57 protein-coding genes and 1 pseudogene (1 of these 58 running past the window's edge) are annotated in these 57,671 nt (G+C 52.1%); 9 read left to right on the forward strand and 49 right to left on the reverse strand.

Annotation, left to right across the window (positions count from 1 at the left end):
- The 9 genes and pseudogenes from ACTNC3_RS09245 to ACTNC3_RS09285 form a co-directional block, all read right to left on the reverse strand.
- Nucleotides 1-3,748 (reverse strand): hypothetical protein (locus ACTNC3_RS09245; protein WP_441227279.1); only part of this gene is annotated, 3,748 nt, incomplete at its 3' end.
- Nucleotides 3,749-3,793: 45 nt separating this feature from the next.
- Nucleotides 3,794-3,943, reverse strand: a pseudogene (locus ACTNC3_RS09250) (prepilin-type N-terminal cleavage/methylation domain-containing protein); the annotation flags it as partial.
- 205 nt (nt 3,944-4,148) lie between these two features.
- Nucleotides 4,149-4,856, reverse strand: a complete 708-nt coding sequence (locus ACTNC3_RS09255) for a PulJ/GspJ family protein (protein WP_441227236.1) — start codon at nt 4,854-4,856, stop codon at nt 4,149-4,151.
- Between the two features lie 23 nt (nt 4,857-4,879).
- The gene (locus ACTNC3_RS09260; protein ID WP_441227237.1) at nt 4,880-5,392 is read right to left on the reverse strand and encodes a hypothetical protein; all 513 of its coding nucleotides are present in this window, start codon (nt 5,390-5,392) and stop codon (nt 4,880-4,882) included.
- On the reverse strand, nt 5,382-6,383 hold the full coding sequence (locus tag ACTNC3_RS09265) for a hypothetical protein (RefSeq protein WP_441227238.1): 1,002 nt from the start codon (nt 6,381-6,383) through the stop codon (nt 5,382-5,384). The genes ACTNC3_RS09260 and ACTNC3_RS09265 overlap by 11 nt, the downstream gene beginning before the upstream one ends.
- Nucleotides 6,384-6,500: 117 nt before the next feature.
- Entirely contained in the window at nt 6,501-7,220 is a 720-nt protein-coding gene (locus tag ACTNC3_RS09270) for a hypothetical protein (RefSeq protein ID WP_441227239.1), read from the reverse strand.
- Nucleotides 7,221-7,231: 11 nt separating this feature from the next.
- The gene (locus ACTNC3_RS09275) at nt 7,232-8,287 is read right to left on the reverse strand and encodes a hypothetical protein (RefSeq protein WP_441227240.1); all 1,056 of its coding nucleotides are present in this window, start codon (nt 8,285-8,287) and stop codon (nt 7,232-7,234) included.
- Nucleotides 8,284-9,345, reverse strand: a complete 1,062-nt coding sequence (gene pilM / locus ACTNC3_RS09280; RefSeq protein ID WP_441227241.1) for a pilus assembly protein PilM — start codon at nt 9,343-9,345, stop codon at nt 8,284-8,286. The genes ACTNC3_RS09275 and pilM overlap by 4 nt, the downstream gene beginning before the upstream one ends.
- A 30-nt stretch (nt 9,346-9,375) precedes the next feature.
- The gene (locus ACTNC3_RS09285) at nt 9,376-10,341 is read right to left on the reverse strand and encodes a prepilin peptidase (protein WP_441227242.1); all 966 of its coding nucleotides are present in this window, start codon (nt 10,339-10,341) and stop codon (nt 9,376-9,378) included.
- Between the two features lie 298 nt (nt 10,342-10,639).
- Here ACTNC3_RS09285 and ACTNC3_RS09290 point away from each other — a divergent pair, with 298 nt between their 5' ends.
- Nucleotides 10,640-11,956, forward strand: coding sequence for an MATE family efflux transporter (locus ACTNC3_RS09290; protein WP_441227243.1), 1,317 nt, complete (start codon nt 10,640-10,642; stop codon nt 11,954-11,956).
- Between the two features lie 49 nt (nt 11,957-12,005).
- On the opposite strand, the gene ACTNC3_RS09295 is transcribed toward ACTNC3_RS09290, so the two are convergent.
- The 15 genes from ACTNC3_RS09295 to ACTNC3_RS09365 form a co-directional block, all read right to left on the reverse strand.
- On the reverse strand, nt 12,006-12,707 hold the full coding sequence (locus ACTNC3_RS09295; RefSeq protein WP_410043801.1) for a hypothetical protein: 702 nt from the start codon (nt 12,705-12,707) through the stop codon (nt 12,006-12,008).
- Between the two features lie 194 nt (nt 12,708-12,901).
- Complete coding sequence (locus ACTNC3_RS09300) at nt 12,902-13,786, reverse strand: N-acetyltransferase family protein (RefSeq protein ID WP_441227244.1); 885 nt, start codon at nt 13,784-13,786, stop codon at nt 12,902-12,904.
- 105 nt (nt 13,787-13,891) lie between these two features.
- On the reverse strand, nt 13,892-14,506 hold the full coding sequence (locus tag ACTNC3_RS09305) for an HD domain-containing protein (protein WP_410043799.1): 615 nt from the start codon (nt 14,504-14,506) through the stop codon (nt 13,892-13,894).
- Nucleotides 14,507-14,614: 108 nt separating this feature from the next.
- Complete coding sequence (locus ACTNC3_RS09310; RefSeq protein WP_441227245.1) at nt 14,615-15,964, reverse strand: MATE family efflux transporter; 1,350 nt, start codon at nt 15,962-15,964, stop codon at nt 14,615-14,617.
- A gap of 83 nt (nt 15,965-16,047) precedes the next feature.
- Nucleotides 16,048-16,761, reverse strand: coding sequence for a zinc-ribbon domain-containing protein (locus tag ACTNC3_RS09315; protein ID WP_441227246.1), 714 nt, complete (start codon nt 16,759-16,761; stop codon nt 16,048-16,050).
- A gap of 17 nt (nt 16,762-16,778) precedes the next feature.
- The gene (locus tag ACTNC3_RS09320; RefSeq protein ID WP_441227247.1) at nt 16,779-17,369 is read right to left on the reverse strand and encodes a SecDF P1 head subdomain-containing protein; all 591 of its coding nucleotides are present in this window, start codon (nt 17,367-17,369) and stop codon (nt 16,779-16,781) included.
- Nucleotides 17,370-17,468: 99 nt separating this feature from the next.
- Nucleotides 17,469-18,164, reverse strand: a complete 696-nt coding sequence (locus ACTNC3_RS09325) for a hypothetical protein (protein ID WP_441227248.1) — start codon at nt 18,162-18,164, stop codon at nt 17,469-17,471.
- Between the two features lie 44 nt (nt 18,165-18,208).
- Nucleotides 18,209-18,493: a DUF4160 domain-containing protein gene (locus tag ACTNC3_RS09330; RefSeq protein ID WP_178798739.1), complete on the reverse strand. Its 285-nt coding sequence runs from the start codon at nt 18,491-18,493 to the stop codon at nt 18,209-18,211.
- Complete coding sequence (locus tag ACTNC3_RS09335; RefSeq protein WP_441227249.1) at nt 18,486-18,725, reverse strand: DUF7723 family protein; 240 nt, start codon at nt 18,723-18,725, stop codon at nt 18,486-18,488. The genes ACTNC3_RS09330 and ACTNC3_RS09335 overlap by 8 nt, the downstream gene beginning before the upstream one ends.
- Nucleotides 18,715-18,993 carry a DUF7724 family protein gene (locus ACTNC3_RS09340; RefSeq protein ID WP_441227250.1) on the reverse strand — a complete coding sequence of 93 codons (279 nt, stop codon included), beginning with the start codon at nt 18,991-18,993 and terminating at the stop codon, nt 18,715-18,717. The genes ACTNC3_RS09335 and ACTNC3_RS09340 overlap by 11 nt, the downstream gene beginning before the upstream one ends.
- 167 nt (nt 18,994-19,160) lie before the next feature.
- On the reverse strand, nt 19,161-19,565 hold the full coding sequence (locus tag ACTNC3_RS09345) for a C-GCAxxG-C-C family protein (protein ID WP_441227251.1): 405 nt from the start codon (nt 19,563-19,565) through the stop codon (nt 19,161-19,163).
- Between the two features lie 31 nt (nt 19,566-19,596).
- Nucleotides 19,597-20,121, reverse strand: coding sequence for a nitroreductase family protein (locus ACTNC3_RS09350; protein WP_441227252.1), 525 nt, complete (start codon nt 20,119-20,121; stop codon nt 19,597-19,599).
- 130 nt (nt 20,122-20,251) lie between these two features.
- A complete protein-coding gene (locus ACTNC3_RS09355; protein ID WP_441227253.1) occupies nt 20,252-21,196 on the reverse strand; it encodes a D-alanine--D-alanine ligase in 945 nt (314 codons plus the stop codon).
- A gap of 103 nt (nt 21,197-21,299) precedes the next feature.
- Nucleotides 21,300-22,532: a ComEC/Rec2 family competence protein gene (locus ACTNC3_RS09360; protein ID WP_441227254.1), complete on the reverse strand. Its 1,233-nt coding sequence runs from the start codon at nt 22,530-22,532 to the stop codon at nt 21,300-21,302.
- A 550-nt stretch (nt 22,533-23,082) separates the two neighbouring features.
- Entirely contained in the window at nt 23,083-24,726 is a 1,644-nt protein-coding gene (locus tag ACTNC3_RS09365; protein ID WP_441227255.1) for an acetolactate synthase large subunit, read from the reverse strand.
- A 421-nt stretch (nt 24,727-25,147) separates the two neighbouring features.
- On the opposite strand from ACTNC3_RS09365, the gene ACTNC3_RS09370 reads away from it, so the two are divergent.
- Together ACTNC3_RS09370 and ACTNC3_RS09375 are read left to right on the forward strand one after the other, a co-directional pair.
- Nucleotides 25,148-26,278, forward strand: a complete 1,131-nt coding sequence (locus ACTNC3_RS09370) for a sodium ion-translocating decarboxylase subunit beta (protein ID WP_410043790.1) — start codon at nt 25,148-25,150, stop codon at nt 26,276-26,278.
- Between the two features lie 100 nt (nt 26,279-26,378).
- On the forward strand, nt 26,379-26,507 hold the full coding sequence (locus ACTNC3_RS09375; RefSeq protein ID WP_410043789.1) for a hypothetical protein: 129 nt from the start codon (nt 26,379-26,381) through the stop codon (nt 26,505-26,507).
- Between the two features lie 75 nt (nt 26,508-26,582).
- On the opposite strand, the gene ACTNC3_RS09380 is transcribed toward ACTNC3_RS09375, so the two are convergent.
- The 7 genes from ACTNC3_RS09380 to ACTNC3_RS09410 all read right to left on the reverse strand — a co-directional run bounded on the left by ACTNC3_RS09380 (nt 26,583) and on the right by ACTNC3_RS09410 (nt 32,167).
- Nucleotides 26,583-27,182, reverse strand: a complete 600-nt coding sequence (locus ACTNC3_RS09380) for an AAA family ATPase (protein ID WP_441227256.1) — start codon at nt 27,180-27,182, stop codon at nt 26,583-26,585.
- Nucleotides 27,183-27,330: 148 nt separating this feature from the next.
- On the reverse strand, nt 27,331-28,074 hold the full coding sequence (locus tag ACTNC3_RS09385) for an amino acid ABC transporter ATP-binding protein (protein ID WP_410043820.1): 744 nt from the start codon (nt 28,072-28,074) through the stop codon (nt 27,331-27,333).
- 132 nt (nt 28,075-28,206) lie between these two features.
- Nucleotides 28,207-28,887 (reverse strand): amino acid ABC transporter permease, encoded by a 681-nt coding sequence (locus tag ACTNC3_RS09390; protein WP_410043787.1) that lies wholly within the window; start codon nt 28,885-28,887, stop codon nt 28,207-28,209.
- A gap of 248 nt (nt 28,888-29,135) precedes the next feature.
- Complete coding sequence (locus ACTNC3_RS09395) at nt 29,136-29,990, reverse strand: transporter substrate-binding domain-containing protein (RefSeq protein WP_410043786.1); 855 nt, start codon at nt 29,988-29,990, stop codon at nt 29,136-29,138.
- A gap of 84 nt (nt 29,991-30,074) precedes the next feature.
- Nucleotides 30,075-30,782 (reverse strand): gamma-glutamyl-gamma-aminobutyrate hydrolase family protein, encoded by a 708-nt coding sequence (locus tag ACTNC3_RS09400; protein ID WP_441227257.1) that lies wholly within the window; start codon nt 30,780-30,782, stop codon nt 30,075-30,077.
- A gap of 671 nt (nt 30,783-31,453) precedes the next feature.
- On the reverse strand, nt 31,454-31,579 hold the full coding sequence (locus ACTNC3_RS09405; protein WP_441227258.1) for a hypothetical protein: 126 nt from the start codon (nt 31,577-31,579) through the stop codon (nt 31,454-31,456).
- Nucleotides 31,580-31,918: 339 nt separating this feature from the next.
- The gene (locus ACTNC3_RS09410) at nt 31,919-32,167 is read right to left on the reverse strand and encodes a DUF3793 family protein (RefSeq protein ID WP_441227277.1); all 249 of its coding nucleotides are present in this window, start codon (nt 32,165-32,167) and stop codon (nt 31,919-31,921) included.
- 456 nt (nt 32,168-32,623) lie between these two features.
- Here ACTNC3_RS09410 and coaBC point away from each other — a divergent pair, with 456 nt between their 5' ends.
- The 3 genes from coaBC (at nt 32,624) to ACTNC3_RS09425 (ending at nt 35,723) form a co-directional block, all read left to right on the forward strand.
- Nucleotides 32,624-33,817 (forward strand): bifunctional phosphopantothenoylcysteine decarboxylase/phosphopantothenate--cysteine ligase CoaBC, encoded by a 1,194-nt coding sequence (coaBC, locus tag ACTNC3_RS09415; protein ID WP_441227259.1) that lies wholly within the window; start codon nt 32,624-32,626, stop codon nt 33,815-33,817.
- 218 nt (nt 33,818-34,035) lie between these two features.
- Nucleotides 34,036-34,668, forward strand: a complete 633-nt coding sequence (locus tag ACTNC3_RS09420; protein WP_410043782.1) for an ECF transporter S component — start codon at nt 34,036-34,038, stop codon at nt 34,666-34,668.
- A gap of 287 nt (nt 34,669-34,955) precedes the next feature.
- On the forward strand, nt 34,956-35,723 hold the full coding sequence (locus ACTNC3_RS09425) for a type III pantothenate kinase (protein WP_441227260.1): 768 nt from the start codon (nt 34,956-34,958) through the stop codon (nt 35,721-35,723).
- Between the two features lie 235 nt (nt 35,724-35,958).
- Here the strand turns inward: ACTNC3_RS09425 and ACTNC3_RS09430 are convergent, their stop codons facing one another.
- From ACTNC3_RS09430 to ACTNC3_RS09440, 3 genes are all read right to left on the reverse strand, one after another.
- Nucleotides 35,959-37,122 (reverse strand): iron-containing alcohol dehydrogenase, encoded by a 1,164-nt coding sequence (locus ACTNC3_RS09430; RefSeq protein ID WP_441227261.1) that lies wholly within the window; start codon nt 37,120-37,122, stop codon nt 35,959-35,961.
- 1,071 nt (nt 37,123-38,193) lie between these two features.
- Complete coding sequence (locus ACTNC3_RS09435) at nt 38,194-39,051, reverse strand: hypothetical protein (protein ID WP_441227262.1); 858 nt, start codon at nt 39,049-39,051, stop codon at nt 38,194-38,196.
- Nucleotides 39,052-39,489: 438 nt separating this feature from the next.
- A complete protein-coding gene (locus ACTNC3_RS09440) occupies nt 39,490-40,197 on the reverse strand; it encodes a GIY-YIG nuclease family protein (protein ID WP_441227263.1) in 708 nt (235 codons plus the stop codon).
- 159 nt (nt 40,198-40,356) lie between these two features.
- Between ACTNC3_RS09440 and ACTNC3_RS09445 the strand changes: the two genes are divergently transcribed.
- A complete protein-coding gene (locus ACTNC3_RS09445) occupies nt 40,357-40,632 on the forward strand; it encodes a hypothetical protein (protein ID WP_441227264.1) in 276 nt (91 codons plus the stop codon).
- A 447-nt stretch (nt 40,633-41,079) separates the two neighbouring features.
- Here the strand turns inward: ACTNC3_RS09445 and ACTNC3_RS09450 are convergent, their stop codons facing one another.
- The 6 genes from ACTNC3_RS09450 to ACTNC3_RS09475 form a co-directional block, all read right to left on the reverse strand.
- A complete protein-coding gene (locus tag ACTNC3_RS09450) occupies nt 41,080-42,417 on the reverse strand; it encodes an ATP-binding protein (protein ID WP_441227265.1) in 1,338 nt (445 codons plus the stop codon).
- Between the two features lie 56 nt (nt 42,418-42,473).
- Nucleotides 42,474-45,299: a DNA methyltransferase gene (locus ACTNC3_RS09455; protein ID WP_441227266.1), complete on the reverse strand. Its 2,826-nt coding sequence runs from the start codon at nt 45,297-45,299 to the stop codon at nt 42,474-42,476.
- 140 nt (nt 45,300-45,439) lie between these two features.
- The gene (locus ACTNC3_RS09460) at nt 45,440-45,829 is read right to left on the reverse strand and encodes a type IV pilin protein (RefSeq protein ID WP_441227278.1); all 390 of its coding nucleotides are present in this window, start codon (nt 45,827-45,829) and stop codon (nt 45,440-45,442) included.
- 129 nt (nt 45,830-45,958) lie between these two features.
- The gene (locus ACTNC3_RS09465; protein ID WP_441227267.1) at nt 45,959-46,708 is read right to left on the reverse strand and encodes a TraX family protein; all 750 of its coding nucleotides are present in this window, start codon (nt 46,706-46,708) and stop codon (nt 45,959-45,961) included.
- 38 nt (nt 46,709-46,746) lie between these two features.
- Nucleotides 46,747-48,240 (reverse strand): transglutaminase-like domain-containing protein, encoded by a 1,494-nt coding sequence (locus ACTNC3_RS09470; RefSeq protein WP_410043772.1) that lies wholly within the window; start codon nt 48,238-48,240, stop codon nt 46,747-46,749.
- Between the two features lie 257 nt (nt 48,241-48,497).
- Nucleotides 48,498-49,448, reverse strand: a complete 951-nt coding sequence (locus tag ACTNC3_RS09475) for a hypothetical protein (protein WP_441227268.1) — start codon at nt 49,446-49,448, stop codon at nt 48,498-48,500.
- 557 nt (nt 49,449-50,005) lie between these two features.
- Between ACTNC3_RS09475 and ACTNC3_RS09480 the strand changes: the two genes are divergently transcribed.
- On the forward strand, nt 50,006-50,770 hold the full coding sequence (locus ACTNC3_RS09480; RefSeq protein WP_441227269.1) for a GAF domain-containing protein: 765 nt from the start codon (nt 50,006-50,008) through the stop codon (nt 50,768-50,770).
- 67 nt (nt 50,771-50,837) lie between these two features.
- Here the strand turns inward: ACTNC3_RS09480 and gloA2 are convergent, their stop codons facing one another.
- Nucleotides 50,838-51,221 carry an SMU1112c/YaeR family gloxylase I-like metalloprotein gene (gene gloA2, locus ACTNC3_RS09485; RefSeq protein WP_410044153.1) on the reverse strand — a complete coding sequence of 128 codons (384 nt, stop codon included), beginning with the start codon at nt 51,219-51,221 and terminating at the stop codon, nt 50,838-50,840.
- 498 nt (nt 51,222-51,719) lie between these two features.
- On the opposite strand from gloA2, the gene ACTNC3_RS09490 reads away from it, so the two are divergent.
- Entirely contained in the window at nt 51,720-53,030 is a 1,311-nt protein-coding gene (locus ACTNC3_RS09490; RefSeq protein ID WP_441227270.1) for an ATP-binding protein, read from the forward strand.
- A 27-nt stretch (nt 53,031-53,057) separates the two neighbouring features.
- Here the strand turns inward: ACTNC3_RS09490 and ACTNC3_RS09495 are convergent, their stop codons facing one another.
- The 8 genes from ACTNC3_RS09495 to ACTNC3_RS09530 form a co-directional block, all read right to left on the reverse strand.
- Nucleotides 53,058-53,813, reverse strand: coding sequence for an SIMPL domain-containing protein (locus tag ACTNC3_RS09495; protein WP_410044151.1), 756 nt, complete (start codon nt 53,811-53,813; stop codon nt 53,058-53,060).
- Between the two features lie 104 nt (nt 53,814-53,917).
- Nucleotides 53,918-54,625, reverse strand: a complete 708-nt coding sequence (locus ACTNC3_RS09500) for a recombinase family protein (RefSeq protein WP_441227271.1) — start codon at nt 54,623-54,625, stop codon at nt 53,918-53,920.
- On the reverse strand, nt 54,622-54,960 hold the full coding sequence (locus ACTNC3_RS09505) for a type II toxin-antitoxin system RelE/ParE family toxin (RefSeq protein WP_441227272.1): 339 nt from the start codon (nt 54,958-54,960) through the stop codon (nt 54,622-54,624). Before ACTNC3_RS09505 ends, ACTNC3_RS09500 begins: the two co-directional genes overlap by 4 nt.
- Nucleotides 54,944-55,240: a hypothetical protein gene (locus ACTNC3_RS09510; RefSeq protein ID WP_410044147.1), complete on the reverse strand. Its 297-nt coding sequence runs from the start codon at nt 55,238-55,240 to the stop codon at nt 54,944-54,946. The genes ACTNC3_RS09505 and ACTNC3_RS09510 overlap by 17 nt, the downstream gene beginning before the upstream one ends.
- A gap of 389 nt (nt 55,241-55,629) precedes the next feature.
- The gene (locus ACTNC3_RS09515) at nt 55,630-56,484 is read right to left on the reverse strand and encodes a TIGR02452 family protein (RefSeq protein ID WP_410044146.1); all 855 of its coding nucleotides are present in this window, start codon (nt 56,482-56,484) and stop codon (nt 55,630-55,632) included.
- Between the two features lie 7 nt (nt 56,485-56,491).
- A complete protein-coding gene (locus ACTNC3_RS09520; protein WP_441227273.1) occupies nt 56,492-56,881 on the reverse strand; it encodes a hypothetical protein in 390 nt (129 codons plus the stop codon).
- Between the two features lie 22 nt (nt 56,882-56,903).
- Nucleotides 56,904-57,203, reverse strand: a complete 300-nt coding sequence (locus ACTNC3_RS09525) for a HigA family addiction module antitoxin (protein WP_441227274.1) — start codon at nt 57,201-57,203, stop codon at nt 56,904-56,906.
- A 247-nt stretch (nt 57,204-57,450) separates the two neighbouring features.
- On the reverse strand, nt 57,451-57,671 hold the 3' portion of the coding sequence (locus ACTNC3_RS09530) for a hypothetical protein (protein ID WP_441227275.1). Its footprint extends 238 nt past the window's final position; the window shows 221 of its 459 coding nt (coding positions 239-459); its start codon lies beyond the right edge, outside the window — the gene reads right to left on this strand; it ends in the stop codon at nt 57,451-57,453.

Consider the following 57,671-nt stretch of genomic DNA (forward strand, 5'->3'; position numbering starts at 1 on the left):
CGCTATAACCTACCAGGCCTCCCGCCCTGTCTTCAGATCCGACGATATTTGCATTTTTGATACTTGAATTCGTGATAGTCAGCTTTTTTGACTGACCCGCAAATCCGCCAGCTATTTTTTTGCATGCTACCCTCAAATCGCCATTGATATCTGTTTCTGAAATAGTAACATCACTGTCGCTATAACCTACCAGGCCTCCCGCCCTGTCTTCAGATCCGACGATATTTGCATTTTTGATACTTGAATTCGTGATAGTCAGCTTTTTTGACTGACCCGCAAATCCGCCAGTTATGTTTTTACCTTCTACCCTCAAATCACCATTGATATGTGTTCCTGAAATAGTAACATCGCTGTCGGTATAACCTACCAAACCTCCCGCCTTGTCTTCAGATCCGACGATGTTTGCATTTTTGATACTTGAATTCGTGATAGTCAGAGTTTTTGACTGCGCTACAAATCCACCAGCTATGTTTTTTCCTGCCACCGTCAAATCCCCGGTAAAGTTTACAGAGTTAAACGTAACTGTATTTTCACCGTAAGCAATCAATCCTCCTGCCTTATCAGACTTTGACGTAAATGAACCGTTTTCAACATCCAGATTCTGAATCGTGATTGCGACTGGTGTCTGCGCAAAAATTCCGGCCATTCCGCTCTCTTCATTAACCCTTATACCGCTGAGTTTATAATTTCGATTGTCTTTTGCATTCCATGCAGAATACAACTCTATATTTGTATTCGAATTAAGCGGTCTGAAGCAACCTGTCGCATTATTATGCCAGTTTCCATTCTGATCATATACATTAAGATCACTGCCGAGTTCTTTCGTGAATATCTTCGTATACGAATCAGGCCCTGTCACCAGTGACGGGTTGCTCTCATACGACCAGTAGATATTATCTGTCTGAATAGCGCCCTTGATTTCATCAGTATACCCGGATATTTCCGGCGACAGATTTTCGAGATGTCGTGCATTATCAATCTGTGCATACCAGGTATTATTATATGGCACCAGCCCCAATCCTGAATTTCCGGCATCTGAATAATATGGTTTAACAGCAGTTATCTTATTTATATTATGTTCATCTTCTGCATCCGATGGCTTAAGATAACCGAACAGACTATTTGTTTCAATCGCAGTTTTGTCGTCAAACTCCACAGAAACGCTGTTACCATTCACCTTTGCAGGTGCCACAGATACCTTAATATCCTCTCCAGGAGTTAATCCATCACAAACGCTATTAAAGTTTCCTCTCGGATTTGTAATGTCGTCAAGATAAAACTCGATAGTCTGAATCGTCGTTCCGTTTTCTAGCTTTACCGGCACGATCTTACATATATTTTGCTGATTCATATTTGAATCAGATGTTGTCTTTATAATGCTATTCGCACTTACCAGTGTGAAGTATCCAGCAGTATTCTTCACATGTAGCAGAAAATACTTATCTTTGTTACTGCTTACACCATGGACTTTGATTTCATAATACAGGTCCCCTGCGATTTGGTTCATCCCCGTATCGATCCGTACCGTCAGTCGGTTTCCATTATCGACTTCAAACTTCGATTCGCCCGTCTTCTGCATCGCCCAGTCACCGACATGTTCTTTGATAAACCACGGGAGATCCTTATCGTCCACACTTGCTGCGCAAAGATGACGAACTGTATTCAGCGGATAAGATGTCTTATCCATCACCGGATGAGCTGCTGTCTCCGTCGCACCCATCAGTGTACGGTCATAGGCGGTCACCTGACGGCGGTTCTGTCCTTCTGCAAGCTGGGCCTTTTCGATATCTTCACCTTCAGCGTCTTTTCCATTATGCGTGCCGATGGCATAGTAATTCTTCTTACCATCCGCAGTCTTCTGGATATTCGGAGTACCACTTCCAGCGAAAGAATTTGAATTTGCGTCACCAGAAGACGAGTACGCCGATGCCGTTGAATATACCGCATCCATGTAGACATTATCTGTGGTCATGCCGATAAAGCCACCGGCATAGCCGCTCGCCTGAACATTATATCTTCCTGCGCCCTGATTCTTCAGGGCAGATCCCTCTACTTCCGTATCGTACGTACCGTCCTTCGTATGTCCGCCGGCATAGCTCTGCACGATGGTGGAGCCTTCAGCTGCGCCACTCACACTTCCGATGAGTCCACCGGCAGCGCTTCCGCCCTTCACATAAACGGCGGCGGCTGAATTTTTGACCTTGAGCATTCCGCCGCTCACGAAGCCGATGAGACCACCAGCGACACCCTTGTCAGCGGTTGCCACAACCTCCACGTTCGAGTCATTGTCCGCATTATAGGTCTCTTCATGATAATATGCGAGGACACCATCCACCGTCAGATCCTCACTCGTCTTGCCGAGAAGCATACCTGCATTCGCAGATGTACTTGTCTCTGGAATCTTATCACTACGAAGCACCAGATTCTTTACAGACAGCGCACTCGTCACCGTGCCGAAGATACCTGCATTGGCTTCTGCTCCATCTGCGTGATACCCGGCAATCGTCAGATCATATATCTCATGACTGCCACCATCATAGCTCAGTGGATAGTCCACATTTGCAGCGATGTATGTTTTAACAAATGTTCCTGAGCCATAAATATGTTGACCATCATGCAGTCTGTCAAATGACAACATCGTGATATCGTTTTTCTGCACTGCAGTAATGTTCACCACATTGTAGTGCCCACTCGTAGTATCTTTTCCGAGCGCAGCTGTAAAGCCCGAGACATTGGCACCCAGGTTCTCGAGATGACGCAGATTTTTGATATAGATCTTTGTATCGCCGGTAGAGTTCGTCGTTTCATTTACATCGTCAAACAGACTGCTGACGGTATACTTCGCGGATTCCTTCGGTGTAGCAAGCGCTGATGTAGAGCTTGCGATCGCGCTGATAATGATATTTTCGCCAGGGATAAAATCGCTTCCTGCTACATCAGGCTTGAATCTACACTCGTTAATAAGCTGACTGAAACGATATTTTCCGTCACCTGTAATGTCATCGATCGTCACGTCAAACGTTCCACTCGTATATCCGTCGCCGGCGCCGGCATTCCGATCCAGAAGTCTTCTTGCAGTCGTTCCGCTCTGCTCACCAGTGATGACCAGTGTGATATTATCTGTATTTTTCGCTTCACGCACGAGTACATGCAGCTTATTTTCGTTCTTCACTTCCAGCTTCGGTGCTTCGAGTGTTTCGGTCGGGATGGCTGCGCTGCCTGCGGTACCGGTGTAGCAGCCGACGATGGCGGTGACATCATCCTTCTGATAGATCTTGCGTTTCGATTTGTCATTATAGATGTCCTTGATGTTCGAAACGTCGTCAGCATCTAAATTGATCACCGCTGCATTTCCGAAGGAAGCATTGCCCGCGCCGGAATAGAGGACGGCGACGACGGAAGCGGATTTCAGCTCATAGACGATGGCATAGTTTCCACCGGTGGCGACCGTTTCATCGAGCGCACCGAACGGCAGCATCATCTGAAGGATCGCACCACTGCCCGAGGGCGTACAGCTCTCGATGCCGCTCGTCACATTATGAATCACATAATAGTATTCACCGCTGGCATTGTCCGCATAGGCAGAGACAGATTTTGAATCCAGCTTCGTGCCGATGGCCGACGTCGACGCGCTCCCCGACTCCTTCGCTTTTTCCGCGAGGCGATCGAGGTCGCCAGAGGCCTTCGCGACGCTGAGGTGATTCTGTGCGGCGATGAAGATTTCCTTCGCGGTGCCGTCCATCTCCATCAGGCGGAGATTCTTCTGGTACTGCGCCACCGAAACGAAGGTGACACCCGCGAGGATGAGGATGATCGCGACGGTGACCAGCACCTCCGCCAGCGTGAAGCCTTTTCTGTCGAGTCTTTTCTTTATTGCATTTGTCATTGAAGTCTGTTCCATTCCGTGTTCTATATTGAACGCATCACAGTGACGCGGTCGCATACGTTTTCCACTTTATTTTAAGTTATTTTCCTCTAATTACAATCAAAAGAAGCCGAAATGCAAGATTTTACCAAAATTTCGCTGATACTTTACTTCCCTAGAAAAAGGATGCCCGATTTCTTTCCGCCATCCTGCATCGGTCATTTATCGCCATTAGAAAAGGATGCCTGATTTCTTTCAGACATCCTGTATCGATTGTTTATAATCATTTGTCGTTCACGAGCAGCACCTTGAAGCTGGCGCGTGCCTGCACGGTATCGGTGCGTGTGTCCTTTGCGACGAGCTTCGTCACGGTGATGACCTTCGTTGCAGGATCCCAGGAAAAACCACTGTCGGCATCCGTGTCAAAGCATACGCAGAGGTCGCTGGTGATGGCGCTGTCGCTGAGAAGCGGCAGGCTCGTGCTGCTGGTCCCGGTCCCATCACCTGCGGTATAGGTCAATGTAAAGCCCCGGTTCGCTGTGCCCGTTCCGTTTGTGCCATTGCCCCCACCAGTCGTGCCGACATCTGCTGCGCCCTCGGTCGTTCCATTCGTACCACCGGCTGCTGCGCTTGGGTCGGTCGCCGCTGTGCCCGACGCGGTGCCCGGATTCAGCGTGATCGTCTGCTCGCCGCTGTTCAGATTCTTAAAAACGATCGTCTGGCTGTTTCCGAAACCTGTTCCTGTCTCAGAACCATTTCCTACGCTCTCCGGATCCGCGAACGCGAGCTGATCCTTCATCAGGGTGATGGTGGTGGTCAATGCTGTCTGCGCGTTGGCATGTGCGACGACTTTTCGGTACACCCGCTGTACAGTCGCAGCGCCGGTCGTGATGATGATGCCGACGAAGCCCATGATGAGCACCGTGGCGAGCATCTCCGTGAGCGAAAAGCCCTGCCGCTTATTCAGTTTATGAAGAAGTTTCTGCTTCATCTGTTCTGCTCCATCCGCCTTCATCAGTTCTTTGATTTATACTCTGCGACCGCGAAACGCTCGATACCACTCGTGCTGCTGCCGGTATCGCTCGGCTGATTCGTGGCATAGTTTACATCTATCTTTCCATCGTTATGCCTGTTACTGATACCATACGACATGGCACCGCCATTTGCCTGCACGATTTTTACCGTGCCGGAACCTTTTTGGATTTCGCCTGCATCATCAGCCGCTCTGGCTTCGTCCGCTGCACCGCCGGTTCTGGCTTCACCTGCTCCTTCTGTATCCGCAGGCATCGCCGCCCCGGTTTTACTGCTGCCTGCAGTACCACCGTCAGCCATCGCTTCTTCCATCTTCGTTTCGCCATCATAGTACTCGTCCATGATGTGCTCACTCTTCTGCAGTATACGCTGGGAAGAGGTGATCATGCTGGCGAAGAGGATCATCGCAGCTGCAGCGATCAGAACGGATACCAGGGTCTCGGTGATGGTCTCGCCCTTTTTACTTTTCAGTTTGCTTTTTAACTTACCAGACATTTGTACTCGTATCCTTCGTGATCTGCGGGTTTCCCCAGGTGACATAGCTGTGACGCGTTACGGAAGTGCTTTCCGTGCTTGTCGTTGTGTCCTCCGCTGTTTTACTTTCTGTGGTCGCGTTTCCACTCCCATCCTCGGATGTTCCGTTCGAGCTGTCAGACTGTACAGATCCTTCCTCCGCATCCAGTGTCAGCATCAGACGGTATTCATTGCCCTGCTTTTTCGCACCGGCGTCCAGGTGGTTTTTGATATACGCCTTGATATTTCCCTGCCCGTTCATGACGATACGGACATCGACCGGAAGGGTGCTTGCAACACTACCGGGAAACGTAAATCCATTCAGCGATGCCGTCATGGTGAAGGTATCGGTATACACATGATCGGTTCCATTCATCAGCGGTGATGTAAACGCCTCCTGTGCATCCGAATACGTTTTTCCATACAGCTCATCCTTCGCTACAAAGCTGTCAGAACCATTCGTTGTCTTATGAACATTGGTTAAAGAACCAGTACGTTTCTGCGCTGCCCCAGCTTCATTTTTCGAAGTACAGGTCAATGCATCGAGAAGATATACCTTATCTCCTGTCGCATCTACAAATTTCAGCTTGTTCGTATGCGCGTCTTTTGTCCCATAAACGAACGTCGGCCTGGAATAGGTATACTCTATTTTCGTTTCTTCGACGATCGTATCATCCGATGTGTCGTCTGGCGTGCCACCATTATCCGTCTTTGTCGTAACGGTCGTGGTTTTCATCTCCGTCTGCTTCACGCCGATCGTCTCTCCGTCGATTTCATCCCGGATCAGCTTCGCCGCTGAAACCACCGCGTAGTAGTTCTGGTCGCTGGCCTGCAGCTCACTTAAACGTCCGGTGCTGGTCGTGGCCGCGGCGAGGATGACGGAGCCGGCGGCTGCGCACATGATAAAGAAAAGGAGTGCAACGGTGAGGGTTGCGCCGCTTCGATCACATAATTTCCGCTGCACTGCATTCATCGCTGCTCTCCTTTCTGTAAAGTTCTTCTGTTTACTTCTTCGATGCGCACGCATTCCTTCTCTTCTCCCACCCGGCGACTTCTGTCCACCGACCGTCATCGAACACCTGAACAGCACTTAGAAGCCTGCGCCTGCGGCGATCGTATCTGCGGCATCCCCAGCGAGGGACTCGGCCATGGTTTCCAGGCTGCTCTGTGCGAGGTCGAGCGAGGAATTACCGAGGCCGACAGAGCTGCTCTGCACCGCGCTGCCGTCACTCGTGGTGAGGCCGTTCGTGGTGGTCGCACCGTTCAGGGTCTCGTAGAAGGTGACGCTCATGCTGCCGCTGATCGTCGCGTTCTCGAGGTTCGCATACTGCTGCATCTTATCAGAATCCGCACTGACGCTGATGTCCTTGATGAGGCAGCGGTAGGCACAGTCATGCACCTGCTGGATGATCCGGCGCGCGATCTGATAGTTCGTCGCAGTGAAGCTGATATTGATCGTCCGACGCACAGCGTCATCCGTCGCCACCGGCTGCTCGAAGCTGAAATTGAAGCTCGTCGCCTGCGCGAAGATTGTATTGAGCGCGGCCGACTCGGCCTTCAGATTATCATAGGAAGCGACGATGCCGTTCACTTCCTTCTGTCCGTTTTCGATATCCTCCTGCATCTGCTTGATGATGGCGGATTTCTGCTGCTCCATCTCCATCTGCTGCTCGAGCACCGTCGTGTCCGCCGCCGCGATGCGTTCCTGCACCGGAAGCCGCACGAAGCGGTAGTACACGAGCCCCAGCAGGATCATCACCAGTACGAGAAGAAGGACTTTCTCACGTTTCGTAAAAGCTCTGTTTAACATTCTGTCCTCCCTCAGCCTAACGGGCTTCCGCCCTGGATCGTGATGCTGCCGCCGGTAAACGGGTTATCCGTCGGTGTGTCAATGTTGGCGGACTGCTGCTGTACGGCGACGGTCTGCGGCACGGCTGAGGTCGGCTGCGGTGCGGCGGCCTGCGCTGCCTGTGTCGCCTGGCGCTTCGCCGCTTCCTCTGCGGCGCGCTGCGCTGCTGCACGCTCTGCCTTCGCCTGAGCGGCCTCGGCACTCGTGCTCCCGGTGCCTGCATTGGCCGAAGACGTGGTCGTGCTCAACGCCGCCTCGGTCTCACCGATCTGGTCCGGGCGTGCGTTCTGAATGCTCGGGATATAAGCGTTCTGGCCGGTTGCGGAGCCGTTCTCGCCGGCATCGAGGGCCTGATCGCCGGTCGCGGATACCTCACCGGAGTTGAGGGCTGCACGGACCTCCTCCGGGGTACGGAAGTAGATCGTCAGCTGACCGGTCACGAAGAGCGGCTGATCCGGGGTGCCATCCGCAGAGAGCGACAGCTTATCCTTGTCCTCGTCGGTCGCAGCGGTCTGGGCCGTCACGTAGCTCACGTACTCGGAGCCCTCGAGCGAGAGGATGATATCCGGGAGACGCTGCGCGTCGGTCACACCGACGGTGATCACGGCGATGTTGTCCTGGATCTGGATGGTCTGGATGCCACCCGCCGCATGCACACGCTCGTCGATGACGTTCAGCATAGTGACGCGGTCCTGACGGGAAAGCTCCTCGTCGTTGAGATAGCCGTTGCCGTAGTGGGAGTAGTCGGCACGCACACTCGCGTACTGGCTGTTCGCCTCCTTCATCTTCTCGAGGTTCTGCTCCATCCGGCTGTAGTTCGCCTCCGCGGCATCAGCACGCGCGAGCTGCGCTGCCACGCCGTAGCGGGAGAAGAAGTACAGGAAGATCATGAACAGTGCGAAGAGAACGAGCGTGAAGACGCGGTCCTGCGTGTCGTGCTCGCGGTACATGAGGTTGATGGTTTTCTTCGACGGGTACTTTCCGCTCCGGCCGATCTGCACTTTGCCTAGTTCTTTTAAGTTCGTCAAACCGGTACCTCCTGTCTCGCCAATGTCTCCTTGATTTCATCGTCACTGAGCGCGCGCACCTTCGCCTCCGGATCGAGCGCGACGCCGTAGCTCTGCGGGCTCAGGAGAAGCGCGGCCTCGAGGCCCGGCTCGGTATACGGCATCAGGTCGGTGAGTGGGCGCATCGGGAGGTTCATTGTCTCCTCGATGGTCGTGAGAAGCGCAGGATAGTTCGCGGCACCACCGCAGTAGTACAGGGTGTCGATCGTGTTGTTCGTGTTACTGTAGCTGTAGAAGTTCATCGCACGCATGATCTGTACGGCACTGCTCTCGTAGAGAGCCTCCATGTTCTCGTGCGCGAGAACGTCGTCCTGATTCGACTCGGCGGCGAGCTGGCCGATGTGGACATCGGTACCGCGGATCTCTGCAGCGATCTCCGCGATGCGTCGTGCGCCCGGCTCGAGCGGTCGAGTGACCTCGTAGACACCGTTTCGGAAGAAGTGGAGCTTGAAGCTGCGATCGCCCATGTCGAGAATCGCATAGTCCTTCGTATCCGGCACACGGAACAGGGCGTTATAGCGGCGGAGTACACGCTGGAAGCCAAGCACATCCGGCACGAGGCCGACGGCGTTCAGCTTCGCATGCTTCGCGAGCGTCCGGTAGCGGTCGATCAGTTCACGGCTGCATGCCACCGCGAGGAGCTTCATCGTCTTCTCACCCTCCTCGATCACGGCATAGTCGTAGAAATACTTCTCGGTCGGCTCACTGATGTAATCATGGAACTCGAACGGAAGGTTCAGCTGGAGCTGCTTCACGGTCATGCGCGGCAGATCGACGACACGCATGTAGACGCCGCTCGACGGCAGGGTGAAGATGACATTCCGACAGTGGATGCCGTGGCTCCGAAACGTTTCCTTCAGAAAATCCGCCATCGCATCCCAGTACTGGACCATGCCGTCCTTCACGATATTATCCGGGAGCGTCTCGACGAAGACGTCCTTCAGCTCTCCCTTTACGATGTATGAAATCTTGATTCGGTAGTTTCCGATGTCGATACCGACGACTTTCGTGATTTTCATATATTCCTCATCTGTTATAGGCACATTTTTTCACAATATGAGTCCAGTATACCACGCCACGAATTCACTTCCAAATAAAACAGAGAGGAAAACGGCGATGGAAATGGACGGGCCGAATGGAATCTTATCCTTTTTGAGTCCGAGCGCGATAAACAGCCCCACGAAGCAGCTCAGCATCAGGTTAAAAAGTGTCACACCCGGTCGCATATAGAGCCCGGTCATGAACAGCAGTTTAATGTCTCCGCCGCCGAGGCTCTCTTTTCCCGTGAGCTTATCGAAGACGAGCGAGATCAGCAGCATCAGGAAGCCGACGCCGAAGGCGCTGACGAGCCCCCACTTGAGATCCGTAAGGATCCACTGGGTGATCGGGATGTGGGTGGTGAAGACAGAGCCGGCACCGGCGGCGAGTGAAGCGCTGCCGGGCTGAAGCCCTGCCACAGCCAGCATGATCCGGCCGAGCCCATCCTGGAGTCCGGGAGCATTGGCCAGCGGTAAACGTGCGCCTGTGATACTGAGCGCCTCGGTGAGACCCCGGCCCTGCGTGCACGCGATGAGCGGCAGGGTGAGGAGCCACCAGAGGATGCCCGCGACGTGGAAGCGATCCGGGATGAGGAGGGTCTTCTGGTCCACGAGACTGAGCCCCATCAGGATCACGAGAAGCCCGAGATAGCGAAGTGCCACGAAGGAGAGATCGAATTTATAGACGATCGCTGTGAAACCAAGCCCGAGCACGAGCTCCACCCAGGTCGACTCCGCGCTGAACTTCGCCCCGCAGTAACGGCAGCGACCGCCCGAGCGAAGATACGAGATGATCGGGATCAGATCGCCGGCCACGAGCGCATGCCCGCAGACATCACAGTGCGAGCGGCCACGCGCGACCCGCTCATGATGCACGAGCCGCCACGCCACACAGTCGATATAGCTCCCGAACACCGTCCCGAAAAGGAACGCGAGGATGAGGATGTAAAGCATGATAAGCGGCGTAGTCTGGTACATGAGGCCCCGTTTCTGAAAACATTCTGTATACATTAAAACCGAAGTGATTATAGCATGCACCGGCGGATATATAACAGTTTTTTTGATGGATTGCGACATAGATTTGCTGATTTTTCGCTGTTTTGATAGAGCATCGCGCCCTTGACTGTATAGTAGCTATATGGTTTAAACTAGAGTCAGCATAAAAAAGATAAGGAGTGCTTATCGAGGGCACGGCACTGTACCACTGGACCAGATTCGATGCGATCCTGACAGACGCCGCGGAGAGCCCACGAAGAACACGATAAGCAGAAGAATGATGAACTGTTTTGAAAATAAGATGACCTACCCGCAATTCCTGAAGTATCTGATCCCGTCGGTGCTGACCATGATCTTTCTGTCCTTCTACACGACGATCGACGGCTACTTCGTCTCGAAATACGCAGGCTCCGACGCACTCGCGGGCATCAATATCGTGATTCCGGTGACCTGCGTCATCTTCGGAACCTCCGTGATGCTCGCCACCGGTGCGGGCGCCATCATTGGCGAAAAAATGGGGCAGAAAAAGGACCACGAGGCGAATCAGATTTTTACCTTCATCACCCTGGTCCTGCTCGTCCTCGCGACTTTCTTTACGATTTTCGGTCTCGTCTTCCTGAAGCCGGTCTGCCGCTTCCTCGGCAGCAGTGAGCGTCTGCTCGCGCATGTCCTGCCGTACGCGAAGGTCATCTTCCTCGGCAGCATCCCGATGTCCTTCAAGCTGTTTTTCGAGTACCTCGTGCGGACCGACGGCAGTCCGAAGGTCGGGCTCTGGATGTCGATGACCGGCCTCGTGCTGAACGTCATCTTCGATTACATCCTCGTCGGCGTATTCCGTCTGGGCACGTACGGCGCGGCCTGGGGCACCACCCTGTCGATCACCGTCAGCGCGCTGATCGGCCTCGTCTACTTCCTCCGCTTCAGCCATATCCGCTTCTGCCGCACCCGGATGCACGCCGACGTGCTCGTGAAATCCTGCACGAATGGCAGCAGTGAGATGCTCACCGAGATGTCAACCGGCATCACGACCTTTCTGTTTAATATCATCATCCTCCGGCATTATGGCGAGGACGGGGTCGCGGCGGTCACGATCATCATGTATCTCTACTACTTCTTCATCGCGTTTTACATGGGCATCGCCGTGGCGGCCGCACCGATCGTGAGCTTTAACGTCGGCGCCGGAAATCCCGCGAAGATCCGGGAGACGCTGCGCTACAGCTTCCGGACCATCGCCCTCACCTCCGTGGTCGTCATGGCCATCTCGCTCGGCCTCGGTCAGCCGCTCATCCACCTCTTCGCCGGACCCGGTCACGTGTTTGACCTCACCTGGGAGGGGCTCCGACTTTTCAGCCCGGTCTTCCTCTTCATCGGATGGAACGTCTTCCTCTCCGGCTACTTCACCGCCCTCGGAAATGGCTTCCTCTCCGCCCTCATCTCGACCCTCCGCTCGCTGATCCTCGTGGTGCTCTTCATCCTGCTCCTCCCGAAGCTCATCGGCGTGAACGGCATCTGGCTTACCATGCCATGCGCCGAAGCCGTCACCATCTTCATCTCCGCATACTGCTACCGGGCGCACGGCCGCGCCTACCTTGCATAAGGGGCAGAAACAACCGGGGGCCCGGAGGGCCGGCTGTTTCACATCCCGCTCAGTACTGCGAGTTCCAGAAGAGCGTTTCACCTTCCGGGGCGTCCTCGGCGATGTGCTCGCGCTCCTCGCCGGTGAGGGCCGCCTTCTCTTCCGCGGACATCATCGTATAGTCATAGTAGTAGAGCACCGGGCCGCGCCAGCGTACCATCGCGAGCTGCCCGTCCTGCGAGAAGCTGATGGCGAGGAACTGCGCGCCATCCGGATCACCGAGGCCCGTCACGTTCTGACGGATGTTGTCGAAGAAGCTCCGGTTGTGCGTGACATCGTTGCTCGTGGTCGTCGTACCGTCATCGAGGCGGCCGATCGCCTTCCGGTAGCGCTCGTCGCCCCGGTTCGGCACGCCGCTGGCCCCCGTCTGCGCCTGCCGGTTCTGAAACGCCAGTGAACGCCCATAGCCCTTCAGGTCTACACGATCCTTCGCCGGGAAGTGATCCCGTGTATACACCTGCTTCGTCTCGGCATCATAGTAGTACACTACGGCCCCCGGTGCCCCGTCCATCAAGTACTGCGTCTTCGCGCAGGCCACTGCCTCATCGACTTCCTCGCAGTCGTAGGTCATCGCGATATCCTGCAGATGCCGCATATAGCCCTCTACCACAAACATCAGAAGCACCAGCGCGATCAGCACCATCAGGATATAGTGCACCGCCGCCAGGCCCCGGCGGTCACGAAGCCGCGCGCGGAATTCTGTCTGAATCATCTAAGCCTCTTTCCTTTTTACATTTTTACTTTCTAAGTATACCGTCCGAAGAGACATACAACAACGGAATATTTCGGTTGAACCGAAATGTCTCTAGACTGATTTCGTTTGAAACGAAATGTTACTGTTCTTAGCGAAATGTATCGCAATTCATTTCGCTCGAAACGAAATTCCAGCAGAGTTAAGCGCTTCGTTTACCGCAAACAGCGTTCCACCACTTCCTCCGGCAGCTCCGGGAAGGAAATCATCGCCTCCGGTTTCGCCGGGTGCGGCGCGATCCACTTTTCCATCCAGATCATGTCGTACCAGCGGTCGAACTTATAGGCGCAGGCATGGAAGTGCCCGACGAGCTGATAGCCGAGGTGCGCATGGAAGTCCGGACTGTTCGTGTTCAGGTACGGATCTTCGCCAATGTCGACGCCGCCGTCTGCAGAGCCCTCCCGGAGGTCTTTTCGTGTCCGGTCAGCCGTGTTCGGGTCGCCGATGCCTATATGTGCATCCTGCAACCGATCGGCAGCTGCTACTGTGTTCATCGTCCCCGGGTACGCGATGCAGGCATTCACGCTGATGATGTTCATCGCGCGGAGAATCGCCTCCAGCCGCTCGTACAGCTGCCGCCCGAGCCCGTGCTTCCGTGCACGCCGGTCGACGTAGATCGAGGTCTCCACGCTCCAGTCGTAGGCCGCGCGCTCATGCAGACGTCCGACATAGGCATAGCCAATGATGAGCTCGGAAGTCCTGTGTGTCCCGGTAACATCACCGGCACCAGCACCGGAAGCCGGCGCAGACGAAACCGAAGCGCCATCGACGTGCGCAGTGTCTGCATTGGCCTCTGCGCGGTCTATACACGAAACCGAAGCGCCATCGACATGCCCGGTGCCTGCATTGGCCTCCTGCTCCTCTACCGCGACGATGTACGGATAGGTCGCCAGCGTGTGCGCGATCCGCGCACGGAACGCCTCGACGCTCGGCACCTCGTACTCGAAGGTGATCGCCGTCTCCTCGACATACGGCGCATAAATCGCCAGCAGCGCCTCCGCATCCTCCGGACGCGCCACACGAAATGTCCGTTCTCCCATGCTGTCTCCTCTCCTCGCTTCCCCGGGGTCTGACCCCATAAACTTGAGTTTAGAATCTGTTTAGAAAAATTTAATGGGGTCAGACCCCATAAACTCAGAAGCTGTTTAGCGCTCGTGCTTTTCGTCGCGATCATCCTTCAGGATCCCGCGGTCAGCGAAATCCTCCATGACAGCTCTTGAAAACGCTGCGAGTGCCTCGGAGCCGCGAGCGGTCTTCTGCTGCCGGCCCCACACAGTGTTGAACGACACACCGTGCGTCTTCCAGTCGTCGCCCTCGTTCGAGGCATTGAGCAGGAGCGGCTGGAGGTTGTCCATCGCATGCGCGTACTTCGCCTCCGGCGTCTCGTAGGCCTCGAACTCCTCGAAGAGTGCCCGGAGCTCATCGCGCTGATCCGCCGGCAGCAGTGCGAAGATACGGTCCGCCGCCTTCTCCTCACGCTCCCTCTGCGTCTTCAGCCCCTCCTCGTCGTAGGCGTAGGTGTCGCCCGCGTCGATCTCCACGATATCATGGATCAGGCACATCATCATGACATGCGCGATGTCGACCTCGGTGTTGCTGTACTCGCGAAGCAGGTACGCCATGATGGCCATGTGCCACGCATGCTCCGCATCCCCCTCGCGACGCCCGTGATTTGTCAGATGCGTCTGCCGGTAGATTTCCTTCTCCTTATCGATCTCCAGGATGAACTCCCGCTGCTTCTCGAAACGTTCCTGATTCATTTACATTCCTTTCCTGCGTCTCTTTATGGGGTCTGACCCCATAAACTTCAGTTTAGATTTAGTTTAGAAAAATTTAATGGGGTCAGACCCCATTAACTCCCGGCTGCGTTACGCCAGGCGGCGCTGCTTTCGGAGCGCCCGGTAGTACATGGCGATCAGCGTGCCGCCGGTGAGCACCCACGAAACCGGGTAAACGCTCATCAGCACCTCGTAGGTCGGCACGACGCGGAAGGCGGTCAGAAGCCAGATGATCCGGAAGACGACGGTGCCGAGGATCGTGATGACGGACGGGCTGATCGCGTAGCCCATGCTGCGAAGGACGCCGGACGGGGTGTCGAAGAGGGTGCAGAGCCCCTCAACCGCCATGACGTGGTACATGCGACTCACAGCGTAGTCGATGGCGACCGGATCCGTCGTGTAGAGTCCCGCGAATTCGCGCGCCCAGATCGTGAACGGCAGCGCCAGCAGCTGCGTGAACAGGATGGACTGGAGCATCGTGAGGCGGAAAACGCGACGGCAGCGGCCATGCTCGCCCGCGCCGAGGTTCTGACTGTAGAAGGTTACCGCGGCCTGCGCGAACGCGGCGCAGATGTCATAGGTGAAGTACTCGAAATTGAGGCCCGCGGCCGCACCTGCGATGGCCTGCGCGCCGAAGCTGTTGACGCCGGCCTGAACGAAGATGTTCGAAACCGAGAACACCGACTCCTGCACGCCCGCCGGGAGGCCGACCTGCAGTACGCGCTTCATGTACCTCGGGTGCAGGCGAATGCAGTCGATCCGGAGCCGAAGTGGCCCTTCTTCATGGAGCAGCGTGCGGAACACCAGCGCCGCCGAGGTGAAGTTTGCGAGGGTGGTCGCGAGCGCGACACCCGCCACGCTCATCCTGAAGACGACGACAAACAGAAGATTCAGGATGACATTCAGGACACCGGCGAAGATCATGTACATCAGCGGGCGCTTCGTGTCTCCGATCGAGCGGAGGATCGCCGCGCCGAAATTATAGAGTGTGATGAACGGGAGCCCGAGCATGTAGATGCGGAAGTACAGCACCGCCATGTCGAGAACCTCCACCGGCGTGCCGATGGCTTCGATGAGCGGGCGTGCGATGACGAGGCCGATGCCCATCAGCAGGAGACCGCCCGTAATGGCCATCGCGATGACCGTGTGGATGGCATCCGACACCTCGTCCATGCGCCCGCTACCGATCAGCGTCGCCACGACGACATTCGGACCGATCGACGCACCGACCAGGAAGTTCACGAAGACACCCACGTTTGCAACATTGGCACCGACCGCCGCGAGAGCATCGCCACCCGCGAAACGACCGACCACCGCCACATCCGCCGAATTAAAAAAATGCTGCAGGATACTGCTCGCTGCCAGCGGCAGTGCGAACAGTACGAGCTTCCAGAAAAGCCCGCCATGCAGCATATCGATCTTGTTTGGATTTGTTTCCACCGGCACACCCCCGAAATTTTAAAACTTCGTTGATGATACTACTTTTCCGAGCAGATAGGAATAGTCAAACGAAATGGGCGTCTCTATCTAAGAATTTTGGTTCCACACTTATCGCAGAATAAAGCTCCCTCTCTTAGTCTTGTTCCACATTTCCGGCAAAACTTTATTTCAGGTGACGGTTCATCCTTTTCAATTTCATCTGATATTTTTTTATCTTCTACTCTTTCAGCCATAGTTGGTTTCACTTCAAGAGCAACTATCTGATTTTGCTTTTCAGTGATTCTATCCAGCTTATCTGTTAAAGATGCATTATCTATTCTCTTTATCTCTAATTCTTTCTTGATCTGATCCTCTACTTCTATTTCATTTTTTGGATTTTCTTCATAGTTCAAATTTATTTCTGAATTTATATGAAATTGTTCATCCGGAACCGTTTCAATATCAGGATCAATACTATGTTTTTCTCTATCTTTCCTTTGTAAAATATAGATTGCCACAAAAAACCACACCCATGCTGTATGCTTTTCAACCATACTGTGAGGAGCTATTTTTAAAGCAATTAATAGTTCAATAACTGCAATAATCAAATATATCCCAATTGCAATCAACCATGAATGCCATTTTTTATTGACTGGATGTTTTAATATACGATATCTTATAAGATACGCAGGAATACAATAAATTGCAGCGCTCACAACTACCAGAAGGAACCATAGGAGCGGATCATCAATCAGCAAGTAAGAAGCGTTTCTTCCGTAATCAAGGGTAAGAACCGAAGCAGCTATTTCACTATTCATTTTATGCCTCCTATTATTTAGCCAATACACGCCTCAATAGAATTTGCCATATAAGCTGCCTCTTCTTGCGATTTCAAATCAGTAATCCAAAACATCCCATTTGTTATGGTCTGTGTCACCACTGGTGAAATCATCACCTCATCATTTACCATAATATAAACCTGGTTATTAAGATTCTGTTCAGTAGCTGTTTCTAATTTCTTCGTTCCTTCATCCGTAAAGCTTAGTTTCACTGTATATTTAAATTCCCCATCACTTCCTTTAAAAGATTTCCAACTGACATCTGAAACATCCTCACCTGTAAGAAGAACGCTTCCATCTTTATCAACAATTTGAAATCCTTTATTTACGACCGGAGCGATAGTACTATCTTGATTATCCAGTTTTTCCTCGGTATACGCAGTTTCCTTATTAGTATTGGTTTCTGACTTCTTTATACCCATTACGCCAACCATTATAACTATAACGACTATTACGATTGCAATAATAGAAATCACAGGGTTTTGCTTAATTTCCTTTTTCGGTTTATCTTTTGGTATTTCCGCCCCACAATAAGGACAGAAATCCGAGTCTTCAGGTATCTTTTGTCCACACTTAAAGCAATACATTCATCCCCCTTCTCAGTACTTATTACTGAAATATTACTAAATCAACTATGCGCTGAAATTCATTTTATGATGCATAACATGCAATTTCTCATAAAATCACTAAGGATTGCAGTTACCGCAAGGAGAGTATCCTTCTGACACAAGTTCCGAATGTGATTTATAAGTAAATTCGAATGTCTCCGTATTATATGCATTATAAGCCGTGCCACAATCAAACCGATGGAATTTTCCGGATTTCATATTAATCACATACGTCGCACCTTCTGGTGCATCAATCCAATTATCATTCGGCTGATATTCTCCCACGCTACCAGTCTTAGATGACTGCTTGTTTGTAGATACTGCTTTCGTTTGTCCGTTTACTGATTGCGTACAGAAATCCATATTCCAAAGCCAAATAGGCGATACGATAGCCAGTAAACATAGCAATACAGACAAGAGCAACACGCCTCCATAGACCCAAGTGCTTTTACTCTTTTTCAGAAGCGGATCCGTAAAAAATCCTGTTATTATACAGATTACAAAGCTGACTATCCAAAAAACGATAGCATAGCTTCTAGCACTATGAATCCAGTAGATGCCGACCTTATAAATAGCCCAGTTTTCAATATATTTAAGAAACGCATCTGATAGATAACAGCCAATCCGCATTGGAAAATATGCAATTTGTAAAATGACCGCTACTCTCGCTAACCCTTTTTCAAAAAATCCATCAGAAGCGCCATGACAAAAACATTCCTTTAGAAGGTTAACCACCGATAGAAATGCCACTGGAACAACAACTGCGATAGCCACAAATGAGACTGCAAGAATTATGAATCCCATTATCCCAATACAAATCATTTATTCTCACCATAATAACCATGTTCAGAATTTCGTGACCACATTTCAAACATCGTTTCATGGTTGAGCTTTATATACTTCTGAATTTTTCGCATATCGGCATCAGATACTTTACCTTTATGCTGAATAATCGTATCTCCATCTGGTTTAACAAAAAGTTTTGCGGATCCTCCCTCTGTCAATCTTGCATCACTGGCATGGACATGCATACATTCAATCACACACTCCATCGTATAATATAGATAATACCCTGCGACTTTGAATGGAAAATACTTAGGCATCACTATCCTCCATGAATTCCTTATTCTTCAGATAGTAGGCTTGAACTTTCAGTAATGTAATGTCATCCATAGTTGTTTCAAGCATTTCTCCATCCTTTTGTAACAGACATGCTTCTTCTGGATTCTCTAAATTTAGAACTCTTATGAAGCCCTCCTGATCTTTGGTAAAAGAATATCCAGCAATAATCATATCCGCCTTATCTGCAATTCTCTTAAGTTCTTTATCCGGCATACCGCACCTCAACTTTCTTAATCGGTGAAAGAAATTCCTTCGCATTTATATATAATCTCTCGAGAACAGGCACGAGATCAATGTAGTCTTCCACCTCTTCTGCACTATGCTGATATTTCGCATCTACGACCAGATATCCTTCATCCCATTCCTTGACTCTTTCGATTCGCTCTAAGCTATACGGCCCCCTGAAACGTATCGTTCTGTTTTTCCATGAGAAGATAATATATCGCCCCTTGCTTGATAAGAATGCCGTATCTGTACTCATACCATTCTCCTGTTCGTTTCATCTATCAGTAACAATCCACTCATACGGTATCATGTATATTATACGATTTCTGTCCTTGGTCCTCAAGCAACGATATATTACAAAAGGCCACAGTATTCCTGCGGCCTTTACATTTTTATTAGCTTTTATTTTGTGTTCTCGCCGTTTTACAGCAGTCCTCTCGCCATCAGCATTTCCTCGACGATTTCCACGGCTTCGTACACCATGCCGTCGCAGTGTGGCTTTTTCTCCGCCGGGCTGTGTACCTCCTCGCGGAGCAGGTCGCGGCAGTCGGAGAGGCCGCCATGGAGGTCCTTCATGCGGCGCATGAATTCTGCGGACGCTTCTGCGTCGCCGGCGTCATAGAGACCGAGGGCCATGAGTCCGCCGGTGATGGCGCCGCAGGTGAGGCCTGCACGCATGCCGTTTCCGAAGTTGGCGGTGATGGCGGTGGCCTGCGCTGCACTTATGCCCTTTTTCTCGGCAAATGGGATGAACACCGCCTGCGCGCAGTTGTAGTGTGTCGTCGTATCATCGCGAAGCGCGTGGCTCCGCTTCATCATTTCAGTCATCTTATTTCATCCTCCATACAGAACATCAAAATCATTTCAGCACATTCATGCTGTACTTGTGGCTCTCCGGGATCTCCCGCTCCGCATACACCTCGTCGGTCTGTCCGAGGATGATAGAACCGGTCGGCACGAAGCCCTCCGGGATATGCAGCTTCGCCACGAGTTCCTCGTTCTTCACGAGCGCACGGATGGCACCATAGATGTCGCAGTGACCGACGCCCTCCTCAACGGCAGCGAGGGACATATTCTGGATGACGATGCCTACATTGGCGCTTGCCACGTTACTGGTCTGGCTCGAGGACACGAGGATCATCATCGGTGCGCCATAGAGCGGGTGGCGGGACGGGTCTCCACTCGCGGCAGCTGCATTGGCATCGATCTCATGAAGAAGCTTCGGATTCGTAATCACGGTGAGATGGATGCTGTCGTAGCGTTTCATGCCGATCGGTGCCTCGTACGCCGCGGTGAGAATGCGCTCGAGCTGCGCGTCGGTGATACCTTCACCCGTATAAGAGCGGATGGACTTTCGAATATTCAGTGCCTTATATAATTCCATGATGATAGCCTCCTTTTGTTTGTGCTTCCTATATCATAGCAGAAATGGAGGACTTCCAATCCTGTTTATTAAAAAATAATGAGGCATCCCTTCTGAAGTTTATGGGGTCAGACCCCCCTTACGAAATCCCTCAGCCGCGCTTCGCGTGGAGGCCGAAGTCGATGATCTTCGCGACGAGCTCCGGAAAGCTGATGCCGGCGACGCGGGCCGCGTCTGGGACGAGGCTCATCGCGGTCATGCCCGGGAGGGTGTTGACCTCGAGGACGATCGGGCCGCTCGCACCGACGATGAAGTCGATGCGGGATACGCCGCAGAGGTTCAGCTTACGGTAGACCTTCTTCGCGATCTCGATGGCCGCCGTGCGATCCGCCTCACGGATCCGCGCCGGAATGATGTGGTGGCAGAGCCCCTGCGTATACTTCGCCTTATAGTCGTAAAACTCACGCTCTGAGGTGATCTCGATCTCCGGCAGCACCTGGAGCTCCTCGTTGCCGATGATCGGCACCGTGATCTCCGTGCCCACCACGAACTTCTCCGCGAGCAGCTGGTCCTCATACAAGAAGATGTCCTCGATGGCCTGCGGCAGCGCCGACGCCTCCTTCACGATCTCGACGCCGATGCTGGAGCCCTGGCATGGTGCCTTCAGCACCGCCGGCAGTCCGATCTTCTCGACGATCCGCGCCGCGATCTCGTCCATCGTCATCTCGCTCTTATGCACCGCGATATACTCCGACGTCGGAAGTCCCGCCGCCTTCAGCATATTCTTCGTATAGATCTTATCCATGCCGACCGCACTCGCGCCGACACCCGGACCGGTATACGGAATCCCCGCAAGCTCCAGCACACCCTGGATGCAGCCGTCCTCGCCGCCCTTGCCATGCAGCGCGAGGTACGCGATCTCCGGTTTCATCGCGAGGAGCTCGCCGATGTTGTCATGGTGCAGATCAAACAGCGTCACATCCGTGAAGCCATACTCCTTCAGCGCCTCAAACACCGCCTGTCCACTCCGAAGCGAGATCTCCCGCTCCGTCGAAATCCCGCCATATACCACCACGATCTTCAGATCCTTATTCATAGCTTCATCTCCTTCAGAATATTAAGCCGATTATAGCGCACGCCCATTCATGCGTAAAATGATTTATATCTCTATTATTGATGCGGCAGGCGCATAAGCGTGCTCACGGATTACACCGTTTGCACGGCGCATAGCCCTCGCTGATGATCTGCTCCCGTGACTCGTTCACATCTTTCCGATTTTTCGGGCTGATCGTTTCCACACTCGAGCAGCTCGGCAGGTGGAACTTGTGGCTGTTCGTGTTCAGCACATAGCTCCCCGCCGTCGTGCCCGCACCCGCTGCGCCATCTGCGTTCCCGCCGCCTGCATTGGTCGACGCGATGGCCACGGCGTTCTTCGCAGTGCTGAAGTTGATCGTCTGGCCGTCACTGACGGCAGTGATTTCACCCTGCATATCGGTGCGGAAGGTCGTGACACCTGCATCCCGCAGCCGCGACAGCACCGCCTCCGTAGGATGACCGTAGCTGTTGCCGGCACCGACGGAAATCACGGCATACTGCGGAGCGACTGCCCTCAGGAACGGATAGGAGGTCGAGGTATCCGAGCCGTGATGGCCGACCTTCAGCACGGTACTCTGAAGGTTCACACCGCTATTCAGAAGATCCTGCTCCTCCGCGCGCTCCGCATCGCCCGTAAAGAGGAAGGAGGTCGCACCGAAGCTCACTTTCAGAACGATCGAGTTATCATTGCTGTCCTCCGCACGGTGTAGCGGCCCGAGGATCTGAATCTGCGCACCGCCGAGTGCGAAGGTCTCGCCCGCCGTCGGCACCGTGATCTGCTTACCCCGCTGCGCCAGATACTTCACGAAGCTCTGGAATGTCTCCGTCGTGCCTGTCGTCTCCGGGCAGTAAGCTGTCCCGACCGACGCATAGTTCAGCGCACCCGAGAGCCCGCCGATGTGGTCGGCATCTACATGCGTCGCCACGATCACATCGAGATAGCTGAGGCCATGCTGCTGCAGCCACGCATATATATAGGAAGATTTCTCCGGCTTGCCGCCATCGATCAGCATCGACTGACCGCCGCACTGAATCACCGCCGCGTCGCCCTGCCCGACATCAAGCCAGGTCACCGTCAGCGTCCCCGCCTGCGCGATCCCTGTGTTCCCGGTCGCCTGCGCTGCCCCGGCACGGCCACTATCCTGCCCGCCGCCTGCATTGCCCGCCTGCGTGGCGGCTTCCTCCGAAGCCGGCGATGTCGCCGCCTGCGCCACATGCTCTCCACTCTCCGGCTGTCCCGACGTCTGCAGGACCAGCACCGCTGCGAGCACACAAAAAACGGACAGGAGCACTGCACCCATCCGCTTCATCCGATTTCTACCCCTCTGTTTTTTCATACCATGATGCCTTCTTTCTTCTGCTGCACATATTCTAGCGCGACCATCCCCTCCATGTCCACGTGTTTTCAGACACACCACTGCATCATTTCCCCTCTTGTGTTACTGTTCGCTCGTGGCTCGGCGGACAGCAGCCGGAATCCGAGCCACGCCTGCACATCATCGATTCTGCACAAATACTGATACAATTTTCACATCCGATTCCATGCGCTCCCTCGACTTTTTCGGGTATCAATATCGTCTGCTGAAGTCCGCTTCCCCATGGGATCCGACCTACGTCGAGTTCTATCGCTCTGAGAAGACGCTCGTGGATCCGGTCTCCCACTGGTTCTCTCTCGGTGGCGATCTCTGGGAGCTCCAGCTCATGCCGAACAGCGCCTGGGCAGCGAGCACAGCAGCTACGGACGCCTCTTCTATGTGCTCATCGAGGATGAAGCGAAGCACCAGAAGTACTATACGCTATGATGTAAAAGGTAGGGACCCGGAGGGCAGCCATCGAATACACTGTGTATTCGGTGCCTGCCCTCCAGACTCCTGTCTTTTCTGTAACTTACAGGCTCTTCAGCTCTGCGCTGAGCTCTTCATTCGCGGAGTAATCCACCGGCGTGTCGATGATCACCGGTACCTTCTCCTCGAAGCCCTTCCGAATGGCTTCAGAGAGCTCCGCCGCGGAGTTCACACGCACACCCTTACAGTGCATCGCTTCCGCGAGCGCCACGAAATCCGGATTCGTGAAGTCGACGAAGGCCGCACGACCATACTGCTCCTCTTCCTTCCACTTGATGAGGCCGTACTCGCTGTCATGGAAGATCACAACGACGAAGTTCACACCGAGCCGTACCGCGGTCTCCAGCTCCTGCGAGTTCATCATGAAGCCGCCATCGCCCGTCGCCACCAGCACACGACGCTCCGGATAGACCAGCTTCGCCGCGACGGCACCCGGCACGCCGATCCCCATGCTTGCGAAGCCGTTCGAGATGATACAGGTCTCCGGCTTGTAGCAGCCATACAGACGACCGATCCACATCTTATGCGCACCGACATCCGAGATCAGGATGTCCTCCGGATCGGAAAGTGCCTTTCGGATATCCGCCACGATGCGCTGCGGCTTCATCGGGAAGGCATCTGACTGCACCGCCTCCTCGATGGACTCCTCGAAGCGCTCCTTGATAGCGAAGGCCCAGGTCGGCTCCTCCTTCGCCTCCAGCAGCTTCCCGAGACGCGCGAGCGAGGAATCGATCTCACCATTCACCTGGACCTCGCACTGGTAGTACTTACTGATATCCGCCTGCCAGTTCGAGATATGCACGATCCGATGATTCCGCTCTGCGTTCCACTTCGACGGCTTCAGCTCCATCAGATCATAGCCGATACAGATGACGAGATCCGCCTCCTCAAACAGCCGGTTCACATAATCCCGCTGCGGGATACCGATGGTCATCATCGAGTAGCGGTTGTCCGCCGAGACGATGCCCTTCGCCATCATCGTGTTCACCACCGGAATGTGCAGCTTCTCCGCAAACTTCGTGATCACCTGGGACGACGCATAGTGAACTGCATTGTTGCCGACGAAAATCAGTGGCTTCCGCGCCGTACGGATCGACTCCGCCGCCATCTGGATCTGCGACTCCTCGGCCTCCTGCTGGCAGACCGCATCCTTCATCAGCGGCATCTCGAGCCCACTCACCTGCATCTTCGCGATATCCACCGGGAGGTCAATGTGGGCGGCCCCCATGCGACCGGCACCACCCTCCGCGTACTTGAAGGCGAGACGGACGATTTCATTGACCGTATCCGGACGCATGACCAGCTTCGTACGCTTCGTGATCGGCTCGAAGATCTTCGCAAGGTCGAGATTCTGATGGCTCGTGAGATGCATCTGATCCGAGCTGACCTGACCGGTGATCGCCACGAGCGGCGCACCATCGAGATTCGCATCCGCCACGCCCGTCACGAGATTCGTCGCGCCCGGTCCCAGCGTCGCGAGGCACACGCCCGCCTTCCCAGTGAGTCGCCCGTACACATCCGCCATGAACGCTGCGCCCTGCTCATGCCGCACCACGACGAAATGGAGCCGCGGCTCGTCCGCGATCGCCTGCACAAGCTCCAGATTTTCCTCCCCCGGGATACCGAAGATGTACTTCACACCCTCCGTCACCAGACACTCCACCATTAGTTTCGCCGCTGTACGCATAACGCTCTCCTCCATCCAGCATCACAAAAAGGCGCTCCAGGAAAAACCTGAAGCGCCCTTGCTTAAAATCACTTTATCATCTTCATTTTATGCCTGATACATCATCAAGCATTTCTGAATTATAGCACGCAGATACTGATAATTCCATGCGTGCACAATTCAATTTCGATATCGGAGTCATAACAGGGCGTTGCTTTTCTAATTTCTGCTTTACAGAAATTGAACTCACTGATATATTTGATTCCAGCAAAGGGGAGTAAAGGGCAGTCATCTCGGATCGGTTTGGGGCGCGACTGCTGCATGGCAGCGTCAGCACGGCGGAAACGCCCGATGTCATGTGTTCGCTTGAGACTTTTGTCACAGTTTAGGTCTGTGGCAGGGTCTCTTTTTTTCTGCCACGATGTTTTTCAGGAGGTAGAACATGAACTTTTTGAACACATTCGCTGCACTGTTTGCCAATGCAGGCAACCTGCACTGGCAGATGGTGGTCATGTGGGCCATCGGCGGCCTGCTGATTTATCTCGCCATCGTGAAGAAGATGGAGCCGAGCCTGCTGCTCCCGATGGGCTTCGGTGCGATCCTCGTAAACCTGCCGCTGTCCGGCGCGATCACACAGGGCGACACCGTCGGCCCGATCACAGCACTTTTCGACGCAGGTATGTCGAACGAGCTCTTCCCGCTGCTCCTCTTCATCGGCATCGGTGCGATGATCGACTTCGGACCACTGCTTGAGAAGCCGTGGCTCATGCTCTTCGGTGCCGCGGCCCAGTTCGGTATTTTCTTCACACTTTTCGCTGCCGGCTTCTTCTTCGATCTGAAGGATGCGGCATCCATCGCCATCATCGGTGCGGCGGATGGTCCGACCGCGATCTACGTCGCAAACGTCCTGAAGTCGAAGTATCTCGGTGCCATCATGGTCGCAGCCTACAGCTACATGGCCCTCGTACCGATCGTGCAGCCGCCGGTTATCAAGGCACTCACCACGAAGAAGGAACGTCAGATCCGTATGCCATATCAGCAGGGCAGCGTCAGCCAGCTGACGAAGATCCTCTTCCCGATCGTCGTAACCATCATCGCTGGCATCGTCGCACCGACCAGTGTCGCCCTCGTCGGCTTCCTCATGTTCGGTAACCTGCTTCGTGAGTGTGGTGTACTGAATTCCCTCAGCGAAACAGCGCAGAGTGTGCTCGCAAACCTCATCACCATCGTGCTCGGTCTCACCGTCGCAGGCCAGATGACCGCCGACCAGTTCGTTCGTCCGGACACCCTGCTGATCCTCGCCCTCGGCCTCGTGGCCTTCGTCTTCGATACCGCCGGTGGCGTGCTCTTCGCGAAGCTCCTGAATCTCTTCCTTCCGGAAGGCAAGAAGCTGAACCCGATGATCGGTGCCGCCGGCATCAGCGCCTTCCCGATGAGCGGCCGTGTCGTGAACAAGCTCGGCCTCGAGGAGGACAATCAGAACTTCCTTCTGATGTACTCGATCAGTGTCAATGTTTCCGGCCAGATCGCATCCGTCCTCGCGGGTGGACTGATTCTGACCCTGATGGCGTAAAGAGAATTTCGTTTCGTGACGATGACTCACGAACAACGAGCAGCTCCATTCCTTCTTTTCAGGTTTTCGGAGCTGCGTAAATACAGAAAGGAGTCCTTATATGTTACATCTTTCTTCATGGACACAGACCCTTCCGATGATGGCTTCCGGCATGCTCGGCATCATCCTCGTCATGGGTGTCATCGTACTGGTCGTCATGCTTCTTAACAAGCTGACCAGCCGTAAATAAATTACATACGAATAGCAGAACAGCCGGGTGAAGAAATCACCCGGCTGTTTTGCTTATTCGCTTTCATGTTTCACTTCAGATATCCCCGAACTTCAGCTTCGCGGCGTGCTGGATCAGCTCTGCGGCCTCCTCGATGCTGTAGCAGGCGCTGTTGATGCAGAGGTCACTGTACTCCGTGTTTCCAGGGAAATTCGGGATGTACTTCCGGTGGTAGCTCTCCCGCGCCTTATCCGCGTCATGTACCGCCTTCACCGCTTCCTTCTCGTTCATGCCGAAGTAGTCGATGCAGTTCTTCACGCGGACCTCATACGGCGCATACACGTACACACGCAGCAGCCGTGGCTCGTTTCTAAGGTAGTACGCACCGCAGCGGCCCACGATGATGCACGAATCTTTCTTCGCGAAGTCCTGGATGATGTTCTCCTGCACGAGGAAGATTTCATCCTCCATTTCGGTCGTGCCGACACCGAACGGATACAGATGATAGGAGAATTTCGAACGGATGTCCTCTTCCTTCCGGCTGATTTCCTTCACGGAGGTGTTCATACGCTTCGCGGTTTCCTCCACGATGTCACGGTCCATGAACTCGATGCCGAGCTGCTTCGAAAGCGCACGTGCCACCAGGCTGCCGAATGAACCAAACTGTCTCGAGATCGTGATCACATATTTTTCCATGCTGTCCCTCCGCTCTTAAATTTTAGTAACGCAGCTCTCCTGCGCCCGCCGCATCCTGCTGCCAGGAGCCACCGGGGTCCGACCCCCGCGTACCGCCGACGACCACCTTAAGGATTTCACAAGGGGGTCTGACCCCTTTCACTCCCGTCTACAGCACCTTCTGGATGAAGCTGATCGTTCTTGCCTCCTTCGGATGTACGATCACCTCCTGCGGTGTGCCCTCCTCGACGACGTAGCCACCGTCCATGAAGATGACGCGGTCTGCGACCTCACGGGCGAAGCCGATCTCATGGGTGACGATGACCATCGTCATGCCGTCCGCCGCCAGCTGCTTCATGACGGCCAGTACCTCGCCGACCATTTCCGGGTCGAGGGCCGAGGTCGGCTCATCGAAGAGCATGATGTCCGGCTTCATGCAGAGCGCACGCGCGATCGCGACACGCTGCTTCTGTCCACCCGAGAGCTGGGACGGATATGCCTCGGCCTTCTCGGCGAGATCCACGCGCTGAAGCATCTCCATCGCGCGCTCCCTGGCCTCTGCCTTACTGCACTTCTTCAGTTCCACCGGCGCCAGCATCAGATTATGCAGGACATCCATATTATTGAAGAGATTGAAATGCTGGAACACCATACCGATGTTCTCGCGGACCTTATTCATATCCACCTTTTTATCGGTGATGTCGACCCCATCCACATGGATCTTTCCGGCCGTCACCTCCTCGAGCCTGTTCAGACAGCGAAGAAAGGTCGACTTACCGGAGCCGGACGGGCCGAGGATGACGACGACCTCGCCCTCGTGGATCTCGGTCGAGATGTCCCGTAAGACCTCGAGATCACCGAAGCACTTCCGAAGGTTTTCTACCTTTATTTTAACATTTTTATCGCTTGAAATCACGGTTTTTCCTCCCTTCTTCGAACATCGCACTGCGGCATCTCTGCCCGCACACGCTGTTCCGCAACGAGACGCACTGCCGATCTACCGCCGGCAAAGCCCGTACTCGTTCATGTCTTCACTTCCACTGTCTCAGCGCTTTACGCCGCGATTCATTCTCCCCTCCACGATCTTCGCGATATAGGACAGGATCGTGATGACGACGAGGTACATGACGCCGACGATGGCCCATGTCTGGAAAGACATGAAGGTCTTCGCCTGTACGTTCTTCGCGGTATTGACGAGCTCCGGAAAGCCGATGACCGACAGGATGGAGGTATCCTTCACGGTGATGATGAACTGGTTGATGATGCTCGGGATCATCGTACGGATCGCCTGCGGCATGATGATCTTCCGCATCGTGGTCCAGTATGGAAGACCGAGGGACCGTCCAGCCTCCATCTGCCCGACGTCGACCGACTGGATACCGGCACGGATGATCTCCGCCATGTACGCACCACAGTTCAGTGCGAGACAGATGGTACCAGCCTGCAGTGCCGACATCGTGAAGCCCTGACCGATCTTCAGTATATTATTCAGCAGATACGGTACACCGAAGTACACGAAAAACGCGAGGACGATCATCGGTACGCCTCGGATGATGAAGACGAATATCTGCGCGATGATATTGCATACCTTATTCTTCACGACGCTCATAAGTCCGAAGATCATACCGAGTATACATGCGAACAGCAGTCCCAGAAATGCCAGCAGGAGCGTGCGGCCCATCGCCAGCACCAGCAGTCTTCCGTAGGCCGAAATAATTTTTGCCATAGTGTCTCACCCTTCTATAATCTGCATCCGCTTATCCGCACCGTTCAAACCGATGTAGATCTTCGGATGTCACCAACCGTTCCATTTCCATCTTCATGGAAATACGCCGCAGCGCACCAGTCTGTAGGGGTCAGGCTGATGTACTGCGACGATATTCTGTATTCTGCTCTATGAAGTCAAGTGATCGCATCATCCGGCGGGATCCTGCTCGGATCCCATCGCATCATCGATCAGACGACATGCCCGAATCAGCCGAGATATGTCGCGATGATCTCATCGTACTTGCCATTTGCCTTGATGTCCTTGAGACCTGCGTTAAACATATCGACGAGCTCCTGCTTGCTGGAATCGAAGATCGCGAAGCCATACTCTGCAGGATCGTTGCCGGTACCATCGACGATCTTCATGCCGAGGCCGGTATCCTTGATGTTGGACGCCATGATCGGCGTATCATCGAAGCAGGCTGCAACCTGACCGCCGACGACAGCCTGGTACATGGTCGGTGAATCCTCGAAGTAGGTGATCTCGAAGCCATACTGATCCTTGAGACTCTCTGCGTAATCTGCACTCATGGATGCGGTCTTGACAGCGACGCTCTTCCCCTTTAAGCCATCGAAGCCGGTGATGTCGGAGTTCTCCGCAACGGCCATGCTCTGGTTTGCATCATAATATCCATCCGAGAAAATCCATCCAGAAGACTTACGCTCATCGGTGATGGACGCACCGGCGATCATACCATCTGCCTGACCTGCCTGACATGCGGCGATGGAAGCATCCCAGCCGATGGACTTGATCTCATACTTGAAGCCCTGATCCTCGGCGATGGCTGCGACGATATCCACATCGATACCGACAAGCTTTCCGCTGTCATCGGTGTACTCAAATGGCTTAAATGCGGTATCGGTTACGATCTGCCATATCTTATCGCTGTCTGAAGCGGCTGCCGTGGTCTCTGCTGCGGCTGCGGTCGTATCTGCGGCTGCCGTGGTGTCAGCAGCTGCTGTGGTTGCGGCTGCGGTCGTCGCTGCGGTATCGGAGCCTCCGCACGCGGTGAGACCCAGGACTGCCATCGTTACTGCCATTACAAGTGCACTCTTTTTCATAATTTTCTCCTCTCATCTTTCTGCTGTGAAGCCTCGCTTCACGAGATTTATCCTAACGGCGTTCGCCGATTAGAAACATGTTTGTTAAGGCTTCCGACACGCATCGACGAAGGCCTGTACGAGCTTTCGCGATTTCGGATCCGTCATGTAGGCGAATTCCGGGTGCCACTGCACGCCGACGATGAAGCGTCGATCCGGCACGCCCAGGGCCTCCACCAGTCCGTCCTCCGAGTACGCCATCGCGACGGCCTTCGGGGCGAGCTGCTTCACTGCCTGATGGTGATAGCTGTTCACCGCATAGGGGCCCGGGCCGACGATGTCGGCGAGCAGGGTGCCCTTCTTCACGTCGACCGTGTGAATCGGTCGATCATACGGCGGGCTCATGTGGTGCTCCACGCTGGACGGATGCTCCGTCGGCAGGTCCTGATAGAGCGTACCGCCGAGGAGGGCATTCATCAGCTGGATACCGCGACAGATACCGAGCACCGGCTTGTCCTCCCGGTAGCAGCGATCGAAGAGGTAGCTCTCCATCTGATCGCGGCGACTGCAACGGACGCCACAGCTCGCTTTCGCTTCCTCGTGGTAGACGCCGGGGTCCACGTCATGGCCGCCCGTCATCAGGATGCCATCACAGAGAGAAAAGCAGGCATCCATCTCTGCCCGATCGATTGTCAGCGGAAGCATGATCGGAAGTGCGCCGCAGGCCTCGAGGGCTTTCATGTAGCCCGGAAGCATCCAGTAGCTTTCCTTCTCGTCATCATACAGCGGGATCAACCCGATTATTTTCTTCATATCTTCTCGCCTCCGCTCCCTGTCTTCGTTACCGACATGTGCCTCCCGTAAAGTAAAAAGACAAAGAGGTCTGAATCCTTTCGGACGCAGACCTCTTTGTCTTGGCTCGTATGTTAGCACTGCAACGTGTAAAAGTCAAGCATTTACATCGCCGGACATTTGATTCTTCTTGTTATTCCTTCACTTTATGAAAGACCCTCAAAAAATCACATATCCTCGTGTCGCATATTTGAGGCCGTAGCTAAAAGACTTTATTGTCTGCGTCTTTTTCTCTCATGGGCTATATGATACGACGATGTAAAAGACATGTCAATCATGTCTTTTATTCCATTTCCGGATATGTGCTATAACTGAACGCCGGGTCATCGCCGTCCCGGTCCCCACCTGTCTTCTCCCCCCTGCGGCGGGTGCAGCCCGCAGGCCGGTGCCACGCAGACGGGCACAACAGAAAACCGCCGTATGCATCATCACATACGACGGTTTTACATGGAGTATGAATTTTATATTAGGTAATAGAATTCCTTTTCAGGAAGTATGGTGCACGCGGTTCAGGAGTCCCCGTCACCATATGTAAATCAGAGTTTGAATCTTGTACGTATACCAAAAGTGCTTCTTATTGCAGGCGCTGTTCGATCGCACGCGTGCGCGTCGCATTCCCGCAAAAGTGTTTCTTACGCAAGTGCTGTTCCCAGCGCCTTGCACTCTGCCAGCGCCGCCTCATCCGGGGCATCCTGGCAGATCACGGTGGAGATCACATCCGCGCCGTCTGTGTCGCAACGGCTCTTCCACTCCTCCATCCATGCACCATCTCCCCAGTCCCAGACCAGAAAACAACCGCAACTTTGCTCATTATTCCTCCTCTCATCTTTAGAAAAATTTCAGACACACGCTCATTTCATGCCTCGACGCCCGAGGGCGAGTCGGTCACTCCGGCAGAAATCCGAAGCCTGGTCGAAATTCATCCTTCATATATATCCAAACAGCCACTGCTTATGGTCAGCGACCGATTTGGTCATGTTCGCTCAATGCTTCCGACGTGCGATCATCGCTCCGCCGTTCACATCGGCACCGTGAGGTGGTGCTGCCCGCGCAGGTATGTGCGCTCCGGCCGCCTGCATTGGCCGCGTCACAGAGCATCAGCTTGCGACGGTCAGCTCCTCGAGGGTCCGCCCCTGCGCCCATGCACGCTGGTAAATCGTGGTGCAGCGCCGGAATCTGCGGAAGGACGCCTCCGTCTGCTCGACATCGCCGTACACCTTCCAGGTGCCGACCGTCTTGCAGCCCTCTTCCTTATGGTTGATGAAGCCCTCGACATCCTCGAGCGGATAGCCGAGGAAGATGCCGATCTCATGTGGAAACTCGTCCGACGATTTCCGGGCGTGGATCCGACGGTTTCATCCCCGCCAGCGTCGGCGAGCAGTTCTCGATTAAAAGCTGTTCCGGCATATCGCTCTCCTGTCTTCGGTCTACTGCGTCTGGTGCCTGTCCTCTCACAGCTGAAATCAGTATCAGATGCTCGAGGTCTCCTGCCTGATGAGCGGTGCCGGATGTCTGGTGCTTGAATCAAAACATCCGGCATCGCTTCAAACAGATTCTTGTCGTTGTTCGGGTTAGTTATTGCTAACCTTGGCTGTATATTACTATATGTATTTGTTAGTGTCAACTAACTTTTGAAAATATTTCGTATTCCTGGAAGCTGTCAATAACAGCTCAGCCATCATCATGCAGACCTTCAGCTTCCGAGCATCATCTACGTACCCGAAAAAAATCAGTGACTCTGTAAAATCTATGTTATAATTATACAGCAAAACAGTCCATCACGACCGGACAGGAGGAACATCATGCTGCAGGGAAAGACCGTGCTTCTCGGCGTAACGGGAAGTATCGCTGCCTATAAAATCGCATATCTCGCGAGCGCGCTTCACAAGCTTCATGCCGACGTGCATGTGCTGATGACGAAGAACGCCACGAACTTCATCAACCCGATCACCTTCGAGACCCTGACCGGAAACAAGTGCCTGATCGACACCTTCGACCGAAATTTCCAGTTTGAAGTCGAGCACGTCTCCATCGCGAAGAAGGCAGACGTCGTGTTGATCGCCCCGGCGAGTGCCAATGTCATCGGCAAGATCGCACATGGCCTCGCGGATGATATGCTCACCACCACGATCATGGCCTGTCGCTGCCACAAGATCATCTCACCGGCGATGAACACCGCCATGTACGAAAATCCGATCGTGCAGGATAATCTCCGAAAGCTACAGTCCTTCGGCTATGAAGTGATCAGCCCGGCCTGCGGCTACCTCGCCTGTGGCGACACCGGTGCCGGTAAGATGCCGGAGCCAGCCGAGCTTCTCGAGTACATCCTTCGGGAAGTCGCCTGTACGAAGGACCTCGCCGGAAAGAAGGTGCTCGTCACCGCCGGCCCGACCCAGGAAGCCCTGGATCCGGTGCGTTATCTCACGAATCACTCCTCCGGCAAGATGGGCTATGCCATCGCGAAGATGGCCATGCTTCGAGGAGCGGAGGTCACACTCGTCAGTGGACCGACCGCGATCGAGCCGCCACACTTCGTGCACTTCGTTCCGATCACGACCGCACGCGACATGTTTGAGGCCGTGACCTCCGTGAGCGATCAGCAGGACATCATCATCAAGGCTGCCGCCGTCGCGGATTACCGCCCGACGACCGTCGCCGACAACAAATTAAAGAAAAAAGATGATCAGCTTTCCATCCCGCTCGAGCGAACCGACGACATCCTGAAGTACCTCGGCGAGCATAAGCACCCGGGGCAGTTCCTCTGCGGCTTCTCGATGGAAACAGAAAATATGATCAGTAATTCCAGAGCCAAGCTTGAGAAGAAGCACCTGGACATGATCGCCGCCAACAACCTGAAGGTAAGCGGCGCCGGCTTCCAGGGTGACACCAATGTCCTGACTCTGATTACACAGGATTCGGACGTATCACTCCCGCTTATGAGCAAGGAGGATGCAGCCATAGCGATCCTGGATAAAATTCTTCAGCTTACACACTAAGCTGCGGGCAATGCTGACGACCGGACACATCATCACCGTGCCGGTACCTCATCAGAGCTCTCTCTTTCATGTAACTGAAGGCAACGCAAATCGCCGGATTTCCGGCACAACCATGTGAAGCGGACCAGAAAACGCTCCGCTTTCCATCACCGTATTGTATCCGTGTACGATCGATCTTCATCGCATCTGAAACGGAACGGTAACAAGGAGGAAACAAAATGAAAAACAACAAGTTCACTACTGCACAGCTCACCTTACTCGGCCTGATGATCGCCATCCTGCTGGTGATGTCCTACACACCGCTCGGGTACTTAAACATTGGCCCACTCGCGATTTCGTTTAACGTGATCCCGGTAGCGATCAGTGCGATCGTACTCGGACCCGTCGGCGGCGCGGTGGCCGGTGGTGTATTCGGTCTCACCAGCTTCCTGCAGTGCATCGGCGTCGGCGGAACCAGCGCGATGGGCGTCATGCTCTTCAGCATTAACCCGTTCCTTGCCTTCGTGCAGCGCTTCATCCCGCGTCTTCTCGACGGCATCTGCCTCGGCTACATCTTCCGTGGCGTACGGAAGGTCAGCAACACCTATGTGGCATGCGCCGTCACCGGCTTCTTCTCAGCCTTCCTGAACACCCTCTTCTTCATGTCTGCACTCGTCGGACTGTTCGGAAACACAGAGTATGTTCAGAACCTGATGGGCGGCCATAACGTCATCATCGGCTGCTGCCTCATGGTCGGCATCAACGCGGTCTGCGAGATGGTATCTTCCACCATCATCACCGGTGCGATCGGCGCGGCTCTCTCCAGAGCGCACCTCATCACTGCCGCACAGATCAGCACAGAAGCAGCGTAAGTTTTCAGCTGTGCTGCGATAAGGGGCCCGGAGGGTCGTCAAATGAGGCACAGTACTCCGAGATCGGTTCAATCTAAGCCGGGGACCCTAAGCGGCACTAGGCCCTCTGCAATCACTGAGTTTTCTTTATGAAAACTCAGCGTTGCAGAGGGTTCCAGGGAGAGATAACACCAAGTGCCGCTAAGGGGACCCGACTTGATTTCACTCGATCTCTCCGTATGGCCTCATTTATCGGCCCTCCGGGACTTCTTTTCCATTTACATCTAAAATAACATTGAGAGAATATTATGATTTTAGCGATTGATATCGGAAATACGAATATTGTGGTCGGCTGCATCGATGATCAGAAGACCTATTTCATCGAGCGCCTCTCGACGGTTCGGACGAAAACGGAGCTTGAGTACGCCGTCGACCTGAAGACCGTCCTCGACATCTACCACATAAAGGGGAGCGACATCGAGGGATGTATCATCTCCTCGGTTGTGCCGCAGATCACGAACACCGCGAAGCTCGCGGCGGAGAAGATTCTGAAGAAGGAAGTCATGGTGCTGAGTCCAGGTGTGAAAACCGGGCTCAACATCCTCATGGATCACCCTGGTCAGCTCGGTGCCGATCTCGTCGCTGACGCCGTCGCCGGTCTCAATGAGTACCCGGTGCCGTTCATCGTGATCGACATGGGCACCGCGACCACGGTTTCCGTCGTCAACAGTAAGAAGCAGTACATCGGCGGCATGATTCTGCCGGGTGTCCGTGTTTCCCTCGATGCCCTCACCGCCCGTGCCTCCCAGCTCAGCGGCATCAGCATCGACGCACCGAAGCACGTCATCGGTAAGAACACCGTCGAGTGCATGAAGAGCGGTGTCCTCTACAGCAGCGCAGCTGCCCTCGACGGCATCATCGACCGCGTCGAGGAAGAGCTCGGCGAGAAGGCCACGGTCATCGCCACCGGCGGCCTCGCAAGGAAAATCGTCTCCCACTGTAAAAAGGACATCATCCTCGACGAGGACCTGCTCCTGAAGGGACTCCTCGTGATTTACGAGAAAAATAAGGCATAATTTCCGGCGGGATGAGCAGAGGGCAAGTGCCCGAAGCCATACGTAGAAGCCGTAAACAAATCAAAATCGACTCCTTAGAACCAGTTGGAGTATTTTTCCTTAGCACCCTCCGCAAACGACTGAGTTTTCATGAAGAAAACTCAGTCGTTTGCGGAGGGCCTACTGGTTCTGAGGGGTCGATTTTTGATCTTAATAAAAATTTAATGGGGTCTGACCCCATTAAATTTTTCTAAACTCACAGTGATGCGCGGAAGATCGCGGCGATGTCGGCTTCCTGGAGCGGAGCCCAGGCTTCGTCGAGGCCCTCGAGTTCGGCGACGTGGTGCGCCATCTCGTCGATGCGGCTGTCGTCGATGCCGACCTCGCGGAGGTGCATCGGGATGCCGAGGGAAGCGAAGAAATCATAGGTCGCCTGGATCGCCTGGTTTGCAATGTCGTAGCGGTCCTGTGCTGCGTCGAGGCCGAAGACATTGACGCCGTACTTCGCGAGACGGTCGACGGTGTGATCGTTCAGGATGTGCTTCATCCATCTCGGCGTGATGATCGCGAGGCCCTCGCCGTGCGTGATGTCATAGTACGCGGACAGGGCATGCTCGAGGCCATGGCACGGCCACAGGGAGCGGCTGTTGCCGAGGGAGAAAATACCGTTGCAGGCGAGGGTGCAGTCCAGCATCATCTCCGCGCGGGCGGTATAATCCTCCGGATTTTCGATGCACTTGCGACCGTTCACCATGAGGCTCTTGAACGCTGCCTCCATCATGCCGTCATTGAGCAGTGAGGACTCCTCGCAGAAATACTGCTCCATGATGTGGTTGATGGCGTCTGCGCATCCGGCTGCGGTCTGCTTCTTCGGCACCGTAAAGGTATAGGTCGGATCGAGGATGGAGGCCTGCGGGAAAAGATGCGGATCCATGTAACCGATCTTATCGTTGGTCTCGGTTCTCGAGATAACGCCTCCACAATCGTACTCACTGCCGGTCGCGGCCAGCGTCAGGATATCCACCATCGGCAACGCGTCCTGTGCGAGTACCTGACCACTGATCAGATCCCACGGCTCACCCTCGTACTTCGCACCCGCAGCGATCGCCTTCGAGCAGTCGAGAACGCTTCCGCCGCCCACCGCGAGGATTACATCGATCTTCTGCTCCTTACAGATCTTCACACCCTCCAGCACGCTCGGATCATACTTCGGATTCGGCTGAATGCCCGAAAGCTCATAGATCTCGAAATCCGCGAGCAGCTCCTTCACCTTATCATAGAGCCCCATCCGCTTGATGCTGCCGCCACCATAGGTGAGCAGCACCCGCTTGCCGAACGGCTTCATCACCGCAGGAAGCTCAGAAATCACACCCTCACCGAAAATCAGCCTCGTCGGCGTTACATAATCAAAATTTCGCATATCTGTTACCTCTTCTCTTCGTACGTTCTTTTAAAACAGGACTGCCTGTGGATGACCGTGCTGGACCTCGCTCAGCTTGATCAGACAGTCGGTGCAACATGACTGCCAGTGGATGGCCTGTCTACCTCTATCCTTACTCGCAAGGACAGGGTGTGTGCCGGCGACGAAACCACCGGCTTTCCCGGCACATAGTCCCCCGTGCGCCGACGGGAGATATCACAGGCATGCCAAAGTCTACTTTCTATATAGTAGCATTTTCGGAGAGAAAATCCTACTGCGGAGGTCCAGACTTGTTTTCGCGATTTATTATCACCCCCGGTTGCTCGCCCCGGTCACAGATGCATGGCACCATAGCCAGTTATGAATAAAAGAGCATTACTCTTCCTCACTTTCACACCGCCAGCACCTCCATGTCTCGAACCTGTGATACAGCATCGTGTCTCGGACTAAAAAGGCATTACCTTTCCTCGCTCTTGCCCCACTCACACTTCCATGATTCGACTCCAGTGACGCTATAGCATGCTTGGGATTAAAAGGACATTACTCTTTTTTGCTATATCACTCTCATATTCAAAAAGGCATTATTTTTTCCAGCTTTTGCCCGGCTAAGACACCTCATTTTTGCGTTTATGACACAATAGTCCGCTTCGAATTAAAAGGGCATTACCGAAAATAATGTCCTTTTATCTATGGAAGCTGTATTGCGTCACTTTTCCGAAAAAGATAATGCCTTATTTTTTCATACCCATCTACTGCGAAATATCATAATGCCTTATTTTTCAAGAACCCTCTATAGCAAATCTCGATAATGCTCATTTTTTCGAAAGCTTTCTATAGCAAATCTCGATAATGCCTTTTTCTCTGCATCCCGCTTATTGCGTCAACTCCCACAACTCCTAATGCCCACGAGCGTGATTTTGCGACATTTGCGAAAATCCGCGCTGTCATCACACTGCCCCGTAGCGATCCGAATCCTGGTTAACACAGCAATGCGCGCAGTGACCTTTCCACGATGCATCAAAGAATTATTCTGTGAGACGATTCTTTATATCCATGACTCGCAAATTTTATCTACGCAAAGAAATAATCGATCATATGATCCACGAGTCCAAGATCCAGTGGGCGCTCTTTCGTCTCGCTCGTGATGATCAGGTCCATCATCGGATAGTACCCAGAGACTGCATACTCATGAAGCTTCTTTATCGCATGCTCTTCATAGCGCTCATCATCCATCAATCCTAGATGCTCCCAGTAATAAATCTTCCCCGTTCTGGGATCCATAATAGTGAAATCCGGATATATCTTACGATTATTGAGCTGCAGTTCACACTCATAGCGCACCGCCAGACCTCTCGCTTTTAATCTCGATGCAATATATGCTTCTGATTTTGACCGAACCTCGACGCCGAGCACGCTCTTGATTCCCACCTCATTTGGAAATGGATTGGTCGGAAACTCTGCCCTCTCCCACTCTTGATATTTCGTCGGCAATGCTGTGAGCCTGTCTGTGTACTCCCGAATTTCAGGTACTTCTGCAATTCTCCTGTCTTTTCGCGACTCCACGTTCTTACAGACATTCAGATACATTTTCAGGCCTCTATACTCTTCCTTTTTATCGATGAGCGCTTCTACACATAGCGTTTTTTCAATCATCCGCTGAATCTTCGTCCTGTCCCGACTTGAAATATATCTTCGAACCTTCTTATTCGTCATCGGATCCTTATATGCCTGATAGCAGCGACGATGCCCATTCACGTTGTACACTACAAGTTTTCCTTCTGGAAGCAGTTTGATTTTATTCTCCAGCCTTTTAATTTCCTTATCCAGATACTCAAAATCTCTCCTGGCAAGTTCTCTCGTTGTTATAGCCATAGTCCATGTTCCTTTCTTTGAGATGATCTCCGTGAACTCTGAATGAATTGTACCCATTGTCAAGGACACCAGAAATTTTTGTTGCCCCATTTTTTAGACAGCTATGAATCTCGTACACCGTCCAAGTTGAGTTCCATTTACAATTTCATGTGACATTTATCCACCGAAAAGAGTCTGAATTGATTGTTTTCCAAGTTGAATTGTTCAGAATCTCCCAGTGTTGTCTCGAGTATCTATGAGTGTAACGTGCCTTGTCGATTTTGAAAATGTCCGAAAACAGACCATAGTCCCGAAACAGACTATAAAAAAGCACGAGTTCCAGCCGAGAAAGCAGCTTTTTGCCTCGTTAAAAAAATTTTTATGATGCCAACAATCCAGGTAGTCAATAACTCCTCCGAGCAGCCTTTATTCACCTTCCCGATCTAGCTGGAAGCTGATTTCGAAGGTTCAAAAGAGCAGGCACCATTCCGGTCACCTGCTCCCACATACTCATAATCATATTCCTTTTCCGTCATCCTCTTCCAGCGACTTCAAGGTCTTTCCATCTTTCGTTTTCCAGCTTGTAAGCCCATTTGCGCTCTTTCCGATCACAAACACGGCCGCAGAGGATGGACTCGTAAAAAACACGTTTTCCAGAAGAACGCCATTCTCGTCGACCCGGGCTGTCTTTCTTTTCTCTTTAATCGTAGCAGAGACGGTATGATCATCCGTAGGTGAAATATGGCTTCCCTTGTAGACCACAAATCCATCTGCCGTCTGCTTTCCATCCGCCGTAACCGTTCCGACATCCTTAACCATTCGTTCCAGATGAAGAAGAACGCCCTTTTCTGCCTGTTCCGAAGACGCGCAGTCCTCCGCTGGCACTGGCTGCTCGAGCGTTTCAAACACCTTATGCCCCAACGCACCCATGATCAGCTTCGCATTGTCGATGAATTCCTCCATCTCGCATTCTTTTTCTTCCGTAATATTGCCCATCGTAGGTTCATTTGCATTTTTTACCTCATAACGTTGCGCCTGAAGTGCCATATTACAGAAACGATTTTCCAGATAGCTGATCTCCGTCGGCCCAAATGTGTTATTCGACGTGGTAAATGCGACCGCCCCCGTCCAGTAGTCCTTATTCGGATTCAGCCTGTGTTCCTGGAGACGATTCAGTATCCCCTCTCCATTTTTTCTAGCACCCGCCTGGCCGATATATACCACATTCTTTCCTGTCGTATCCGATGTGCCAAACAGGAAATACACGCCGCGCAGATATATGCTAAAGTGACGCGACAGACAATTTCACAGGTTTATATTGGAAACGCACACTCCTCCCGGATGATAACGAACAACACTGGTTTCATCACAGGAGGATTTTTTATGCCGAAAACCCAGTTTCAGAATGTCGTATTCACCGCCATCATGGCCTTCGTCATGGTTTATGGGATGATCGTCTATAACATCTCCCTCTGCATCTGCACCATGATGTGCCCGATCATGAGCCTCATCGCCACCATCCTCTTCAAGGAAGACAAGACCTTCGGCACCTTCGTTCAGACCTGGGGCATGAACTTCCCGATGGCCATCTTCTACCAGATGTTCTACTGCGGTCCGTTCGTACGCTGGATCTACCGCCACATCTTCACTGAGAAGTAAGTTCCACGGTCGCCAATGCTGGCGGCCGTTTCTTATATCTCTTCGCAGGTAGATGCACGTCCGCATTGTCACAATCCGCGCTCTCCGGAAGCTTCTGCCATTATCCATTGCGTAAAAGATGTCCCTGCGCAGACTGCGACATGACCCATTTTCACAAAAGTTGTCCCTGTGTCGCCTGTGACATTACCCTTTTCGCAAAATGTGTCACTGTGTCGCCTGTGACATTATCTCCGGCTCTTCCGCGAGCCTGTATATTAAGTGATTTTCCGGATTTTGACGCAAAGCAGCCCTGTTTCAGAGCTATGACTTTAAGTCAGCTCTGCCCCTCACTGAAACACCATTGCAGTCTCATCTCCGTCATTCCGGTCATTTCTTTTTAGACAACGAAAAAGCGCCGACTATAACACCGACGCCTTCATTTCATTCATTATGCTGTTTTGCTTTTGTTTACTTGATCTTCCAGTAACCCGTTCTCGTTGTTCCGATGCGCTCGATAGCGCCTTTCTCTTTCAAGGCTTTCAAATATCCCGCTATTGTTTTTCGGCTGACATTCATCATTGCAGCAAGTTGTGTTACCGTGTAGCCGGGATCTTGAACGAGATAATTTAACAGGGTACTTTCCCGATTATTCACGTGAACATTCACCCTATCATTCACCTTATTATTCACCCTGACAATTCTGTCCTCTGGCCCGGTAAACTTTATCATGATATCGCCGGGATGAACGGTATATTCTGGCATCGGAAGACTGTCTGCTTTCAGAGAATCACAGATCTTTTCAACACCTCGGCCCCAGCTTTCAATGAAGCCTGCCAGGTAAAAGATATGCGCAATATCAGGATTATACGGCAAGGACGCATGCTTACCCATCAGATTTCCCAACGTCCAGTTTTCAGGCAGACGTCCCACATTTGCCACGTAAAGCCTGTCATTATAAACGCTGACCTGAATCGGAATTCTCGACTCGTACTGCTTATGACAAATAGCATTGAGCAATGCTTCTCTTAGTGCTGCCTCCGGTACAAAGTAACGTTCTCGCCTGTAAATCCCTTCATATGTAATCTTAGCGCGCATATATTTGAATAAAATCAATTCAATCGCTTTATCGACCTGTTCCAAAATAGAGCCGTGGACTTCATCCTGATAAAGCAGATCGGAGTCGCTTTCAAAATAGCCAATCTTGATATAAGCGCCCAACTGATACTTATCCGGGTCCTTACAGAAGAGAAGCATAGCCGCATTCGTCAGATAATCACCATTCGTAAGACGCAGCTTTTCCATCAGGACTTCTTTAGATTCATTCAAAAGAGCCGGATCGATTCTGCCCTTGTCTGCCGCAAGCTTCTTGAAATGCTCAACGATTTGGTCATCCACTTCCTCAGCCCTGAAAACAGGAAGAGGTGAATGATCCCATGTTGCGCCATGCTTTCGCATCAGGAAAGCTTCCAACGCCGGTCCGGTTAGGACCTGCTTCGTACTGCCGCTACGATAATGGTATACTCCTTTGCAGGAAATGCCGATCGGATACGGCGGAACATCGATCTCAATATACTCCCTGTCTCCCTCTGTGAGCCGATTGACATCAACAACGATGCCCATAGCATCTCTTATCTTGTTCGGAATGTCTTCCATCAGCTTTTTGGAATCACTGACCCCGACGACCTTTCCGCTATCATCACAGCCAATATAAAGCTTGCCGCCCTGAGCATTCGCAAAGCCGCATATCCACTTCAGGTATTCATCCCTCCAGGATTCTTTCCATTCAATATTCTGCTGTTCAGGCATAGCACACCACCTTCCACATTACTCTTTTCCCTTGATTTCCGTGACCCGGATGGGAGTCACAGTTCCAACTTCTCCACCAGTTCCTGATACATCTTCATGAGTGCAGCGACGCAATCTGCTTCCGACATCTTCGTGCTGAAGCCGTACGCCTGCATCACGGCGATGTCGTTTTTCGTATGTGCTTTGCGAAGCTCCGGCGGCATGGTCAGCGGGTCATAAAGATCAGCCAATGACGAGTCCGGGTACAGCGCTCTCGCATCGAGAATTCCCTGCGCTGTTTCTTCAATCTTCTGCTTCTGAGCGTCTGTTGGAGAAGGCCACGGGAAAGTATTATAAACAATGGTGGTCGAATAGCTATAATCGCTCTTCATTCTACCACATACAGTTCTCATCCAAGCCATATGTACATTTGAGTTTATCACTCCAAAATGAAACAGGGATGCATCTGGGATTGTAAATAGTTTATCTCCCGGAATCACATCATCAGTCATAAAGCCGAAGGGTACATATCTCCTTCTTTGACTTGATACTTTTGCAAATGCGATATACTCCTTTGACGGAATCCGATACTGGCCAAATCTCCATGGAACTTCTGCAGATTTCTTAGTTTGCACATTTTTGCTTGCAAGTCTAAACTGTTTTACCTCTTCAACTCTTTTCAATACTAATGGCATTGAGCGTAACTCTTTCGGACTTATGTCTGGCATCCACAGGCAGTAACGCTTAATATTGTTAATAAACTCTCGCCCCATCATAAATTGCTTAATATATCCCTTAGCTTTCGGTTCATTTTTCAAGAGCTCATTTTTTTCATTCTCAGTAAATAGGTAGAAACCGTTATCCGTCGCCTGACTTCCGCGAACAATAGCTGGCACATCACATAATGGAGACGACGCTTCTTCAACTATTATGACTGGGGCATCCAGTAAATACTGGTTTATGGTATTTGCTAAATGCTTATTATCACCATCATATATCCATTTTTTCTTTCTTTCAGCTTTCGAAAATCCCACTATAACGACATGGACATTTGCCTTTTCAGATGCTTCGCTATCCCACCGAAAAGTCCGAAAGGCAAAATTAATCAGACACTCCTTTTTGACCAATATCTCCTTCCATAATGATGTAGCCTGTTCACCTTGACATATACTATTCGTAGATACAAAAGCCACCTGGATTTCTGTCTCAGAAATAAAGTCAGCAGCTTTCATATACCAACAAGATACATAATCTAACTTTCCACGCTTTTGCCCCCAGATATTATCCATGTCAACACGCTGCGCATCGGACATATAATTAGTTCCGACAAACGGTGGATTCCCCATGATATACTTCAGTTTTTCTTTTGGCACAACCTCATTCCAGTCAATTCTCAGCGCGTTACCTTTCGTGATGTTCACGTAGGTTTTCAGCGGGAGGAAATCCTGGTTGAAGCCGTAGACGATGCTCTTCGTTTCTTCGAGCATCTGGGATTCCGCGATCCAGAGCGCGGTCTTCGCGACCGTCACGGCGAAGTCATTGATCTCGATGCCGTAAAACTGCTGGATAGAGACTTGAATCGGGTTCAGTTCTTCATCGCCAAGAGTCATCTGTCCGTCGAGTCTTTCCTTGAGGACCTGATTCTCGAGTCGGCGAAGGCTGAGATAGGTTTCGGTCAGGAAATTACCGGAGCCTGCTGCCGGATCCAGGCATACGATGGTCGCGAGCTTATGCTGGAAGGCATCGAGCTTGTTCCGCTTCGTTTTCGGCTGCGCGATCTTACAGATGTCCTGAAACTCTGCTTTCAGATCATCGAGAAACAGCGGGTCAATGACCTTGTGAATGTTCTCGATGGATGTGTAGTGCATACCGCCGGCGCGGCGCGTTTCCGGATTCAGCGTCGACTCAAATACGGCGCCGAAGATCGTCGGGCTGATGTCCTTCCAGTCGAAGCCCTCCGACGCTCTCTCCAGGATCAGCGCCCTGATCTCAGCATTGAACTGCGGTATCTCAATCGACTCGTCCGCAAAAAGGCCGCCGTTCACGTATGGGAACTGCGCCAGCTCCGCCTCGAGATACTCGTCACGCTCCGCGATCGGCGTGTCGAGCACACGGAAGAGCTCGATGAGCGCGCGCCGTGAGTCCTTCACCGAATAGCCGGCGAGGTAATCGTGGAACATGCCATGGCGTCCGAAAATGCCGGCGTCCTCGGCATAAAGACAGAATACCAGACGCACGCAGAGGGCATTGAGGCTGCGTAACTTATGCTCGCGCTTCGCCTTTTCCTCCTCCGTCTCCTTCTTCGGAATCGTGTCCGAAATCCCGTACTGCTTCAGGAAGGCACTATACAGGAGTCCGACAATGTCTCCGGCCTGAATGGATACCTCCATCTCGTGGGACAGTTGCTTCATGTCTTTCTTGATGAGAAAATCCAGCAGCGTGTACTTATTCTGGAGCTCCGGAAGGCTGAGCTTCGTCGGCTCCGGGACGGTCGCTTCCATATCATAGATCCAGATTTCGAGGAAGTTGGACGTAACGATCCAGCGCGCCTTCTCCGACAGCGGCAAGTTATCGTTATAACGCTTCGCCTGCTCATACGGCGTCAGCTGCTCGCCACCCGACTGATACTCCTTCTCGTCCAGCTTATGCGTGGAGCCCTTCTGCTCGATCAGCACCTTCACATCCGGGATGTAGGCGTCGATGTATCGGGTATGTACCTTACCATCGCCCTCCGGCAGCTTGACCGGCTTCTCAAACAGGACATACTTCATCACATTCTCAACACCGAGCACATCCTGCAGCAGCTGCATCCAGTACATATGGCAGTCCTGCTTCTCACCGCCGCCCTTCCGCCAGCTGTTTATAAACTGCCGCGCCGCTTCTCTCTGCTCTGCATCTGTCATATCAAAACCCTCATACAAAAACATGGAGCCGAAGCCCCATGACACATTATCAGCTAAGTTATATTTTAGCATAGAATGGAGAACGGCGAACGGAATATATAGAAAAAGGCCGCCTCACGGCAGCCTGAATCCGACATCATCTACTCATTACTCAACGTCAGCGCACATTGTGGGTGATCTATCTTATTACATGTATATGCCACAGAATAGCCAAAGCCCTCTTTAAAACCGACCACGCATCTTCCCGCCTTCATAGATACTACTTTTCCATCTAAAAATGTGATTGAACTATATGAACCGGTATATTCTTCCTTCCCCCACCAATTAGGAACCTTATTATTATACTTTCCTGTCGAAATGTAGTCAGTTTGAATTTCAGCATAATATGCTCTTACATTCGCCCAATCTGTCGCCACCTCTGCTTTATGAAGCTGCGAAGTAAAAATCGGAATTGATATCGCAACAAGTTCACCGATGATTGCAACGACGATTAAGAGCTCCGAAAGTGTGAATCCTTTTTTATTTCTTATCGTTTTTCCTCCTGGCTTTAAGTTTTATCGGCTGTGAATGAAACAGTCGAATGTCTTCTAACGTGAACGCTTGATATTTTCAATGTCAAAATCAGTGTTCGAGACGATAAGAACCCACAAAAACTTGTCTTATCGGTTCACGAAATTCAGTACCATCACGATCACGAGCATATGTACCGGGTAGAAGGCGTAGCAGGCGTACTGGAATGGCTTACTGTGGTAGCCCTGGCGGCCGCGGTAGAGTCCGATCGGGATCAGCGCAAGGAGGGCGAGGCCCTGCTGACACAGCTCGATTTCGGTACCGAAGATGTGAATGGGATACATCAAACCACTGAGGAGCTCGACATTGACCCAGTATAGGGCGAGGAGCTGGCCCAGGAAGCACCACCACTTCCGACCGCGGAAGAGATAGAAAACGAACATCGTGAGCACGCCGGCACCGTAGTAATCCACCATGCCGAGGGTGCCGAGCACGGCACCGAACGTCACGACCAGAACCACGGTCAGCACATAAAGCGCCAGCTTCTGTTTCTTCCGCGCCTTCTCCATCAGATGTATACCGAGAAGACCGAGCAGAAGTGTCCAGATGACGTTCTGGTGGACCGGGTAGAACCAGGTACCGCCGTACATGAGATCAAACGGAATCTCGGAAAGCACTGCAAACACAAGCATACGGCGCAGGTACTTCCGTAAATCGTGCGTGTGGAAGTAGCCCTCGACGGTCATGAAGGCGAAGATCGGGAAGGCGAGGCGTCCCACACAGGTCAGCCACTCCTGCGCCGGCAGAAGCGTCGCCCAGAGGTGATCCATGAGCATGAAGGTCATGGCGATGATGTGAAGTGCCGCCGCACTCAGGTCGAAATATCTGGTCTCGTTCAAATGTCCCCTCCCTGTCCGATTTCTTCGTGCCATGTGCTTTATGCGAGTTCTTCGAAGCTTACGATTTCTGCTTTCCGCGTATACTCGTCATATCGCAGGCCGCGGTCTTCGGTCTCGATCTCACCGTACTGGTTATCGTACGGGTCGGTACGGAAGTAGCGCTTGTCCACGGTGAATGGTGCCTGGAAGGCGCGGTTGGCAACCATGCGGTACGGGTCGAGGTTCCCGAAGTAGAACTGGCGACGCTCTTCGTTTTCATTCCGACGGGCACCGATGCCGAAGGACGGGTCTGCGAAGAGCCATCCGAATGGCTCGGCGTAGAAGCGTGCCCAGTCGTGTCCGCCGACGAATTCCGGCTCGGCTGCAAAGCCGCTCTGCCACTCAGCCGGGATACCGGCGCAGCGGCACATCGTGATGAAGAGCAGGGCGAAGACACCACAGTCGCCGGTGAAGCTGCGCGCGCAGTTCTCCGCGATGCTGTCCAGCGTGAAGTACGCCGGCATGTAGGTGTACCTGAAGTTCTTCGTGATGAAGTCGTAGAAGCTCTTCGCCTTCTCAAGCGGGGTCGTGCAGCCCTGTGCGCAGGCTTCGGTGAGCGCCCGGATGTACGGTGTAAATTCGATATGCGGCGCCAGCTCTGCAGTATCCTTTACGTACTCTGCAAGCGCCTCCGGCTTCAGGCAAGGCAGCTCCGGCACGCCACTCGGACGTTGTGCTGCTTCACAGCACGCACTGCCCGCATCCTGCATCGTGCCCTGAGACATTGGCATCCCGTGCAGTACCGTCTCCACGTCATGCCACTTCGCGGTGTGCACATAGGAGTAGGTCACGCTGAACTCGTGGTTTTCCTGCATGTTTTCTTCCCAGTAAACCGTGCGCTGCTCGGCGTCCTCTGGCGCGATCTGTCCGTTTTCCGGGAACATCGACTCGATGCGGATGTCGCTCTGCTGCTCGCAGGCTGCGGCGATCGGAACGTGCACGCGCACCAGCATGCCCGGCTTGAATGCCGCATCCTCTACCTTCACGGTAGCGCGGATGGTGATGCGGTTCGCGAGCGCTCCCTGCTCCTTCATGATGCGCATCGAGCGGTTCAGGCGCAGGTCGCCCTTGCTGCCACGGCCCGAGCTCTCGCCGCCGTTCAGTGCCACCTTCGTTCGATCACGGAATTCCGGCACGGATTTGCACATGCTCGAGAAAAAACGGTTGAAAATCCGCATCTCGCCATGGAGATAGATGAAACGGATCTGGCCGCACGCGACTGCCGCGTCGAACTCCTCCTCCGTGTACGACGGAATCTCCGCACGGATGATGTCCATCGCCTCCGCGCGGGTGTACGGGAAGTCAGCCGGCATACGGCGGATCATCTCGCGCTCCGCCAGCAGGCAGTAGCGGAGGTTCTCCGGCAGATTCGTGCACGCGAGGCGCTGGTCGATACAGTCAACCGCAGCTTCGAGCTCTCCGCAGAGCTTCATCTTCTCTACCGCCTCCGGCAGCCCGACATCCAGATAGCTGAAATACTGATTCTCGTTCATAGATAAAATCCTTTCGTTTTTCGTATGCAACACTCACCACCTTCCGGTGATGAGCAGCAGACGTATTTAAGCAGATGTTTCCCCGACGATCTGCGCTGTAACACAGCAGTTTCACCCATTATACCGCGTGCCGGCAGTAAGCGCCACCGCGGGGTCTGACCCCATTAAATTTTTCTAAACTGAATCTAAACAAAAGTTTATGGGGTCAGACCCCCTTACGAAATTCTTAAGGTCGCGTGCTGCGGGCGGCGCAGGCCTCAGCGCAGGAAGAGGCCGAAGATGTGCGAGCGGTCGAAGAGGAAGATACAGATGTCCATGAAGAGGTGCGCGATCAGGGTACTGACGATGACACCGTTGGCCTTCATGAGGAAGCCGGATGTGAAACCGTACCAGACGACCGTGGCAGAGTAGGCGCTCATGAGGAGGAGCACCGGGAGATTCCTGAACAGGCCGAGACAGTCGTTTCGGAAGCCATCCCAGGTGACGTCGAAGTAGACGAGACGACCGATGACGAGCATCACGAAGTAGAGAATCAGGTTTTCGTAATTGTAGTCCTCATAGATGAAGCGGATGTACATGAGGATCAGCATGACGTAGATCGACGCCATCAGCCGCACCGAGCCGCGCTTCTGCGCAGAGATGTAGCGCAGCGGCACGAGGACGCGGTCGAAGATGCGATCCACGAGCATCGACACGAGCAGAAAGCCGATGAGCACCCAGTCCTTGTACTGGTTCCAGACTTTACTTACGGTGTGGAGATTGATGCGATCGCCGATGATGTAGTAGAGCGACAGCAGGAGCAGAATCGAGGTGCTCGCGAACGCCATCTCGTAGAAGGATTCGATGAACTCGTGCGGCCGCGTATCCACCGGATCGAGCAGCGGCCGGCGGGCACGACTGTGTGGGCGGGTCTCTGTCGCCGGATCCGTATCCGGCCAATGTTCCCGACCGTTCAGACGGTCGTCGATCCGGTCGGCGTACTGGTGCCGGGTACGACTCTGCGGGCGGGTCCCTGCGTCGATGTCGACTGCATTGGCCTCGTCAGCTGTGGCGGCTGACGACGCGCCGTGACGATCGATCTCCTGCCGGATGCGCGCGAGGGCGAGAATCACGCCCATCACGAAGATGAGTCCGGCGAGCGAAACGAGGAAAAACGGCACGGCAGACGCCATGTCGAAGTAGTGTTCGATGTAGTTGAAATATTCCATAAGAAGCCTCTTTTGTCTTGATTCAACGAACTACATGATATACTTTTCGATATTCGTGTCAAGGAAGGCCGCGTGAAATTTCTGTGAAATTTCGGGCACGCCATAGAAAGAAAAACAGACAAAGTAAAACCCCAGTACCAGGTCATCTTCACTAGTACTGGGGTTTTACTGATCATTCGGGCTTCTGTATCCCATCGGAGTACCCTCCCTTATTTTATTTTAAATGCAGATCTCGAATCATTGAAGCATCGCCTATGACTTTCTACCATCTGCATCACACTGAGTTAAGAATCAATTTGATGAAGCATCGCCATCGCATCTCTTCTTTTGTTGTCTTTATTCTACGAAATAAAAAACGTTTTGTCAACATATTTTCATATAAAAATTTTTTCCACTTGTGAAACCTGTCCAACCCATGGCTGCATACAGCGAAAAATTTCGTATGACTTGTGTTCGCAAAAGGAAAATGACAAAATTAAAATAGACGAGGTAAACATCATCATCGGGCTTGCTTTCTGTCCCGGTGACGTTTTCATCTGGATATGAAGGAAACAGCCATGGCTACTTTGAAGAACATATGCACCTTTTTTCAGAATTTAAATGAAGAGGATACGGAGACCGGTAGAAAATATCGCGTGGAAATCGCGATCGATGTCACCAGCGATTTCACGGAAGAAAGACGGCAGGATGCGGTGGTCAAAATGTACCAGGAGATGGAGATGCTGGCCAACCGGAGTATGAAGGCAGCCATCGCTGCGGAAACGCCGGACGAGAGTATCCATATCATCCTGGAGCATCTGGGAAAGTTCCTCAACGGTGAGCGGACCTACATCTTCGAGCGAAACGAAAGCGGCGGCGACGACAACACCTATGAGTGGTGCGCACCTGGCGTCACCCCGGAGAAGGACAATCTGCAGAACGTGCCGCCGGAGGTCTGTGCCAACTGGTATCGTCACTTCGAGGACGGTAAGGCGATCGTGATCGGGGATCTGGAAGAAACGAAGGAAAGTGACCCGCTGCAGTACGAAAACCTGAAGCGCCAGGGCATCCATTCCCTCGTGGTGGTCCCGCTGTATGACGCCGAAAAGGTCATCGCCTTCTACGGCGTGGATAACCCGCCTCCGATGTTTTTAAAGTACTCCCACGATATGCTTCAGATCGAGGCCTCCTTCCTGATCTCCTGTCTCCGACGGAGAACTCTGCGCGCGAGACTGCTTGAGCTGAGCTTTCAGGACGCGCTCACCCGGCTCGGGAATCGCTTTGCGCTGACTGCCTATGTCAAGCGCCTGGATCCATCACAGAGCCTGGCTGTGGTATACTGAGACATCACCGGCCTGAAGCAGGTGAACGACACACAGGGCCACGAGGCAGGGGACGCCCTGATCCCCTTCACTCATGCAATTCCAGCGGCAGTCCATCCGGGTCATGAAAGAATGTCATCTTTTTTCCGGTATAATCGTCCACTCGGATCGGTTCGCATACAATCCCGACTTCCTCCAGCTCTTTCACCGTCTGCTCCACACTGTCCACACAGAACGCCAGATGCCGGAGCCCACAGGCTTCTGGTCGATTCACACGCTTCGGCGGATCTGCTTCTGCAAAAATCTCCAGCTCCGTATGTTCATCGATGCGCAGATCCAGCTTCCAGTCCTTCCGCTCCGGTCGATAGTTTTCTCTGACCACGGAAAAACCAAGTCTGTTCACATAGAACTCTTTGGCTGCTTCGTAATCTGATACGATAATTGCGACGTGATGTATTTTTGATAAGTTCATTTCCAAATATCTCCCATGTTCATTTCTTCCCGGGGGGCCTGACCCCAATATCAGCTGCTCGACTTATGCGTACTGCAAGGTATGAATTTCCGCCAGTTCATCCCCTCCATCTAACTTTAATAATAGACCTTTTCTGTATCCTTATCAGCGAAACTAATTACCATGGCTCCGTTATACCCGTTACACCTGTACACGTCAAGAACCAGATCCGTAAGCGTATTTTGCGTATTTTGTAACTACTGAAAAAGCGACGAGACTGGTTCACTGAGAATCAATCTCTTCGCATTGTTTTTTCTTCCCTTGGCCTGGTCCTCAAATGCTTCGATTGGCATTTTTAAAATTAATTTGCATTTCCGGTTGGCATTTTCTAAATATTTTTCTTTTTTTCGGTTGGCATTTTCTAAATATCTTTAAATATACGATTGGCAAATTCTAAATATGATGATATTCTTAGATTGATGAAAGCAGCCGCAGTCATTGTGTAAGGAGGCATAGAAATTGTACATTAATAGAGAAATAGATCATATTCTTCTTGACTGGAAAATGTCCGATCGACACAAACCCCTGATTCTTCGCGGAGTCCGTCAGTGTGGAAAAACTTCTGCTGTACGAAATCTATCTCAGCAGTTTGGGGATTACATTGAATTGAATCTGGAGAAAGAGCCGGATATAGGAAAAATATTTGAAGGCGAGCTGAATATGAACAAAATCATCAATCGCCTCGAATTACATTTTTCAAAGAGAATAAGCTCTGATACCTTGCTGTTTATCGACGAAATCCAGGAATGCCCTCGAGCCATTACCGCCCTTCGCTATTTTTACGAAGACAGGCCTGAATTGTATGTAATTGCTGCCGGTTCTCTGCTGGAATTTGTTCTGGATGGCAAAAAAAACGATACACCCGTTGACTTTCCGGTAGGTAGAGTCAGAAGTATATTCATGTATCCATTTTCTTTCACAGAATTTCTTCATGGCACTGGCAAGGAAATCTTAGCCGATTACCTGAAACATACCGACTTTTCCGAAACACCAAACGATGCTCATCAGGAACTTCTGGAAGAGTACAAAATATTTCTGACCGTTGGTGGCATGCCTGAAGCCGTAAGAGAATATGCAGAAACCGGCAGTATTCAGGCCTGCCAGCAGATTCACAGAGATATCATCCTGAATTTCAAGGACGATTTTAATAAATACAGCAGGAATGTCTCTCCGGAAATCATACGAAAAGTATTTGATTATGCTACTCATCATGTATGCAGTCAGACGAAATCATCCTCTGCCATCACAGGCGTGAGTGCTTATTATTTTGATTTATGCATAGACCTGCTAAAAAAAGCAGGTCTGGTATTTCCTGTGAAGGCCTCTGCCTGCGACGCCATACCGCTCGGCGTATCTGAAAAGGAGACCAATAAAAAGCTGCTGCTGTTTGACTCAGGCGTTTATCTGACCGAATGCGGCCTTGATGCCGGAGGTATTCTTGGTGCCGAAATTTATGACGACATGAATAAAGGCGACGTCGTCGAGATGGAAACTGGCCTTGAATTCATCAAAACTGCAAGTCCCTATTCAGAGCCGGGGCTGTTTTACTGGTATAGAGGCGGTGCTAATGCAGAAATTGATTACGCCATCGTTCGAAGCGGTCAGATCATTCCAGTCGAAGTTAAATCATCCGGAAAAGGAAGTATGCAAAGCCTGCACAGTTTTTTAGATACGCATAAATCACCGTATGGAATCCGAATCTCACTGGAAAATTTCAGCGAATATGAAACTATACACGTCTTCCCGGTCTACGCCGTGAGCAGAATATAACCCAAGAGCCTGCCCCTACCATCTTACTTACTCAATCGAAAATGTCACCGATACCTCGGCTTCTACCTCTACCTGTCCCGGCATCAGCGAAGTTCCTGTATCTGCACTGTCCATCTCCATCACAGCCATTTGTTTCATATTATTTGATGCATATGCCACTGCCTGATCACTGCTGCTTAACTCCTGTACCTGCGTCATGGCAACGACCTTTTTCCCGCCAGCTTCAGCCATAAGGTCTGCCTTCTTTCGTGCAGCCGTGATCGCATTTTTAAGCGCTTCTTCATAAAGCTCATCGAAGTTACTGCACTGATACTGCACAGAGTCGATGGAATTGATGCCAGCATTTACGGAATCGCTGATGATCGTCCCTGCTTCATCGATCGGCACAGAGGATACCACGATCTCAGTCGTCATTTCGTAACCCGTGATCTTTCTTCCATCATTCCAGTCATAGATCGGATTCAGTCCGACATTGCTGGTCTTGATGTCTTTTTCATCGATACCTTTTCCCTTTAAAAGAGATAATACAGCATCTACATCCTGTGCATTCGTTGCCTGACAGCTTTTCGCATCCTTCTCCTGTGTATACACGCTATACCTGATCTCCGCGATATCCGGTGTAGCCTTAACCTTTTCTTCACCTGATACAGTGATACCGGAATTTTCCGTAGACTGCACAGTGATCGTGGACGGAACGGTTGCAGACGAGCAGGCAGTCAGTGATGCGGATGCAAGAACACATGCCATAAGAGCGGCGGCATAAATATACTTTCTGTTTTTCATAGTCGAATCTCCTTCTTTTTTGATATTTGTTTCTATATCTAAAAAGACCGGTTATTCTTATATGTCGTCACAGAAATCTGGAGTTCTGAATGTACTTTTTCATTTCAGAAATCGGTTGGATGTTCCGTCCCCACCATCACCCGACGGACTTCCTGCTCTGGAAACGTCGTCCGCGTCCTCGTTCCTCTATGCTTCCGGCAGGCCGCAGCGCAGCGCCAGAACGGCTCCCGCCCGGCTTTCCCATACCCGCGCACGGCCATCCCACCACAGGCTTTGCATCGAATCCGATTAAAAAACGGATCCGCATTCTCCAGCTTCTGCAGCCGAAATTCCTTTCGGTACGCAAGGCGCCGCTCCCTTTCCTGCTGCACTGCTTCCCACTCCTCCCGCGAGACGATACCCTCATGCGCATCCATCACGAAGTACTGATCCAGCGCCCCCTCATTACGCGCACATTCCCCGGTCAGAAAGCTCACCGTGTAGTATTTCTGAAGCAGTAGATCCCCCTGATATTTTTCATTCTGAAGCATTCGCCGCACCGTCGTCGAGGACCAGCGCGCCGTCCAGCAATGTTCATGTTCGTCGCGCTTCCGGTTCTCTTCATCTTCCTTGAATAATTTCTGGCAGCTTTCATTCCAGAATCCGCTATACGCCTGACTCTGGCCTCGGTTGAATCCCGAAACGTATGCTTCTTTTCTGGCTTCATTTATCAGCTTTTTAATCTCACTGTCCTGCCCTCCCAGATAGACCTCATCTACAACATAGAAGGAATCCCCCTCGTTACTTTCTTCATCTATTTTGATTCTGTTCATCCCGTTACCTCCTCACCCTTGTTTGGAAAAAGAATTCTCATATAATCTCTTCCACTGTAAATCACTCGATCGATATATACTATATCATCTGATCTCAAGCGGTAAAAGGCAAGGTAATTCTTGAACGAAACATACCGGTATCTGCTGTTAAGTCCGTTTTCAAATTCTAGCTTTACGCCGGCTTCTGGAAAAGACATTAGAATATCGACCTTATCCATGATGCCCTCTACCGTATTCTGTGCTGCACTTGGATTACAGAGTTCCTTCTCGATATAATCCCATATGCCATCAAGATCCTTTAGCGCTCTCGGGGAATACTCAATTGTTCTCTGCATGTGCACGGGCCTTAAAGTGGTTTCTTACGTCATTCGAAGAAATCCATCCTTCTTCCTCTCCTGATCTTCTTCCCTCCGCCAGCTCACACATCAGACAAAGCTGAGCCCGCATCTGATCATATTTTTCTGCTTTTTCTCTCTGCTCCTCCTGCTCATCGATATTCATGACCGTATAGCAGCCACGTCCATTTTTGGTCAGATATAAAGGCTTTCCGACCTTAACAGTCTCAAGAACAGACGCATAATTTCTCAAATCAGAAATCGGTTTGATGTTCGGCATAATGAATCCTCCTTCCTCTCTATCTTCATTATACTTTCAAGCGTAACAAATTCAACGTCAAATTCAGCATCAAATTTGATGCGTTATCTTCGCCCATTCTATCTTCCCGGGGCCTGGCCCCAATGGCCCCCAATACACGAATGACATTCCGCTGGTACCAACAATTTTTTCACCATCTTTGGCCAGCCAGGACACAAAGGTCCCATCAGACATATGTCTGTCATAATAATCTCTCAGTGCAGGAACCAGATCCGGTAGCACCTTCCTCCTTGAGCTGATTTATTCTCATCTGGATGAGAGTATCAAGTTCCTTTTCTGTCAACTTTTTATACTGGATTTCCATGAAAACACCTCACAGTTCGCAAACCATAATGTATTCTTCGTCGTTCTCATCCACGGTCTTGAATCTGACCCATTACACGCTTAAATACCTTAAAATTTGTGTCATCTCGAGGGGAACAATATACGGCAAATTCAATGGTTTTAAATGCGTGCCGATAGTCCGTAATCACTTCTTTTGCAGCACGCGCTACCACCTCCGGCTTGTTCTGAAATGCTCCGCATCCAAAAGCCCCCAGAATTACCACTTCAGCTCCGTTCAACACGGCAATATCCAGAATCCTGGTTAACCTCTTTTTATGGATTTCCAGGAGTTCCCGGTCACTGACTTTTGCCGCCCAATTGCCGTTATCCTTATTGAACCGATTGCTCGGTCTCTCCCGCAGGTTCGGCGCTGCGCAGGTGATAACATCAACATCATACCAGTCTTTCTCATTCATTAGTTTCGGGCAGCTCGTATCCGTCTTGAATACGGTCACATCCGGCGTATAGATGATATCCGCATTGTTGATCGGATTTTTTGCGTTCCGATGAGGGTAATAGAATCCATTCATCATTTCCGGCACGCTCAGGCAGAAATACAGCCCGGAGCATCTGCAAAGGCACTCTTCCTGTGCGCTGGATCCCCTTGTCACTCCGCCACCCGGATTGGTCGCAGACGCAAAGTTATGTACCGCCACTTTTGATTCATGATAACCGGATGCTGCCTCAAATGTCCGCTTTGTGGATACGACGATCTTCGATTCTTCTGTGAAGCGTGACTTATCAGCGGAAACCAGCTCCATTCCTTCCAGAATCAGCTTCTGGTTTTTCACAGACCGTACAAGGGCATCCTTAATCCTTTCGTTTGTTTCACACAATCTTTTAGTGTCTTCGAAAATCTCCACATTTTCAAAACTGCTCATACATTGCTTATTTCCTTCCTCTTACTTTCATGTGTTTTGCCGTCGGGCTTTCTTTGTTTCTCGTTTCTTCCCGGGGTCTGCCCTGATATTCTGCCTTAGATCTTCTGCACGTATCTGCACTTCGGGTAATTACTGCATCCCATAAACTTTCCATACCTGCCGTTCCGCTCGACCAGCTGCCCGCCGCGCCCTTCTTATCCACGAGTATTTCCGTGACGAACTTCGGCTTGATACCCAGGCCACCTGTCCTCGCCTGGTCGTCAGCATTCCTCCGATTCAGGTCCTTCATCCGACATTCATAGCGGATGCCGGCCGCGCTCAGCGCATCCTTCATCCGATTCAGTTCCTCCGCATCCGAAACCGCCGCCACGCACGTCTTAAAAAAGTGATCAAACATATCCCTTTACCTCACTGACGACCTATGCGTACTGTAAGGTGTGAATTTCCGCGAGTTCATCCGCCAACAGTATCTTCAAATTACGCATATCGATTTCATTCTGCATATCCAGAAAATATGCGTCCGACACACCAAACAGCTTCGCCAATCTAAGCGATGTATCTGCCGTAATCTTTCTTCTACCATGCAGAATGTCCTGTATTCTGGACACCGGCACCTTGATATCCTGCGCCAGCTTATATGCACTTAACCCCATTGGAATCATAAACTCCTCCTGGAGAATTTCTCCGATTGACGGAGTTTCGATACGATTATTCGTCATAGTTCATCCCCTCCATCTAACTTTAATAATAGGCCTTTTCTGTCTCCTTATCAGCGAAACCAATTACCATGTCTTCGTTATACCCGTTACGCATGTACACGTCAAGTGCTAGATCCGTAAGCATATTTTGTAACTACTAAAAAAGCGACGAGCCCGATTCATCACGAATCAAACTCATCGCTTCTTCTTATTCTATGTCACGTTTGATCATGCGAGGGACATCCGTCCTATCACGAAACACCCTCATTCAGCCAATCCCATACTGCTTCATCAGCTCGTCGCAATATGCCGGATCCTCCGCCGCACGCTTCGCATCCTCGATGCGATTCTCGGTAAGCAGGATTTTCATAAGGTCCGCCATCTGGCTCTTTCCTTCAGTATTTCCTTTCTCTATTCCTTCTGCTATTCCTTCGGCTCTTCCTTTGGCCATTCCTTCCTCTATTCCTTTGGCAATTCCTCTGTTCTCAA

This window comes from Oribacterium sp. HCP3S3_B9 (assembly GCF_052064255.1).
In the GTDB taxonomy this organism is placed as follows: Bacteria; Bacillota; Clostridia; order Lachnospirales; family Lachnospiraceae; genus Oribacterium.

Excerpts from the sequence above, each read along its gene's own strand:
- ACTNC3_RS09455 (WP_441227266.1), bottom strand. The coding sequence starts at position 45,299 with ATGACAGATGCAGAGCAGAGAGAAGCGGCGCGGCAGTTTATAAACAGC.
- ACTNC3_RS09515 (WP_410044146.1), bottom strand. The coding sequence starts at position 56,484 with ATGAGCAGTTTTGAAAATGTGGAGATTTTCGAAGACACTAAAAGATTG.
- ACTNC3_RS09495 (WP_410044151.1), bottom strand. The coding sequence starts at position 53,813 with ATGAAAAACAGAAAGTATATTTATGCCGCCGCTCTTATGGCATGTGTT.
- ACTNC3_RS09300 (WP_441227244.1), bottom strand. The coding sequence starts at position 13,786 with ATGGGAGAACGGACATTTCGTGTGGCGCGTCCGGAGGATGCGGAGGCG.
- ACTNC3_RS09340 (WP_441227250.1), bottom strand. The coding sequence starts at position 18,993 with ATGAGTACAGATACGGCATTCTTATCAAGCAAGGGGCGATATATTATC.
- ACTNC3_RS09365 (WP_441227255.1), bottom strand. The coding sequence starts at position 24,726 with ATGCGTACAGCGGCGAAACTAATGGTGGAGTGTCTGGTGACGGAGGGT.
- ACTNC3_RS09315 (WP_441227246.1), bottom strand. The coding sequence starts at position 16,761 with ATGAATAGTGAAATAGCTGCTTCGGTTCTTACCCTTGATTACGGAAGA.
- ACTNC3_RS09475 (WP_441227268.1), bottom strand. The coding sequence starts at position 49,448 with ATGGAATATTTCAACTACATCGAACACTACTTCGACATGGCGTCTGCC.
- ACTNC3_RS09320 (WP_441227247.1), bottom strand. The coding sequence starts at position 17,369 with ATGTATTGCTTTAAGTGTGGACAAAAGATACCTGAAGACTCGGATTTC.
- ACTNC3_RS09375 (WP_410043789.1), top strand. The coding sequence starts at position 26,379 with ATGTTACATCTTTCTTCATGGACACAGACCCTTCCGATGATGGCTTCC.
- ACTNC3_RS09290 (WP_441227243.1), top strand. The coding sequence starts at position 10,640 with ATGAACTGTTTTGAAAATAAGATGACCTACCCGCAATTCCTGAAGTAT.
- ACTNC3_RS09420 (WP_410043782.1), top strand. The coding sequence starts at position 34,036 with ATGAAAAACAACAAGTTCACTACTGCACAGCTCACCTTACTCGGCCTG.
- ACTNC3_RS09430 (WP_441227261.1), bottom strand. The coding sequence starts at position 37,122 with ATGCGAAATTTTGATTATGTAACGCCGACGAGGCTGATTTTCGGTGAG.
- ACTNC3_RS09425 (WP_441227260.1), top strand. The coding sequence starts at position 34,956 with ATGATTTTAGCGATTGATATCGGAAATACGAATATTGTGGTCGGCTGC.
- ACTNC3_RS09265 (WP_441227238.1), bottom strand. The coding sequence starts at position 6,383 with ATGAATGCAGTGCAGCGGAAATTATGTGATCGAAGCGGCGCAACCCTC.
- ACTNC3_RS09335 (WP_441227249.1), bottom strand. The coding sequence starts at position 18,725 with ATGCCGGATAAAGAACTTAAGAGAATTGCAGATAAGGCGGATATGATT.
- ACTNC3_RS09525 (WP_441227274.1), bottom strand. The coding sequence starts at position 57,203 with ATGACGAATAATCGTATCGAAACTCCGTCAATCGGAGAAATTCTCCAG.
- ACTNC3_RS09405 (WP_441227258.1), bottom strand. The coding sequence starts at position 31,579 with ATGGAGGAGTGGAAGAGCCGTTGCGACACAGACGGCGCGGATGTGATC.
- ACTNC3_RS09380 (WP_441227256.1), bottom strand. The coding sequence starts at position 27,182 with ATGGAAAAATATGTGATCACGATCTCGAGACAGTTTGGTTCATTCGGC.
- ACTNC3_RS09330 (WP_178798739.1), bottom strand. The coding sequence starts at position 18,493 with ATGCCTAAGTATTTTCCATTCAAAGTCGCAGGGTATTATCTATATTAT.
- ACTNC3_RS09435 (WP_441227262.1), bottom strand. The coding sequence starts at position 39,051 with ATGGGTACAATTCATTCAGAGTTCACGGAGATCATCTCAAAGAAAGGA.
- ACTNC3_RS09390 (WP_410043787.1), bottom strand. The coding sequence starts at position 28,887 with ATGGCAAAAATTATTTCGGCCTACGGAAGACTGCTGGTGCTGGCGATG.
- ACTNC3_RS09480 (WP_441227269.1), top strand. The coding sequence starts at position 50,006 with ATGGCTACTTTGAAGAACATATGCACCTTTTTTCAGAATTTAAATGAA.
- ACTNC3_RS09350 (WP_441227252.1), bottom strand. The coding sequence starts at position 20,121 with ATGGAATTATATAAGGCACTGAATATTCGAAAGTCCATCCGCTCTTAT.
- ACTNC3_RS09285 (WP_441227242.1), bottom strand. The coding sequence starts at position 10,341 with ATGTACCAGACTACGCCGCTTATCATGCTTTACATCCTCATCCTCGCG.
- ACTNC3_RS09360 (WP_441227254.1), bottom strand. The coding sequence starts at position 22,532 with ATGAAAAAACAGAGGGGTAGAAATCGGATGAAGCGGATGGGTGCAGTG.
- gloA2 (WP_410044153.1), bottom strand. The coding sequence starts at position 51,221 with ATGAACTTATCAAAAATACATCACGTCGCAATTATCGTATCAGATTAC.
- ACTNC3_RS09450 (WP_441227265.1), bottom strand. The coding sequence starts at position 42,417 with ATGCCTGAACAGCAGAATATTGAATGGAAAGAATCCTGGAGGGATGAA.
- ACTNC3_RS09345 (WP_441227251.1), bottom strand. The coding sequence starts at position 19,565 with ATGACTGAAATGATGAAGCGGAGCCACGCGCTTCGCGATGATACGACG.
- ACTNC3_RS09510 (WP_410044147.1), bottom strand. The coding sequence starts at position 55,240 with ATGCCGAACATCAAACCGATTTCTGATTTGAGAAATTATGCGTCTGTT.
- ACTNC3_RS09470 (WP_410043772.1), bottom strand. The coding sequence starts at position 48,240 with ATGAACGAGAATCAGTATTTCAGCTATCTGGATGTCGGGCTGCCGGAG.
- ACTNC3_RS09260 (WP_441227237.1), bottom strand. The coding sequence starts at position 5,392 with ATGTCTGGTAAGTTAAAAAGCAAACTGAAAAGTAAAAAGGGCGAGACC.
- ACTNC3_RS09400 (WP_441227257.1), bottom strand. The coding sequence starts at position 30,782 with ATGAAGAAAATAATCGGGTTGATCCCGCTGTATGATGACGAGAAGGAA.
- ACTNC3_RS09395 (WP_410043786.1), bottom strand. The coding sequence starts at position 29,990 with ATGAAAAAGAGTGCACTTGTAATGGCAGTAACGATGGCAGTCCTGGGT.
- ACTNC3_RS09305 (WP_410043799.1), bottom strand. The coding sequence starts at position 14,506 with ATGAATCAGGAACGTTTCGAGAAGCAGCGGGAGTTCATCCTGGAGATC.
- ACTNC3_RS09505 (WP_441227272.1), bottom strand. The coding sequence starts at position 54,960 with ATGCAGAGAACAATTGAGTATTCCCCGAGAGCGCTAAAGGATCTTGAT.
- ACTNC3_RS09295 (WP_410043801.1), bottom strand. The coding sequence starts at position 12,707 with ATGATTCAGACAGAATTCCGCGCGCGGCTTCGTGACCGCCGGGGCCTG.
- ACTNC3_RS09355 (WP_441227253.1), bottom strand. The coding sequence starts at position 21,196 with ATGAATAAGGATCTGAAGATCGTGGTGGTATATGGCGGGATTTCGACG.
- ACTNC3_RS09520 (WP_441227273.1), bottom strand. The coding sequence starts at position 56,881 with ATGTTTGATCACTTTTTTAAGACGTGCGTGGCGGCGGTTTCGGATGCG.
- ACTNC3_RS09370 (WP_410043790.1), top strand. The coding sequence starts at position 25,148 with ATGAACTTTTTGAACACATTCGCTGCACTGTTTGCCAATGCAGGCAAC.
- pilM (WP_441227241.1), bottom strand. The coding sequence starts at position 9,345 with ATGAAAATCACGAAAGTCGTCGGTATCGACATCGGAAACTACCGAATC.
- ACTNC3_RS09270 (WP_441227239.1), bottom strand. The coding sequence starts at position 7,220 with ATGTTAAACAGAGCTTTTACGAAACGTGAGAAAGTCCTTCTTCTCGTA.
- coaBC (WP_441227259.1), top strand. The coding sequence starts at position 32,624 with ATGCTGCAGGGAAAGACCGTGCTTCTCGGCGTAACGGGAAGTATCGCT.
- ACTNC3_RS09255 (WP_441227236.1), bottom strand. The coding sequence starts at position 4,856 with ATGAAGCAGAAACTTCTTCATAAACTGAATAAGCGGCAGGGCTTTTCG.
- ACTNC3_RS09445 (WP_441227264.1), top strand. The coding sequence starts at position 40,357 with ATGCCGAAAACCCAGTTTCAGAATGTCGTATTCACCGCCATCATGGCC.
- ACTNC3_RS09500 (WP_441227271.1), bottom strand. The coding sequence starts at position 54,625 with ATGAACAGAATCAAAATAGATGAAGAAAGTAACGAGGGGGATTCCTTC.